This window comes from Nocardia puris (assembly GCF_036051655.1).
Lineage (GTDB): Bacteria > Actinomycetota > Actinomycetes > Mycobacteriales > Mycobacteriaceae > Nocardia > Nocardia puris.
Genome location: NZ_CP107943.1, coordinates 5,727,783 through 5,784,186, shown reverse-complemented (window position 1 = coordinate 5,784,186; position 56,404 = coordinate 5,727,783). Strand labels below are relative to the sequence as shown.

57 protein-coding genes and 2 pseudogenes (2 of these 59 only partly in view) are annotated in these 56,404 nt (G+C 65.0%); 31 read left to right on the top strand and 28 right to left on the bottom strand.

Going from position 1 to position 56,404, the window contains the following annotated elements:
- The 3 genes from OHB21_RS26670 to OHB21_RS26660 all read right to left on the bottom strand — a co-directional run.
- A protein-coding gene (locus OHB21_RS26670) for a hypothetical protein (RefSeq protein ID WP_195126742.1) crosses the window boundary here: on the bottom strand, positions 1–850 show its 5' portion. It extends 149 nt beyond the left edge of the window; the window shows 850 of its 999 coding nt (coding positions 1–850); the start codon lies at positions 848–850; the stop codon falls past the left edge of the window.
- Between the two features lie 2 nt (positions 851–852).
- A complete protein-coding gene (locus OHB21_RS26665; RefSeq protein WP_195126741.1) occupies positions 853–1,338 on the bottom strand; it encodes a sigma 54 modulation/S30EA ribosomal C-terminal domain-containing protein in 486 nt (161 codons plus the stop codon).
- 764 nt (positions 1,339–2,102) lie between these two features.
- Positions 2,103–3,488 (bottom strand): MBL fold metallo-hydrolase, encoded by a 1,386-nt coding sequence (locus tag OHB21_RS26660; protein WP_195126740.1) that lies wholly within the window; start codon positions 3,486–3,488, stop codon positions 2,103–2,105.
- Between the two features lie 129 nt (positions 3,489–3,617).
- Here OHB21_RS26660 and OHB21_RS26655 point away from each other — a divergent pair, with 129 nt between their 5' ends.
- The 5 genes from OHB21_RS26655 to OHB21_RS26635 all read left to right on the top strand — a co-directional run bounded on the left by OHB21_RS26655 (position 3,618) and on the right by OHB21_RS26635 (position 7,726).
- Positions 3,618–3,788 carry a hypothetical protein gene (locus OHB21_RS26655; protein WP_328436189.1) on the top strand — a complete coding sequence of 57 codons (171 nt, stop codon included), beginning with the start codon at positions 3,618–3,620 and terminating at the stop codon, positions 3,786–3,788.
- Positions 3,789–4,035: 247 nt separating this feature from the next.
- On the top strand, positions 4,036–6,108 hold the full coding sequence (locus OHB21_RS26650) for an MMPL family transporter (RefSeq protein WP_195126756.1): 2,073 nt from the start codon (positions 4,036–4,038) through the stop codon (positions 6,106–6,108).
- Positions 6,109–6,194: 86 nt separating this feature from the next.
- On the top strand, positions 6,195–6,464 hold the full coding sequence (locus OHB21_RS26645; RefSeq protein ID WP_067512551.1) for a metal-sensitive transcriptional regulator: 270 nt from the start codon (positions 6,195–6,197) through the stop codon (positions 6,462–6,464).
- A gap of 50 nt (positions 6,465–6,514) precedes the next feature.
- Positions 6,515–6,919 (top strand): DUF302 domain-containing protein, encoded by a 405-nt coding sequence (locus OHB21_RS26640; RefSeq protein ID WP_195126739.1) that lies wholly within the window; start codon positions 6,515–6,517, stop codon positions 6,917–6,919.
- Between the two features lie 33 nt (positions 6,920–6,952).
- Positions 6,953–7,726 carry a sulfite exporter TauE/SafE family protein gene (locus OHB21_RS26635; RefSeq protein ID WP_195126738.1) on the top strand — a complete coding sequence of 258 codons (774 nt, stop codon included), beginning with the start codon at positions 6,953–6,955 and terminating at the stop codon, positions 7,724–7,726.
- 108 nt (positions 7,727–7,834) lie between these two features.
- Here OHB21_RS26635 and OHB21_RS26630 read toward each other — a convergent pair whose 3' ends face one another.
- Positions 7,835–8,065: a CHAD domain-containing protein gene (locus OHB21_RS26630; protein ID WP_195126737.1), complete on the bottom strand. Its 231-nt coding sequence runs from the start codon at positions 8,063–8,065 to the stop codon at positions 7,835–7,837.
- Positions 8,066–8,380: 315 nt separating this feature from the next.
- Between OHB21_RS26630 and OHB21_RS26625 the strand changes: the two genes are divergently transcribed.
- The 5 genes from OHB21_RS26625 to OHB21_RS26605 all read left to right on the top strand — a co-directional run bounded on the left by OHB21_RS26625 (position 8,381) and on the right by OHB21_RS26605 (position 13,249).
- Positions 8,381–9,361, top strand: coding sequence for an Acg family FMN-binding oxidoreductase (locus tag OHB21_RS26625; protein WP_067512559.1), 981 nt, complete (start codon positions 8,381–8,383; stop codon positions 9,359–9,361).
- Between the two features lie 18 nt (positions 9,362–9,379).
- Complete coding sequence (locus OHB21_RS26620; RefSeq protein WP_195126736.1) at positions 9,380–9,829, top strand: hypothetical protein; 450 nt, start codon at positions 9,380–9,382, stop codon at positions 9,827–9,829.
- Positions 9,830–10,302: 473 nt separating this feature from the next.
- Positions 10,303–10,938, top strand: coding sequence for a response regulator (locus OHB21_RS26615; protein ID WP_067512564.1), 636 nt, complete (start codon positions 10,303–10,305; stop codon positions 10,936–10,938).
- Between the two features lie 49 nt (positions 10,939–10,987).
- Entirely contained in the window at positions 10,988–12,742 is a 1,755-nt protein-coding gene (locus OHB21_RS26610; protein ID WP_195126735.1) for a GAF domain-containing sensor histidine kinase, read from the top strand.
- Positions 12,743–12,991: 249 nt separating this feature from the next.
- Complete coding sequence (locus OHB21_RS26605; protein WP_195126734.1) at positions 12,992–13,249, top strand: integrase core domain-containing protein; 258 nt, start codon at positions 12,992–12,994, stop codon at positions 13,247–13,249.
- Positions 13,250–13,831: 582 nt separating this feature from the next.
- Here the strand turns inward: OHB21_RS26605 and OHB21_RS26600 are convergent.
- From OHB21_RS26600 to OHB21_RS26575, 6 genes are all read right to left on the bottom strand, one after another.
- On the bottom strand, positions 13,832–14,896 hold the full coding sequence (locus OHB21_RS26600; protein ID WP_324192291.1) for a zinc-dependent alcohol dehydrogenase: 1,065 nt from the start codon (positions 14,894–14,896) through the stop codon (positions 13,832–13,834).
- A gap of 80 nt (positions 14,897–14,976) precedes the next feature.
- Positions 14,977–16,215 (bottom strand): MFS transporter, encoded by a 1,239-nt coding sequence (locus OHB21_RS26595; protein ID WP_067512569.1) that lies wholly within the window; start codon positions 16,213–16,215, stop codon positions 14,977–14,979.
- A gap of 192 nt (positions 16,216–16,407) precedes the next feature.
- Positions 16,408–17,292, bottom strand: a complete 885-nt coding sequence (locus tag OHB21_RS26590; protein ID WP_067512571.1) for an intradiol ring-cleavage dioxygenase — start codon at positions 17,290–17,292, stop codon at positions 16,408–16,410.
- Positions 17,289–18,365: a maleylacetate reductase gene (locus OHB21_RS26585; RefSeq protein WP_067512573.1), complete on the bottom strand. Its 1,077-nt coding sequence runs from the start codon at positions 18,363–18,365 to the stop codon at positions 17,289–17,291. Before OHB21_RS26585 ends, OHB21_RS26590 begins: the two co-directional genes overlap by 4 nt.
- A complete protein-coding gene (locus tag OHB21_RS26580) occupies positions 18,362–18,763 on the bottom strand; it encodes a nuclear transport factor 2 family protein (protein WP_195126733.1) in 402 nt (133 codons plus the stop codon). Before OHB21_RS26580 ends, OHB21_RS26585 begins: the two co-directional genes overlap by 4 nt.
- 14 nt (positions 18,764–18,777) lie before the next feature.
- Complete coding sequence (locus tag OHB21_RS26575; protein ID WP_067512577.1) at positions 18,778–19,650, bottom strand: NAD(P)-dependent oxidoreductase; 873 nt, start codon at positions 19,648–19,650, stop codon at positions 18,778–18,780.
- Positions 19,651–20,046: 396 nt separating this feature from the next.
- Here OHB21_RS26575 and OHB21_RS26570 point away from each other — a divergent pair, with 396 nt between their 5' ends.
- A complete protein-coding gene (locus OHB21_RS26570; RefSeq protein ID WP_067512579.1) occupies positions 20,047–20,778 on the top strand; it encodes a cupin domain-containing protein in 732 nt (243 codons plus the stop codon).
- A 52-nt stretch (positions 20,779–20,830) separates the two neighbouring features.
- A complete protein-coding gene (locus OHB21_RS26565; protein WP_147266019.1) occupies positions 20,831–21,109 on the top strand; it encodes a hypothetical protein in 279 nt (92 codons plus the stop codon).
- A gap of 199 nt (positions 21,110–21,308) precedes the next feature.
- Here the strand turns inward: OHB21_RS26565 and OHB21_RS26560 are convergent, their stop codons facing one another.
- Both OHB21_RS26560 and OHB21_RS26555 read right to left on the bottom strand, forming a co-directional pair.
- Complete coding sequence (locus tag OHB21_RS26560; protein ID WP_067512581.1) at positions 21,309–22,517, bottom strand: acetyl-CoA C-acetyltransferase; 1,209 nt, start codon at positions 22,515–22,517, stop codon at positions 21,309–21,311.
- Positions 22,518–22,533: 16 nt separating this feature from the next.
- Positions 22,534–23,313 (bottom strand): IclR family transcriptional regulator domain-containing protein, encoded by a 780-nt coding sequence (locus OHB21_RS26555; RefSeq protein ID WP_195126732.1) that lies wholly within the window; start codon positions 23,311–23,313, stop codon positions 22,534–22,536.
- A 215-nt stretch (positions 23,314–23,528) separates the two neighbouring features.
- Here OHB21_RS26555 and OHB21_RS26550 point away from each other — a divergent pair, with 215 nt between their 5' ends.
- Positions 23,529–24,275, top strand: a complete 747-nt coding sequence (locus tag OHB21_RS26550) for a CoA transferase subunit A (protein WP_195126754.1) — start codon at positions 23,529–23,531, stop codon at positions 24,273–24,275.
- Positions 24,272–24,916: a CoA transferase subunit B gene (locus tag OHB21_RS26545; protein ID WP_067512587.1), complete on the top strand. Its 645-nt coding sequence runs from the start codon at positions 24,272–24,274 to the stop codon at positions 24,914–24,916. The genes OHB21_RS26550 and OHB21_RS26545 overlap by 4 nt, the downstream gene beginning before the upstream one ends.
- 10 nt (positions 24,917–24,926) lie before the next feature.
- Here the strand turns inward: OHB21_RS26545 and OHB21_RS26540 are convergent, their stop codons facing one another.
- The gene (locus OHB21_RS26540) at positions 24,927–25,454 is read right to left on the bottom strand and encodes a TetR/AcrR family transcriptional regulator (protein ID WP_228815628.1); all 528 of its coding nucleotides are present in this window, start codon (positions 25,452–25,454) and stop codon (positions 24,927–24,929) included.
- Positions 25,455–25,644: 190 nt separating this feature from the next.
- Positions 25,645–26,523: a hypothetical protein gene (locus tag OHB21_RS26535; RefSeq protein ID WP_195126731.1), complete on the bottom strand. Its 879-nt coding sequence runs from the start codon at positions 26,521–26,523 to the stop codon at positions 25,645–25,647.
- Positions 26,524–27,032: 509 nt separating this feature from the next.
- On the opposite strand from OHB21_RS26535, the gene OHB21_RS26530 reads away from it, so the two are divergent.
- Positions 27,033–27,833, top strand: a complete 801-nt coding sequence (locus OHB21_RS26530) for a hypothetical protein (RefSeq protein WP_067512591.1) — start codon at positions 27,033–27,035, stop codon at positions 27,831–27,833.
- A 253-nt stretch (positions 27,834–28,086) separates the two neighbouring features.
- Positions 28,087–29,251, top strand: a pseudogene (locus OHB21_RS26525) (IS3 family transposase).
- Between the two features lie 255 nt (positions 29,252–29,506).
- Here the strand turns inward: OHB21_RS26525 and OHB21_RS26520 are convergent.
- From OHB21_RS26520 to OHB21_RS26510, 3 genes are read right to left on the bottom strand one after another with little or no spacing between them, the layout of a single operon-like run.
- Positions 29,507–30,313 (bottom strand): alpha/beta fold hydrolase, encoded by an 807-nt coding sequence (locus OHB21_RS26520; protein WP_067514844.1) that lies wholly within the window; start codon positions 30,311–30,313, stop codon positions 29,507–29,509.
- On the bottom strand, positions 30,310–31,164 hold the full coding sequence (locus tag OHB21_RS26515) for an alpha/beta hydrolase (protein WP_067514842.1): 855 nt from the start codon (positions 31,162–31,164) through the stop codon (positions 30,310–30,312). Before OHB21_RS26515 ends, OHB21_RS26520 begins: the two co-directional genes overlap by 4 nt.
- Positions 31,164–32,105 carry an alpha/beta hydrolase gene (locus tag OHB21_RS26510; protein ID WP_067514840.1) on the bottom strand — a complete coding sequence of 314 codons (942 nt, stop codon included), beginning with the start codon at positions 32,103–32,105 and terminating at the stop codon, positions 31,164–31,166. Before OHB21_RS26510 ends, OHB21_RS26515 begins: the two co-directional genes overlap by 1 nt.
- Before the next feature lie 119 nt (positions 32,106–32,224).
- On the opposite strand from OHB21_RS26510, the gene OHB21_RS26505 reads away from it, so the two are divergent.
- Positions 32,225–34,972, top strand: coding sequence for an ATP-binding protein (locus OHB21_RS26505; RefSeq protein WP_067514838.1), 2,748 nt, complete (start codon positions 32,225–32,227; stop codon positions 34,970–34,972).
- Between the two features lie 394 nt (positions 34,973–35,366).
- Here the strand turns inward: OHB21_RS26505 and OHB21_RS26500 are convergent, their stop codons facing one another.
- Both OHB21_RS26500 and OHB21_RS37770 read right to left on the bottom strand, forming a co-directional pair.
- Positions 35,367–35,999, bottom strand: coding sequence for a hypothetical protein (locus OHB21_RS26500; protein WP_067514885.1), 633 nt, complete (start codon positions 35,997–35,999; stop codon positions 35,367–35,369).
- 142 nt (positions 36,000–36,141) lie between these two features.
- Positions 36,142–36,460, bottom strand: a pseudogene (locus tag OHB21_RS37770) (transposase); the annotation flags it as partial.
- 106 nt (positions 36,461–36,566) lie between these two features.
- Between OHB21_RS37770 and OHB21_RS26490 the strand changes: the two are divergent.
- From OHB21_RS26490 to OHB21_RS26450, 9 genes are all read left to right on the top strand, one after another.
- Positions 36,567–37,802 (top strand): tyrosine-type recombinase/integrase, encoded by a 1,236-nt coding sequence (locus tag OHB21_RS26490; protein ID WP_324192332.1) that lies wholly within the window; start codon positions 36,567–36,569, stop codon positions 37,800–37,802.
- A 106-nt stretch (positions 37,803–37,908) separates the two neighbouring features.
- Entirely contained in the window at positions 37,909–38,331 is a 423-nt protein-coding gene (locus OHB21_RS26485; RefSeq protein WP_195126835.1) for a hypothetical protein, read from the top strand.
- Positions 38,332–38,663: 332 nt separating this feature from the next.
- Complete coding sequence (locus tag OHB21_RS26480; RefSeq protein WP_195126834.1) at positions 38,664–39,455, top strand: hypothetical protein; 792 nt, start codon at positions 38,664–38,666, stop codon at positions 39,453–39,455.
- On the top strand, positions 39,452–40,480 hold the full coding sequence (locus OHB21_RS26475) for an abortive infection family protein (RefSeq protein ID WP_228801739.1): 1,029 nt from the start codon (positions 39,452–39,454) through the stop codon (positions 40,478–40,480). Before OHB21_RS26480 ends, OHB21_RS26475 begins: the two co-directional genes overlap by 4 nt.
- Before the next feature lie 220 nt (positions 40,481–40,700).
- Positions 40,701–41,120: a hypothetical protein gene (locus tag OHB21_RS26470; RefSeq protein WP_195126833.1), complete on the top strand. Its 420-nt coding sequence runs from the start codon at positions 40,701–40,703 to the stop codon at positions 41,118–41,120.
- A gap of 232 nt (positions 41,121–41,352) precedes the next feature.
- Positions 41,353–42,282 (top strand): AlbA family DNA-binding domain-containing protein, encoded by a 930-nt coding sequence (locus OHB21_RS26465; RefSeq protein ID WP_195126832.1) that lies wholly within the window; start codon positions 41,353–41,355, stop codon positions 42,280–42,282.
- 53 nt (positions 42,283–42,335) lie between these two features.
- On the top strand, positions 42,336–42,770 hold the full coding sequence (locus OHB21_RS26460; RefSeq protein WP_228801738.1) for a site-specific integrase: 435 nt from the start codon (positions 42,336–42,338) through the stop codon (positions 42,768–42,770).
- The gene (locus OHB21_RS26455; RefSeq protein ID WP_324192333.1) at positions 42,710–42,949 is read left to right on the top strand and encodes a tyrosine-type recombinase/integrase; all 240 of its coding nucleotides are present in this window, start codon (positions 42,710–42,712) and stop codon (positions 42,947–42,949) included. Before OHB21_RS26460 ends, OHB21_RS26455 begins: the two co-directional genes overlap by 61 nt.
- 64 nt (positions 42,950–43,013) lie before the next feature.
- On the top strand, positions 43,014–43,427 hold the full coding sequence (locus OHB21_RS26450) for a helix-turn-helix domain-containing protein (protein ID WP_228801737.1): 414 nt from the start codon (positions 43,014–43,016) through the stop codon (positions 43,425–43,427).
- A gap of 3 nt (positions 43,428–43,430) precedes the next feature.
- On the opposite strand, the gene OHB21_RS26445 is transcribed toward OHB21_RS26450, so the two are convergent.
- The 5 genes from OHB21_RS26445 to OHB21_RS26425 form a co-directional block, all read right to left on the bottom strand.
- Positions 43,431–43,982, bottom strand: coding sequence for an Lsr2 family DNA-binding protein (locus OHB21_RS26445; protein ID WP_228815864.1), 552 nt, complete (start codon positions 43,980–43,982; stop codon positions 43,431–43,433).
- Positions 43,983–44,100: 118 nt separating this feature from the next.
- Positions 44,101–45,105 (bottom strand): DUF4238 domain-containing protein, encoded by a 1,005-nt coding sequence (locus tag OHB21_RS26440; RefSeq protein ID WP_195126831.1) that lies wholly within the window; start codon positions 45,103–45,105, stop codon positions 44,101–44,103.
- A 13-nt stretch (positions 45,106–45,118) separates the two neighbouring features.
- The gene (locus OHB21_RS26435; RefSeq protein ID WP_195142881.1) at positions 45,119–45,574 is read right to left on the bottom strand and encodes a hypothetical protein; all 456 of its coding nucleotides are present in this window, start codon (positions 45,572–45,574) and stop codon (positions 45,119–45,121) included.
- 538 nt (positions 45,575–46,112) lie between these two features.
- Positions 46,113–46,364 (bottom strand): hypothetical protein, encoded by a 252-nt coding sequence (locus OHB21_RS26430; RefSeq protein ID WP_195126829.1) that lies wholly within the window; start codon positions 46,362–46,364, stop codon positions 46,113–46,115.
- On the bottom strand, positions 46,361–47,314 hold the full coding sequence (locus OHB21_RS26425) for a hypothetical protein (RefSeq protein WP_195126828.1): 954 nt from the start codon (positions 47,312–47,314) through the stop codon (positions 46,361–46,363). The genes OHB21_RS26430 and OHB21_RS26425 overlap by 4 nt, the downstream gene beginning before the upstream one ends.
- A gap of 225 nt (positions 47,315–47,539) precedes the next feature.
- On the opposite strand from OHB21_RS26425, the gene OHB21_RS26420 reads away from it, so the two are divergent.
- Both OHB21_RS26420 and OHB21_RS26415 read left to right on the top strand, forming a co-directional pair.
- A complete protein-coding gene (locus tag OHB21_RS26420; RefSeq protein ID WP_195126827.1) occupies positions 47,540–47,959 on the top strand; it encodes a hypothetical protein in 420 nt (139 codons plus the stop codon).
- Between the two features lie 61 nt (positions 47,960–48,020).
- Positions 48,021–50,057: a hypothetical protein gene (locus tag OHB21_RS26415; protein WP_195142929.1), complete on the top strand. Its 2,037-nt coding sequence runs from the start codon at positions 48,021–48,023 to the stop codon at positions 50,055–50,057.
- A 3-nt stretch (positions 50,058–50,060) separates the two neighbouring features.
- Here the strand turns inward: OHB21_RS26415 and OHB21_RS26410 are convergent, their stop codons facing one another.
- Both OHB21_RS26410 and OHB21_RS26405 read right to left on the bottom strand, forming a co-directional pair.
- Positions 50,061–50,957, bottom strand: coding sequence for a phosphotransferase family protein (locus OHB21_RS26410; RefSeq protein ID WP_195126869.1), 897 nt, complete (start codon positions 50,955–50,957; stop codon positions 50,061–50,063).
- Positions 50,954–52,234, bottom strand: coding sequence for a helix-turn-helix domain-containing protein (locus OHB21_RS26405; protein WP_195142930.1), 1,281 nt, complete (start codon positions 52,232–52,234; stop codon positions 50,954–50,956). Before OHB21_RS26405 ends, OHB21_RS26410 begins: the two co-directional genes overlap by 4 nt.
- Before the next feature lie 410 nt (positions 52,235–52,644).
- Here OHB21_RS26405 and OHB21_RS26400 point away from each other — a divergent pair, with 410 nt between their 5' ends.
- The 3 genes from OHB21_RS26400 to OHB21_RS26390 are packed head-to-tail and all read left to right on the top strand — an operon-like array spanning position 52,645 to position 55,066.
- Positions 52,645–53,262, top strand: a complete 618-nt coding sequence (locus OHB21_RS26400; protein ID WP_228815897.1) for a hypothetical protein — start codon at positions 52,645–52,647, stop codon at positions 53,260–53,262.
- Entirely contained in the window at positions 53,259–54,413 is a 1,155-nt protein-coding gene (locus tag OHB21_RS26395) for a radical SAM protein (protein ID WP_195142932.1), read from the top strand. The genes OHB21_RS26400 and OHB21_RS26395 overlap by 4 nt, the downstream gene beginning before the upstream one ends.
- Complete coding sequence (locus tag OHB21_RS26390; protein ID WP_328436188.1) at positions 54,413–55,066, top strand: hypothetical protein; 654 nt, start codon at positions 54,413–54,415, stop codon at positions 55,064–55,066. Before OHB21_RS26395 ends, OHB21_RS26390 begins: the two co-directional genes overlap by 1 nt.
- A 230-nt stretch (positions 55,067–55,296) precedes the next feature.
- Here OHB21_RS26390 and OHB21_RS26385 read toward each other — a convergent pair whose 3' ends face one another.
- Positions 55,297–56,241, bottom strand: a complete 945-nt coding sequence (locus OHB21_RS26385; RefSeq protein WP_195126290.1) for a carbohydrate kinase family protein — start codon at positions 56,239–56,241, stop codon at positions 55,297–55,299.
- 5 nt (positions 56,242–56,246) lie between these two features.
- On the bottom strand, positions 56,247–56,404 hold the end of the coding sequence (locus OHB21_RS26380; protein ID WP_195126291.1) for an NUDIX hydrolase. 307 nt of this gene lie beyond the right edge of the window; 158 of the gene's 465 nt are visible here — the last part of the coding sequence; its start codon lies off the right edge, out of view — the gene reads right to left on this strand; it ends in the stop codon at positions 56,247–56,249.

Sequence of the window (56,404 nt, the reverse complement as noted above, 5' to 3'; positions counted from 1 at the left end):
TGGCCTCCGCAGGAAATCCTCCGTCGGGCAAGCGCTTCGCCTCGAGCACGTCGAGAGCCTCGGCGCAGCGTGGATCCTCGATCAACTCGGCCTCGGCCAGCACTGTCAACGCGAACAGGATGTCGTAGTGCCAGTAGCACGGAAAGTGCAGTTCGAGAAAGGATCGATCGATGACCGAGCCGTCGGTGCGGCGGCGGAACAGCCGACGTCCGAGGAACAGCTCCGAGGCGCGCAGGACCGCCTCGCCGACCTCGGGATCTCCGGTGGTGCGGGCACAAGCGTTCAGAGCCCGCAGCGGGACGAGGCTCTCCCCGAAGGACGACACGTGACCGGTCGCTCGCCGATCACAGTTCCAGCCGCCGTCGGGCCATTGAGCACGCAGCAGACGATCGACGAGGTGACCGACGCGCTGGTCCGCCAGCCCCAACCGCAGCAGCGCCCAGACCAGGTTTCCCTCGATGGACGCGTGCAACGTCGGCAGTTCCCGGTCCCGAACCCGGCCGATATAGCGCCGCTCGTACTCCGGCGACAGCAGCCAACCCAGGGCTTGCTCGCGCAACGGCACCAAGGATTCGTCACCGGCCGGATATCCGAGTTCGGCCAACGCGACAAGCACCCAGTGTGCCCCTCGCCACTTCGCGCTGTAGGGGTGGAAGGGCAGTGTGCCGTCGACGAGCCGTTCGGAGAGCAGACGCCGCACGCGCTCACTGCCGGGAATCGCCGCGGCCGCCGTGATCACCGCGGGATCCGACGGCGGCACTCCGAGCACGCCGAGGAGGGTGCGCCAACGGATGGACGGCTCCTCGGAGTGGAGTAGCCGTGCCACGATCGGATCCGCGTCGGCCGGCACTCTCAACACCTTCGCCCTGCGGTACTCCCGGCCGGTTCCGTCGCCGCCAAACCCACCACGTCGATGATCCGCATCCATACCGCCGCGGGCGTGAGAAGGCCGTAGTGCCCGTCGTAGCGGTGGTACAGCACATGGCCGCGACCCCGCTGTGGGTCCCGGTAGAACACGAACGGCCAGCCCGTCAACTCCAGACAGTCGACCGCGGCGTCGATACCGAGCTCGGGTGCGCTCGCGGCACTGATCGAGACGGCCTCCCTGGCCGCGCTCACCTGCTCGGGCCGCGGGTCCAGCTGGGTAAGGCGAAATCCCGTGGAACCCGGCCGATACAGGACGCTGTCGACACCGCTGCCGGATTCGGTGAACAGGTGGAAGTCGTAGTCGAGCAACGCCATATCGAGCGCCGCCTCGTCCCGGGTCTGCGCCGTGCGCGCGAACGACTTGCGACGCAGAATTCCCCGCTCCTCGATGGGGCGGGGAAAGTAGGGCACCTGTTCTCGGACGTGACAGGTTGGGACCAGACTCGCCGAGGCAGGCACCCCACGGGCAGGGCCCTGATGCCGGCGCCCACGCGCATCGGACACAGATTCGCCGGACCTTCGTCACTTCACCTAGTGAAGCACCGCGAGCGGGCGGCAGCCACCGGTGCCGCGCGACCGCGCGCGGGCAGGGCTGTGCGGCCCGGCGGGCGTGGACTGCCGGCCCTTCCGGCCACCTCTCGGACTGAGACAACGCGCCACGAGGAGGTAGCGATGTCATCCACCCTCGGCGAAGTCCCCGATCCCCCGGTGCGCCACGACGGCGCCGGATCAGCGACGGTGCGCCGGCCGGAACCGAACCTCCTCCAGGAATGGTGGGACGAGGTGATGGGCGCTACCGGACGAGATCGGAAACGAGCGCCCGAATCCAGGTGACGGAACCCGCGCGTACCGCCGCTGAGTACCGCGCGGTCGTCTTCGACATGGACGGCGTGGTCACCGACGCGGCCGCGGTCCACGCGAACGTGTGGACCGCTCTGTCCGGCGCGGACTTGCCCGCGCTCGGCGGCGCCGTTCGGTCCCGGCCGGGGGGCGACCGATCACGCTCTCCGTCACTCACAGCCGGGTCACGCGACGCCTGCATCCCAGCACCCGCCACCCGCCCGTGCGTCGAACATGCGGAGCGCACCCCGGGACTCGGGGCAGATCTGGGGCATGCCCTGCCCTGCGACACCACGGTTCCCGCCGGCAGCTGACGACCTCGCGCGATGCCGACGTCAGGCCGGTGCCGTCGCCCGGTGATCGATCCACGCGTTGTAGCCGCCGACCAGGTCACTGACCTGCTCGATGCCCAGCGAGCGAAGCAGTGACGCTGCGACGCTCGAGCGCCATCCGCCCGCGCAGTGCACCACGATCGGCACCCCGGTGGGCAGCTCACCGATCCTGGCACGCAACTGTGCCAACGGAATGGGCATCGCTTCGGGGATGTAGCCGAACTCGCGCTCGCCGGGATTGCGGACGTCGACGAGGGCGACCCGGTCGGCGTCGAGGAGCTGCCGTAGCTGCTCGACGGTCGTTCGCGGCGCCGATTGCACGAGATCGGCCAGCTCAGCGGGAAAGACACCGCCGTGGTCGACCGTGAAGTAGCCGACCGCGTCGTCGGACCCGATGCGGGCCAGTCGCAGCGCGGCGTCCTGTTCCTCGCCAGGGTAGGCGATCAGTACGATCCGGTCACCGATCCCGGCCACCATTCCGCCGGTTTCGGCGAAGCGGCCGTCGAAACCGACATTCACCGATCCGCGCAGGTGCCCGGCGGCGAAATCCTCAGGGGTACGGGCATCGAGGATGACTGTGCCGGACGCCGATTCGTCCCGAACCTGCCGCGCGGTGAACGCCGGGATCACGCGGTGCGGATCCAGCACCGCGCGGTCGCCCTTGTTGAGGGCGGCGTCGACGTGGAAATACTCCGGGACAGCCGGCTGGCCATCGGTGATCAGCGCGACGAAGGATTCCTCGCTCATCGGCCGCACCGACGGATTGGTTCTGCGCTGTTCCCCGATTGTCGAGGTCAGCTCCGCGGACAGGTTCTTCCCGCACGAGGAGCCCGCACCGTGCGCGGGCATGACGATCACCGAGTCCGGCAGTGCCAGCAGGGTCTGGTGGATGGTCCGGTACATCGCCCGCGCGAGATCGGTGGTGGAGCCGTCACCGAGGTTGACCAGGTCGGGTCGGCCCACATCCCCGATGAACAGCGAGTCACCGGTCAGCACCGCCGTCGGCCGGGCCGTCGGATTCTCGCGCACCAGCAGGCTGATCGATTCCCACGTATGCCCGGGAGTGGACAACACCTCCAGGTCGACCTCGCCCAGCGACACACGCTCGCCGTGCGCGAGCCGACGGATCGGATACGCGGTCTCGGCCGCCTCGCCGAAACCGATCCACGCCCCGGTGGCGGCGAGCAGCTCGAGATGACCGGAGACGAAGTCCGCGTGGAAGTGCGTGTTGATCACGCCTTCGATCGTCAATCCGAGTCGCCGTGCGTCGTCGAGATACTCGGTGACGTCGCGCCGCGGATCGACGACGACGGCCCGGCCGGTGCTCTCGTCGCCGATCAGATACGAGGCGTGGGACAGGCATTCGAGGTAGTACTGCTCGAGGATCATCACGTTTTCCTCCAATCCGACGACACGTTCGCGCTGCCGCTGTGGACAGCGTCGCATATACCCCCTAGGGTATGCAAGTACCCCCGGGGGTATTTTTGATCCGGATCCCTACGTCTCCGAGGAGGAGTTATGTGCTATGCCGTCACTTGTTCGACCTGCAAGAAGACCACGTGGGGCGGCTGCGGAGCGCACGTCGACAGCGTGCTGAAATCCGTGCCCGCATCTCGGCGGTGCACCTGTGAGCCGACACCCGATCGCACCGGCACCCCCGGCATCCTCGGCCGCATCCTGGGCCGCTGAGCCTGCTGGCCGAGCGCGCGAGGAAGCCGCCCGATCGAGCGACAGCCCGCACCGCTTCCGCCTCGCCTACCCGCCACCCACCCGGCGAATCATGCCGGAAGACATACCCCCACCCGCATAAGGAAACCAAACGTTGAGCAGCAAGAACACCTTCATCGGCGAGCAGTCGCCGGCGACGTCGGAACGCGAAGACGGATCCGCGCCGCCGGGGACCCCAGCCGGCGCGCTGGCCCGCTGGGGAGCGCGGATGGCCACCCACACGAAGTGGGTTTTCGGCGTGTGGTTGATCGCGCTGGTCGCACTCGGCGCCGCCGCGCCGAGTGTGTTCGACTCCCTGGCGGGCGCAGGCTGGCAGGCCGACGGCTCGGAGTCGGTGCGCGCCCGCGAGCTGGCACAGCAGCACTTCGGCGGAAACTCCTCCGCCGCGGTGCAGGTGGTCGTGCACTCCGACTCCGCACTGGTGTCCGATCCGGCGGTGCAACAGGTCCTGACCGAGGCGATCGCCCTGTTCCAGGGCGACGACCGCTTCAGCCAGGTCATCGCTCCCCAACCCGGGATGACGATCAGTCCGGACGGCCACACCGGCGTCGTGATCGCCGGCGCCGCCGCGAGCACGGACGAGATGGTCAAGGCGGTCGACGACCTCGGGAGCGAGCTGACCGCACTGTCGACCGCCGACATCGAGATCTACCCCACCGGCGCGACCGCACTGTGGAGCGAGTTCAACAGGGCCAACCATGACGCCATGATCAAGGCGGAGATGCTCTCCTGGCCGGTGACACTGGCGATCATGGTGCTCGCGTTCGGCTCACTCGTCGCCGCGGGCCTGCCACTGCTGCTGACCCTCGCGGGCCTGGTGGCCTCCGCGGGCGGACTGGTGCTGCTAAATTCCGCCACCCCGATCTCGGTGTGGGCGATGAACTTCGCCATGATGTTCGCCCTGGCTCTCGGCATCGACTACGCCCTCTTCCTCGTCGCGAGGTTTCGTGACGCGCTGCGCAAGGCCGCGGATACCCGTGCCGCCGTCGCCGAGACGATGGACACCGCGGGCAAGGCGGTCATCCTGTCCGGCCTGACCGTGTTGGTGAGCCTGTCCGCGGTGTTGCTCGTCCCCGCGCCCGCGGTGCGGACCATGGCCGTGGGAATCATGCTCGCCGTCGCGTTCGTCCTCGCCGCCACGCTGACCCTGCTCCCGGCCGCACTGGGCGCCCTGGGCCCGAAGATCAACGCCGGGTCACTGCCCTACGCCACCCGGCAGCAGCACCGGTCCCCCCGGTTCGAATCCTGGGGCAACCTGCTGCACAGGCACCCGTGGCCCTTCGCCATCGGCTCCCTACTCGTGCTGACGGCGCTGGCGATCCCGGTACTCGGCCTGAAGGTGGCCATGCCGTCGATCCAGGTCGTGCCCGCCGACGCTTCCGTGCGCCAGGGCTACGAACTGATCCAGGCCCAGATGGGCGAGGGAGCACCGGGCATGTTCCAGATCATCGCCCCCACGGCCGACGCCGAGGCGACCGCCGCCACCGCGAGGACGACCGAGGGCATCGCCATGGTCACCCCACCGATCCCCAGCGCGGACGGCTCCGATCATCTGATGCTCCAGGCGATTCCAGCGGTCGACCCCTCGGATGAGGCGATGGGCGCGATCCTCGATCGTTTGCGCGCCGATCTGCCGGCGCAGGCACTGGTCGGCGGCGCTCCCGCGGAGAACCTCGACCTTCAGCGAGCACTCGACGACTACCTGCCGGTGATCATCGGTGTCATCCTCGCGCTCGGCTTCACGCTGCTGCTGGCCGCGCTCCAGGCTCCGCTCATCGCCGTCCTCGGGACTGTGGTGAGCCTGCTCTCGACCGCGGCGGCGTTCGGCGTGGCCAGGCTGATCTTCCAGGACGGCCACGGCGCGAGCCTGCTCGGGTTCACCCCGCAGGGCTTCCTGGACGGCTGGGGACCGGTGTTCTTCTTCGCGATGATCTTCGCCATCGCGATGGACTACACGGTGTTCCTGCTCGCGACCGCCAAGGAGCACTACGAGGAATCGGGCGACCCCAACGTTGCGCATGTCATGGGCCTGGCCCATTCGGGCCGCATCATCGCGGCCGCCGCGGCGGTGATGGTCGCGGTGTTCTTCACCTTCGCACTCGCCGAGCCGTTGCCACCCAAGGAGATGGGAATCATCCTCGGCGTCGCCGTGCTGCTGGACGCGGTGTTCATCCGCCTGGTCCTGCTGCCGGTACTGCTGCGCCTGACCGGTCACGCCGCCTGGTGGTCACCCGCCTGGCTGGGCCGCGTGCTACCGAAGGTCACCTTCTCACACGGCTGAGGCGATCGGGGTATGTGTGGCGCGGGTTACCGCACCACACATACCCCCTGGGGTATAGTCGAGTCAGGTTCGTGAAAGGAATCGCCATGGTCGGAAATGACGAGAGTATCGCGCTGGTCCTCAACCGGCTGCGCCGCGCGCACGGGCAGCTCGCCGGGGTGATCTCGATGATCGAGAACGGGCGCGACTGCAAAGAGGTCGTCACCCAGCTCGCGGCGGTCTCGCGCGCGCTGGACAAGGCGGGATTCAAGATCGTCGCCAGTGGACTGCGCGAATGCCTGGCCGGAGACGCCGCCGACGGCAAGGACCCCATGAGCGAAGCGGAGCTCGAGAAGCTCTTCCTAGCCCTCGCCTGACAGTAGCCGCGGGCTCCCTGACTGCCGACCTCGACCGAGGAGAACCACCGTTGAACCTCGCACTGTCCACCACGTTGACGACCTCGTTCGACGACGCCGTCGCTCGGACCCGAGCCGCGTTGCAGGAACAAGGCTTCGGAGTACTGACCGAGATCGACATGCAGGCCACCATGAAGGCCAAACTCGGCGCCGACATGGAGCGGTATCTGATCCTCGGCGCCTGCAATCCGCCGCTCGCGCACCGCGCGGTGGAGGTGAACCGGCAGATCGGATTGCTGCTGCCCTGCAATGTCGTCGTGCGCGAGGACCCGGCCGCGCCGGGCACGGTCCTCGTCGAGGCGATGAATCCGCACCTGCTCGTGCAGGTCACCGATGAACCCGCACTCGCCTCGGTCGCCGACGACGCGGGCCGCCGCCTGCAATCCGCGATCGATGCGCTGACCGTCGAAGACTGACCGCGAGAGCGCGGGGTCCGGAAGGAGCCACCGATGACGATCCTCGTCTCCGTCCTCGTGGGAGCCGTCATCGGAATCCTGCTCGGCCTCCTCGGCGGCGGTGGGTCGATCCTCGCCGTGCCCGGCCTCGTCTACGGACTCGGGATCCCGCTCGGACAGGCGGTTCCGATGTCTCTGCTGGTGGTCGGCCTCTCCGCGCTGGCGGGCGCGGTCCCCAAGATGCGCTCAGGCCGGGTGCAGTGGCGGGTCGCGGCCGTGTTCGCCGTGGCCGGACTGCCCGCCGCGTTCGCCGGGAGCGCCGCGAACCGCGCCCTTCCGCCGGCGCTGACTCTCGCCGGCTTCGCGCTCGTCATGATCGCCGCCGGAGCCCGGATGCTCGCGAGTGAGGACAGCATCGGTACCGCGTGCCGAGTGGACGGATCGACCGTCAATTGGCGTCGATGCACCTCACGTGCCGTTCCGGTCGGCCTCGGCGTGGGTTTCCTGACCGGGCTGTTCGGGGTCGGTGGCGGTTTTCTCATCGTCCCCGGCCTCGTTCTGCTGCTCGGCATCGAGATGTCGGTAGCCATCGGCACATCTCTGGTGATCGTCACCGCCAACTCGGCCTCGGGATTCGCCGCTTACCTGGGCGATCTCAGCCTCGACTGGCGGGTCGCGGCGGTCTTCGCCACGACGGCCATCGGCGGGTCTCTCGTCGCGGGCCGCTACGGACAACGAGTCGACGTCGCGCGGTTGCAGAGGTGGTTCGCCTTCCTGATCTTCACGGTGGCGGCCTTCGTCCTCGTCGACGTGATCATCGTGCGCTGACGGTCGCGGTAGCCTTCGTGCTTCTCACGACGACGTCCGCGGCGGGGTGGTGCGATCGATCTCGCGCCGCAGCAGCAGTCCGTAGGTGAACGTGGACTCCCCCGCATTCTAGGCTTCCCTGGTCAGCTGGATCGGACGGTGCTCGGCCACCACCGCGTCCTGGTGCTCGCCGAGCAGATCCTGCACAGCGACCAGACCGGCGACGGTCTGGTCGATTCGCGCGGGATCCAGATCGCGCACCGACTCCACGTAGTACCAGGTGCGCCACACCGGCTTCCGGAGTTCGTGCAGCGCCGCGTCGGTGGCGTCCTCGTCCCTGGCCGAACCGACCCTTCGCATCCGGCGGCTGACACTCGGCGTCCGGTCGAGTCTCGACGGTCATCACGGTTTCTCGCTGTGTCGGTGACGTTCACTCCCCGCCGTACACCATCGCGTTCCCCGTTCCCTGGGCACGGGGCCGTTCGTCCATCGCGGTCTTCGTGTGACAGCCCCGATCTGCACGACGAAAGACCTGCCGGCGCGTGCCTCGGGACCCCACCCTCGCTCGCCGTCACGGGAGAGTCGGACTGCGCGACGCATTGAGGCATTTCGTCCTCACCAAACGGGCGTAACGGCCGTCTCGCTGAGGCGCCTTTCCCGCGCACACTGGCTGCCATGAGCGATGAAACAGCCCCCACCCGTTCGGCGGTCCGACTGGGGATTCAGCTGGCGTGCCGCGCTCCGTCGATCCACAACACACAACCGTGGCGATGGGACTTCGACGGTGCGCGGCTGACCTTGCGACGCGACCTCGACAGGCAACTGACCGCCGTCGACCCAGATGGACGCCAGGCTGTGATCAGTTGTGGCGCCGCATTGCAGCACGCCCAGACCGTCTTCGCGTCGCTGCACTGGCGCACCGACGTCGAGCGGATACCCGACCCTACCCAGCCCGACCTCCTGGCGACCATCGACTTCAGCCCGTGGCGCGACCCGCCCACGGCCGTGCTCCGGCGAGCCGAGGCGATCGAGTACCGGTACACCGACCGGCTGCCCATGGCCGCGCCGAGCGGCTGGGCCTCGATCAGATTGGCGCTGGAAGAACTCGTCAGCCGACACGGCCTCACACTGGACATCCTCGACGAGGACGCGCGGACACGACTGTCACTGGCTTCGGAACAGTCCGAGGCGCTGCGCCGGTACGACATGGAGTACCAGTCCGAAATCCGGTGGTGGTCGGGACATTCCCATCTCGCGGAGGGCGTGCCGGCGTCAGCGTTGGTGTCGGAGCCGGAAGCGGCCCGCGTCGGAGTCGTCCGCGACTTCCCGCATCCGAAGATCCCCGCCCGCCGCGGCGAACTTCGCGATCACGCGCGCCTGGCCGTACTCACCGCGACGGACGAGATGCCGCAGACGTGGCTGCGCACCGGCGAGGCGCTCTCGGCGGCACTGCTCGAGTGCACGGCGTCCGGCTTGTCGACCTGCGCACTGACCCATATCACCGAACTGACCGCCGGGCGACGCCTGCTCGGCAGCCTGATCGGCCATCCCGGGATACCGCAGGTCGTCCTGCGCATCGGCCTCGCCCCCGACGACCGACGGCCGCCGCCCACGCCTCGCCGACCTGTGCCCGACGTACTCGGCTGGAGCCGATAGCCCACCAGGAGTTCCACCATGTCGTCCTTCCGCCAACGCAAGACCCGCCGCGCCCTGCGCGCAGGGCTGATCGGTAGTGCCGGATTCGTCGCCCTGTGGGCCTTCGTCGGCGCCGTGGGTCTCGTCAGCGGCGGCGCCGAGCTCGGCCCCGACATCACCGCACGCCTCCCGTTCGGCAGCCCGATCCCGGCCGGTGTGCTGCTGGCCGCGATCGTCGGGGCGCCGATGGCGGCCACCGCCGTCCTCGCCCTGCGCGCCGACCCGATCGCGCCGATCGTGGGTCTCGTCAGCGGCGCCCTTCTGATCGGCTGGGTCACGGTCCAGCCGTTCGTGATCGGTCGGTTCACCTGGCTGCAGCCCGTTGTCGGACTGCTCGGTGTCGCTGTGTGCCTGCTGGCCTACCGGCTCCGTCGCCCGGACCTCCGCACCGGGACCCCCACGGTGCCGTTCGGATCGTCACCGGCGTGACAACCCACCGCCGTCGCCGCTGCTCGAACCGAGGTGCGGCCGCGACCGAGGTCACCGCTCCGATGTGCGGAGACGATCTGCTTCCCGAGGCCCGCCTGCAAGCGATAGGTTCGGTGAGTATCGCGGCGCCCCCGATGTCTGGCCGTGGCTCGTCCGGATGGTCCCGGCCGCACCGGTGCGTACACCTACGACTGGGTCGAGCACCTGTTCTGGCCCGACATGCACAGCTCCCGCGAGATCCTGCCCGCCGTCCGGAACCCTCGGCGTGGGAAACGAACTCGCGCTCGTTCCTTCTCTCCGCCACAGGATCGCCGGATTCACCTCGGGGCCTGTGGGCCGGGCCGACCTCGAGAATGCCCAGGTGCCCGCCCCCGCCGCCCGCCCGCAGCCCAGCGACTATCGGGCGGTATCGAGCGACGCGCAACTCTGCGCCGTAGGCTGGTAGTGCCACAGGAAACGAAAGGTCCGCGCTCATGGTCAAGGTCTTCTTGGTCGACGATCACGAAATCGTTCGGCACGGCGTAGCCGACCTCATCGACCTGGAGCCCGACCTCGAGGTCGTCGGCGAGGCCGGTACCTATGCTCAAGCGCTGGCCCGAATCCCGGCGCTGCGCCCCGAGGTGGCGGTGCTCGATGTCCTGCTCCCCGACGGCAACGGCATCGAACTGTGCCGCGAGCTCCTGTCGGCGAATCCGGAACTGCGGTGTCTGATCCTCACCTCGTTCACCGACGAACAAGCCATGCTCAACGCGATCCTGGCCGGTGCCAGCGGTTACGTCATCAAAGACATCAAGGGCCTCGAACTGATCGCCGCCATCCGCGATGTCAGCGCCGGGAAGTCCCTGTTGGACAATCGTGCCGCCGCGGCGCTGATGGCCAAGTTGCGCACCGAGGCGGCGGGCAAGACGGGTCCACTGGCCACACTCACCGAGCAGGAACGAACCCTGCTCGCGCTCCTCGGCGAAGGCTTGACCAATCGGCAGATCGCCGCGCGCATGTTCTTGGCGGAGAAGACCGTCAAGAACTATGTCTCCCGGCTGCTGACGAAGCTCGGGGTCGAACGCCGCACGCAGGCAGCGGTGATGGCATCCAAGCTCAACGAAGCGTGACGGGGTTCCAGCCCACACCGGGACCCCCCTCGTGGACGACCGTGGAACAATGTCCCCCGTGGACGAACACGGCAAAGACCCCGCGCCGGGTCGGCAGGTCGCCGTCACAGAGACCCTGTCGCAGTTGCGGCTGCGGGAGTTGCTGAGCCAGGTTCAGGACCGCATCGCCCAGATCATCGACGTGCGCGACAACATGGACCGGCTCGTCGAGGCGATGCTCGTCGTCACCTCGGGACTCGATCTCGACGACACGCTGCGCTCGATCGTGCACACCGCCATCGAACTCGTCGACGCCCGGTACGGCGCCTTGGGCGTCCGGGAGACCGACAAGAACAGCAATCAGCTCGCCGAGTTCGTCTACGAGGGCATCGACGACCGCACCCGCGTCCTCATCGGTGACCTCCCCCGCGGCCACGGGGTGCTCGGACTGCTGATCCAAGAGCCCACACCGATCCGGCTCAAGACACTGTCCGACCACTCCTCCTCGGTCGGCTTCCCACCGCATCATCCACCGATGCGGACGTTTCTGGGCGTTCCCGTCAAGGTCCGCGACGAGATCTTCGGCAATCTCTACCTCACCGAGAAGGCCGGGGGGCAGGAGTTCACCGAGGACGACGAGGTCGTCGTCCAAGCCCTGGCCGCCGCGGCCGGTATCGCCATCGCCAACGCGCGCCTGTACGAGGAATCCCGCGTCCGCCAACAGTGGCTCGAAGCGACCCGGGACGTGGCGACCGAACTGCTCGCCGGCGGCGAACCCGACGAGGTCCTCGACCTCGTCACGCAGCGGGCCCTCACCCTCACCCAGTCCGCGTGCACGTTCGTCGCGCTGCCCGAGGATCCCGAGGTACCCCGCGACGAAGTGACCGAGCTGGTGGTGATCGCCGCGGCGGGAATCGACGCCGAAGCGATCATCGGCCAGCGCCTCACCGTCGAGGACTCGCAGTCCGGAGCCGCGTACCGTTCCGAGAAAACGGTCGTGTCCGAGAAGCCGCCCTACAATCTCTTCTCGCACACCAGGTCCCAGTTCGGGCCCGCCGTGGTGGTCCCGTTGCGGGTCGGGTCGGAGGTCATCGGCGTACTCACCACGATCCGGCCCGCGGATACGCAGGCGATGGATGAGCCGACCACCGCCATGCTCACCGCGTTCGCCGATCAAGCCGCGCTGGTCCTGCAACTGTCCGACTCGCAGCGCCGTATGCGCGAACTCGACGTGCTCTCCGACCGCGACCGTATCGCCCGGGGCCTGCACGACCACGTCATCCAGCGGCTTTTCGCGGTCGGGCTGTCCCTGCAGGGCACCGTGCAGCGTGCGCGCACGCCGGAGGTCAAGACCCGGCTGATGGAGACCATCGACGACATCCAATCCATCGTCCAGGACATCCGTCACTCCATCTTCGACCTACAGAGCAACAACACGGCGGATTCCTCGAAGTACCGCAAACACCTCCACGGCATCATCGTCGACACCACCGCCGACAGCGGGCTGCGCACGACAGTCCGCCTCGCCGGGCCCGTCACGGTGCTGGCTCCGCCCCTGTCCGACGACGTCGAAGCGGTCCTGCGCGAAGCCGTCAGCAACGTCGTCCGGCACGCGCGGGCCAGTCTGGTCGCGGTCGAACTCCGGGTGGGCGACGAGGTCACGATCGAAGTCACCGATGACGGCGTCGGCGTCCCCGCCGACCTCTCGCGCCGCAGCGGTTTGGCCAATATCGCCGTCCGCGCCGAAAAAGCCGGTGGGTCTTTCCAACTCGTCGACCGCCCCGAGGGCGGGACCCTCCTGCGCTGGACAGCGCCCCTGCCCTGACGCCTCGGCCACCGCGATCCTGGGGCCGGTTGGTCCGCATACCGACGCCGGACGTCTCTACTCTGCCTGTGCTCCCAGGACGGAGACTACCTGTGCGGAATCTCGCGCATCGGCGCTCGTCCGGCGATCTCCCTCATCCAGTCCGACGGTCTTCCCACGGCACCTCCGCGACCTCGGGCGTTGCGTCCACCGGTTGAACCTGAGCGATACGTCTCCGTTCGCTTCGCTGAATCACTTGCCCTGCACGGCTTGTCGGCATCGGCCGGATCGGTCGGCGATGCCCATGACAACGCTCTGGCGGAGTCGATCATTGGCCTGTTCAAGACCGAGGTGATCAACCGGCACGGCCCGTTCAGGCCTCTCACCGAGGTCGAGTTCGCGCTCACGGAGTGGTGCGACTGGTACAGCAACGCCCGCCCGCATTCCCGCCTGGGCTACTTGACCCCGGTCGAATGCGAAGCTGCCTACTACGCTCAACAACCACCACGCCGACCGGCGCTGGTCTGAAACCGAAGCCGGTCTCTTACCCGTGACGGTTCAGGCTATGCATAGGCTCGCAGAGGCGATGCGCGATCCAAGGTTGCCGAACTCGAGAACTCCGACTGCGTGCTGAGTCTGAAGGGCCATGGCTTTACCGCGTGATCTAGCTGGGCTCATCCCCGCTCGCGTGGGAGCGCACTGATTCACCCGCAGTGTTGCACGCCAAACACCTGACCCAGTCCGCACAGCCGCCGCACGGCCCTGGGCACCGTGCCGGTGTGGATCGAACTGGTCGCCGGGTGGCTGCACCTGCACCCCCGTACGCCGCGGCGCCGACTCGCCGCCGAAGGCACCACGTTCGAGGAGAGTCTCGACGAGGAGCACCGCACGTCAGCGCATCGACTGCTGACCCGGACGGCTCTGCCGTTCACCCACCCTCGAGCGGTGGAGGTGAAACCGCAACCGCCACTTGGGCTCCCACGCCTTGTGGGGGGTTTGCTCTGTTGTGCGTCACGAGCATAGGGAGCCGCCCTGCGCCCAGAAGAGTTGGCGCCGCCGAGTCGGCTATCGATGCGGTCCTCGATCGATGGCGTGCGGGGTGCCTGCCGCTCAGAAGGTGGGGTCGATGAGGACCTTGCCTTCGACCTGCCCGGCGGCGAGGCGGTCCAAGGAGTCGCCCAGCCTCTCCAGCCCGACTGGCGGCTCGGCGAATTCCTGTCCCAGCGTGGGGTTCTCGGCGAGGATCCGCAGCGCGGCGGGCAGGTCGGTGTCGCAGACGTGTGCGAGGGTTGTCTCGAGGGTGATTTCGCGGAAGATCATCGAGTGTAGGTCGATCTCGGGTTTCTGTTTCGGGATGCCGACGGCCTCGACCCGGCCGCCGTCGGTGACCAGGTCCAGTGCCAGCGCCAGCTGGCCGGGTGCGCCGCTGGCCTCGATCACGACGTCGGGCCGGGCGCCGTCGAAGGCGTCGGTGAGTTCTTCGGGCAGTGCGTCGGATGCGGTCAGGGTGATATCCGCGCCGAGGCGTTTCGCACGGGCCTGGCGGGTTGCGGCGATGTCGATTACAGCGATCTGGTAGTCGCCGAGGTGCCGCAGTCCGGCCAGGACGAACGAGCCGATCGCGCCCGCGCCGATGACCGCGACTCGGTCACCGGTGACCGCGCCGGCGCGGCGGGCGGCGTGGATGCCGACGGCCAGGGGCTGGGCGAGCGCGGCGTGATCGGTATCCAGTCCGGCAGGTAGGGCGCGCAGTGTGACGGAGGGTACGGCAACGTATTCGGCCATCCCGCCGTGGACGTTGAGCCCGAGAGTGCGGTATCGCAGGCATTTGTTGGTGCGGCCTTGGCGGCAACGGCGGCATTCGCCACACCAGATCCCCGCCCCGCTGGCGACGAGGGTGCCGGGCGGGAGCGTGGCATCTGGGTGGGACTTCACGATTTCGCCGACGAATTCGTGACCGGGGATGAGCGGCCCGAGGTGGCCACTGTGCGGGTGGCGGTGGTGCACCGGAAAGACCTTGGGCCCGGCGACCCATTCGCCGGCATCGGTGCCGCAGATCCCCGACCGCAGGACCTTCACCAGCACTTCACCCGGGTTGAGCGTTGGGATGGCGACCTCCTCGATCCGGATGTCGCGGGGACCGTGGTAGAGGGCGGCTCGCATTGTCGATGGCACAGCGGTGTCTTTCGTCGTCTGGATGTCTCGTACTGGGGTGCAGGTCCGGGCCGGCCGTCTGTCGGCCCGGACCTGGCGGGTCATGCCTTGGCGGTGGCTCCGTCGCGGGGATCGATGGCTGGTTCCACTGGGGCGTTGTCGGTCGCCGTGACGTTTTCGGTGCGGGGCAGCAGCAGTGCTACGACCGCGGCCAACGCGAAGAATCCCGCGCAGAGCACCAGTCCACCCTGGAAGCCGATGCTGGTGGCGAGTCCGGCCAGGATGAACGGTGCCAGCGCCGAGACGCCGCGGCCGACGTTGAAGCAGAATCCGGCGCCGGTGGCGCGGGCACGGGTGGGGAACAGTTCGCCGAGGTAGGAACCGAACAGGCCGAAGAAGGCGGTGAAGGCGCCGAAGCACGGGCCCAGCCACAGCAGGACGGTCAGGTCGGTGGTCAGCGCGTAGATCGGCAGTGTCGCGGCGACGCCGAACAGGGTGATCACGATGGTGCGGTGGCGGCCGATGCGGTCGGCGAGGAAGCCGAATCCGTTGTAGCCGGCGAACATTCCGAGATTGACGATGGTGACGAACAGCGCGACCGATCCCTTGTCGAGCCCGCGTTCGGTGGTGAGATAGGTGGGCAGCCACGTCATCGCGCCCCAGTAGCCGAACAGCGCCAGCGCCGCCATGAGAGTGCCCAGCAGGGTGCGTCGGCGCAGCGAGGAGCCCAGCACGTCGCGCACCGAGACCACGTCGTCGGTGCTGTGGGCCTTCTGCTCGGCCCAGGTGGCCGACTCGGAGAAGAAGATCGCCACAATGGCGAACGGCAGCACTACCGCGACGCCGGCGACCAGGAACATCAGCCGCCAGTCCGGCAGGAACCATCCGGAGATGGTCGCGGCCATCGCTCCGCCCGCGGGAAACGCGCTGATCACGAAGGCGGCGGCCCGGCCTCGCTGGTGCTCGGGGAAGGTCTCGACCACGTAGGCCGAGACCACGCTCCACACCGCGCCCAGGCCGATGCCGGCCAAGAACCGCAGCAGCAGAAAGACTTCGAAGTTCGGCACGACCGCGATGGCGGCGGTGAACGCTCCGAAGGTCGCCAAGGACGCGAGCAGGGCCTTCTTGCGGCCGAAGTTGTCGGCGATGTAGCCGCCCAGGACGCTGCTGACGCCGATGCCGACCAGGGTCGCGGTGGCGAGCAGACCGCCCTGGGTGACCGTCAGGCCCATGTCCGTGCGGATGGCGGGCAGACCCATCGACAGCAGGACGATTTCCAGGGCATCGAACAGGTAGGCGAGAAAGCACCCGCCGAGCACGATCCAACGTGTACGTCGCATCGTCGTACCTCCAGTGTGAGCTGCTGGGGGCGCGCCCGGGCAGCGGTGATCTTCGATTCGCGGCGACGAGCGTCGCCGAGCGGGGTGGAGCGGCCCGGAGCGCGGGCTGGTCCGTTGGATCCGTGCCACGAGTGGCGCGGTCGTTGAAGTCCGGGGCGGATACCGTCCGGAGGAATCGCCGCGGGTACGCGGCTAGTGCTCGTCCGACGGGGCGAGGACGAGGTCGAAAGCGATGCTGGTCCAGTCGCCATCGGGGTGGGAGCCGTCGGGGGCTGGGGTGTCGTGGTGCCAGGACACCTCGACCACGAGGTCGTCCTTGACGCCGAACACCGCGTCCGAGGTCAGGTAGGGATCCTCGGCGAGGAAAATGTGCGTGATCAGTGTCCGGAAGCCGGGCGCGCTCACCAGGAAGTGCAGGTGCGCGGGCCGCATGGGGCCCCGGCCGGTGGCGGCGAGCAGATCGCCCACCGGGCCGTCGTGCGGGATCGGATACGGGGAGGGCAGTACCGACCAGAACCGGTATTCGCCGTCGGTGCCCGAACGCAGCCTGCCGCGCCCGGCGGTCCGCCCGTCCGGGTACTGGACGTCGTAGAAGCCGTCGTCGTCGGCCTCCCACACCTCGATCCGCGCGCCGGGGATCGGTTCTCCGGTCACCGAGCGCACCTCGCCCGACACGTGGCAGGCCACCCCCGCCGCGCCCTGGGCGATGTCGCCGCCGAGCGCGATCTCGGGGGCGTCGTCGACGAAGAACGGCCCGAAGACGGTGGATTCGGTGGCGCCGGGCGCGTCGGGTTCGTTGATCGCGACCGTGAGCATGGACAGGCCGAGCACGTCGGAGAGCAGGATGAACTCCTGGCGCCGACTGTCGGTGATATGTCCGGCGCGGGTGAGGAATTCGATCGCGGCCGTCCATTCGGCGTCGGTGAGCCGGACCTCGCGGGCGAAGGCGTGCAGGTGCCGGACGAGGCTGGTCATCACCTGGCGCAAGCGCGGGTCGGGGGTGGCGGCGAAACTGTCGAGGACCTCCGCGGTGACGGCCGCTTCGCGGTCGGTGGTCAGGGTGTCCTCGGCGCTCATCGTGCGGTCTCCCCGGGGTCGGACCCCGCCCACGCGGCCCGCAGGAGAGCGCGCACGCCATCGTCGGTGACCGGGGTGGGGTTGTCGGCGGGGGCGATCGCGGTGATGTCGTCGACGACGGTGTCGATGTCGGCTTCGCTCATACCGAGGTTGCCCAGACCACCGGGCACACCGAGCCCGGTGCCCAGTTCGCGCACGGCGGTGACGATGTCGGTTCGCCCGAGTGCCCGCGCGATGCGGTCGGTGGCCTCGCGAGCGTTGGGCGCGTTGTAGGCCAGCACGTACGGCAGCACGATCGCGTGGGTTTGTGCGTGAGGCAAGTCGAAGGCGCCGCCCAGGACATGGCAGATTTTGTGGTGCAGGCCTGATCCGGCGACGGCGAATGCCGATCCGGCCAAGTAGGCACCCAGCAACAGATCGCTGCGGGCGGCTGAGTCGGTCGCGGAGGCGTCGATGGCGTGCAGACCGGCGACGAGGTGGCGGATGCCGTCCTCGGCGACCGCGCTCGACACCGGGCTGTGCCGAGGCGCCCAGAAGGCTTCCACGCAGTGCGCGACGGCGTTGAGGGCGCTGGCGACCGCGAGCTCGGCCGGCAGGGTCGCGGTCAGGTCGGGGTCGTAGACGACGGTCGTGGGCAGCACCCGCCGGTCGGTGCCGGTGGTCTTGCGGCCGCGGTCGGTCATCCCCCAGACCGGGGTCACCTCGGATCCGGCGTAGGTCGTCGGCACCGCGACGACGGGCAATCCGGTGGTCAGCGCGACGGCTTTGGCGGTGCCGGTGGTGGATCCGCCGCCCACCGACAGCACCAGATCTGCGTCGGCCTCGGTGGCGGCCTTGCGGGCCAGCTCCGCGACCTCGACCGGGACGTGCGGGCGCACCTGGGAGAAGGTGGCCGCGACACGGTCGGCGAACGGCGCGCACAGCGTGGTCGCGAGGTCGCCCTCGGTGTCGGTGGCGATGAGCAGGATGCGCTGGGCGTCCAGCAGATCCAGTTCCCCGGGCAGCCGGGTGCGGGTCGCGCCCGCGCCGAAGACGATGCGGCCGGGCAGACCGTCGTAGGTGAAGGTGGTCATCGGTTCTCCTCGGGGATCACAGTCGGGCTGTAGGCCAGGAGCAGCCATTGTTCGTCGCAGCGCACCCAGACCGCCTGGGCGCGGTTGCCGAGCTGTTTGCGGGTCCCGCCCGCGGTGATGTCGGCGTGCATCCGTCCGGCGACCACCGCGGAGTCGCCTGCGATCACGATCCGGTCAACGGGGTGGTCGATGCGGTGATACACGTAGAAGCCGCTGCGCAGCTTGTCCAGGTAGCTGTCGAGAGTGTCGACCACCGCGTTGGAGTGGGTGTAGACCAACTCGGGATGGGCCAAGGCGGCGAAGGCGTCGACGTCACCGGCCAGCACGGCCGCATAGCGGGCGTCCTCGAGGGCGCGGATCGTCGCTTCGGTCTCGATGGCGAGGGGGTCGCCGGTCATGAGCGAACTCCTGTCTACATTGCGGGAGAGATGATTTCGGAGAAGGCGGGGGCGTTGCTGCGGCGCAGTGCGGTCAGAACCTCAGCCATGTCGGCCTCGGCCAGCCCGCCCGTCACCGCCTCGTCGAGCACCCCGTACGCCGCTTCGGCGCCGGGCAAGAACAGCTGATGGCGGCGGGCCAGATCCAGTGCCAGGCCGAGGTCCTTGCGGATCAGCGATACCGGCGCCGCGACCGGAGTGGACTCCGGTGCGAGGTAGGCCTGTTGCTTGTAGCCCACATACGGCGCCCCGGCGGCACTGTTGGTGAGGATCCCGTAGAAGACGGCGGGGTCCAGTCCGCCGGCCTCGGCAAGCAGAACACCTTCTGCCACAGCCTGACTCAGACCGGCGAGCACCGCGTTGACCGCCAACTTGGCCGTCGAACCGGCACCGGCGGCGCCCGCGTGGAACTGCTTGGCGGTCATCGCCGCCAGTACCGGCTGGACCCTGTCGAACTGTGCGGTGGTGGCGCCGACCATCGTGGTGATCGTGGCGGCCTCGGCCATCGACACGCTGCCCGAGACGGGCGCGTCCACGACCTCGATCCACGACAGCGCCGCCAGCTCGCGGACGACCGCGGGACCAACCGTTCCCATGACGACATGCAGGTGGCCCGGTGCGACATCGGACAACGCCTCGGTGACCAGCGCACGGGTCGCCGCGCCGTCGGGCAGCATGCTGATCGAGATCTCCGTGGCGGCCAGCGCATCGGCGGTGTCGACCGAACGCACCGACGCGGGCAGCTGCTGTGCGACGGGGTCGTAGGCGAGCACGGTGTGCCCGGCAGCGGCCAAATGCGTGGCCATGGGCTTACCCATCCGGCCCAGGCCGGCGAATCCGATCAACATGTCGAGCCCCGCTCGGCGGAACCGGCACGAGCAATGTCGATCGAGGCGGTGGAAGACCGCGGCCACCGGATCGCTGGGGTGTGTTCATGCGGGGAAGACACGAGACTCCTTCGTCGTCGATGACGGGAACGGGGCGAGAACCACCACCAAATATGTTCAGTATCATTGAACACATCTTCAGTGATGTCAACCACTGTCCACTGAGGCGTTCTATGCAGTGGAGTCCTGGCACTCAGTAGCGCGCACGACGGGGACGGCCATGCCACGACTTTGCGCCTCAAGGGGCGGCCCTGGACCGCCGCCGAGCGTCCACTCGCAGCCGAGCGGGTATGTTCATTGCTAGTGAAACGCTATTGTTCACTGATAGTTGATGAATAGGCAGACAGGGGTGCGCTGATGCAGGACAGAATCGGGCCGGCACTGAAGCAGGCGCGCCTGGATCGCGGAGCGAGCTTGCGAGCTGTCGCCGCGGCGGTCGGGATCTCGGCCAGCCAGCTCTCCCAGATCGAGAACAACAAGTCCCAGCCCTCGGTGAGCACCCTCTACGCCCTGGTCCATCACCTGGAGATTTCCCTCGACGACCTGCTGGGGATCCCGCACCGGCGCACGATTCAACCACCTGCCGATTCGCCCGACAACGCCGGCGGACAGGTTGTTCAGCGCGGCACCGACAACCCCGTGATCGAGATGGCCAACGGGGTCCGCTGGGAAAAACTCGCGGTCGGACCGGGCTCCGACGTCGACGCACTCCTGGTCACCTACGAACCCGGTGCGGCGAGTTCGGTCGACCGGATGCCCATGCGCCACTCCGGGACCGAGTACGCCTACTTGTTCTCCGGGGAACTCACGCTGCTGCTCGGGTTCGACAAGTACACGATCAGCGCAGGCGACTCGCTCTGGTTCGACTCCACCCGCCCGCACATCTATGTCAACCAGACCGACCAGCCCGCACGCGGGGTGTGGTTCGTCTCCGGGCGCCACGAGTCCGGCCCGACCCGGGAATGGGTCGCCGCCCAGCTCGGAGAGCCGACCCCGGGGAGGTCACCTCGGGTGAACAGCGCCGTCGATGCACTCGATCTTCTCGGCGCTGCCACCGCGCGGTCATCGCCGGGCAATCGCGAGGCCTAGACACACGCAGCATGACACCGGCGGCTGGTCACCGACATCGCCGCACACCTACATGGACCCGACCGAATCACTTGCACATGAACAACATCCGTCAACGAGTCCCACCATCAGCCCAGCAGGCAAAGGGGCAGTCGTCGACCTTGTTCTGATCAGCGTTGGGCTGGGCAACCCGGCGCTGATAGCGTCATCCCGTCCTTCAGCGGCGGACTCGCCGAAGCAGCACATCGAGGGCCGTTGCCAGCGGCACCCCATGGCCCAGGAACTCCAGATGCGCGACCTCGCCGACAGCAACATCCTGCCGACCTGGCCCGATGGAAAGCCGACGAAGTAGACAGTGCTGCCCCTGCAAGCTCATTCGGGCGGAAAGCGCGTAGAGGCAGGGGCGAGCATCCACCTACACGGCGTCTAGGAGCACTGTGGGAGGCGGGCATCACGATGCTCGACCCGGTGCGCCGCGGTCGGGTGTATGAAAGCCGCGCCCGCGTCCAGGCCCTGCCGCGGTGGACAGGGCCACGGCGCTGACCGAAAGGTCAGACCCGTTCGAATACAGCCGCCAAGCCCTGTCCGCCGCCGATGCACATCGTTTCGAGTCCGTAGCGACCGCCTCGGCGCGTCAATTCGTGCAGCAGGGTCGCCAGGATCCGAGCGCCGGTGGCACCCACCGGATGGCCGAGGGAGATGCCGGACCCGTTCGGATTGAGGCGAGGGTCGTCGGGGTCGACCTTCCAGGACCGCAGCACGGCCAGCGTCTGGGCGGCGAAGGCCTCGTTGAGTTCGATGACGTCCATGTCGTCGAGCGTGAGGCCCAATCGCGCGAGCGCCTTTTCGGTCGCTGGGACCGGTCCGATGCCCATCCTGGCAGGCTCTACGCCGGCGACCGCCCAGGACGCGAGGCGCGCCATCGGCTGCAGACCGAGCTCGGCGGCCCGTTGGGGGGTGGTCACCACGCACACCGCCGCGCCGTCGTTCTGGCCGCTGGAATTGCCCGCGGTGACGGTCGAGTCCGGATCGGCTGCCGCGCGGATCGGGCGCAGGCGGCCCAGGGTGTGGATGTCGGTGTCAGCGCGCGGATGTTCGTCGAGCGCCACCTGTATGGGCTCCTTGTGCCGCTGCGTCACTGTCACGGGCACGATCTCGGCGTCGAAGCGTCCCTCGCGCTGCGCGGCGACCGCGCGCCGGTGCGACTGCACGGCGAGTGCGTCCTGGTCGGTGCGGGTGATGCGGAACTGCCCGCGCAGATTCTCCGCGGTCTCGATCATGCCGCCCGGGACGGGAAAGTTCTTGCCTCCGGCGGTGACCCGCGCCCGGGCCAGGCGATCGTGCAGGACCGGACCGTCGCCGCGCACGCCCCACCGAATGCTGTCGGTGTAGAACTCGGTGCGGCTCATCGACTCCACTCCCCCGGCCAGCACGAGATCGCTGCCACCGGTCTGCACCTGCATGCACGCTTGCAGCACGGCCTGCAGCCCCGATCCGCACCGCCGGTCGACCTGGGCGCCGGGAACGCCGACGCCCAGTCCCGCGTCGAGTGCGGCGATACGCCCGATCGCCGGAGCCTCGGCACCGGGCGAGGCCTGCCCCAGGATGACGTCGTCGATGTGTTCGGCGGCCAGACCGGTGCGTGTCACCAGTTCGGTGATCACGGTCGTGGCGAGATCTTGCGCGGTGAGGTCTTTGAAGACGCCGCCGAACCGGCCGACCGGGGTTCGCAGGGGGTGGCAGATGACAGCTTCGGGCATGGAGCTTCCTCGTGGATCAGGTGTGGGATCGTATCTGGCTCAGGTCGTGCTCGATCGCGGCGCTGGTCTCGAGCAGGGCGGGGATCAGAAAGTCGTGGACCTCGCTCGCGGTGTAGCGGGCGGCGTGGGTGGAGATATTGACCGCGGCCACGACCGCGCCGTGCCGGTCGCGGATCGGTGCGGCCATCGATCGCAGGCCCTGTTCGAGTTCCTGGTCGACGACGCAGAACCCCAGGGCGCGTACGCGTTCCAGCTCGGCGCGCAGCTGCGCCGCGGACGCGATGGTGCTGGGCGTGATCGGGGCGAGGTCTGCCTCACTCAGATAGCGGTCCAGCGCCTCGGGGTCGAGGGCGGCGAGCAGGACTCGGCCCATCGACGTGGCGAAGGCGGGGAAGCGGGTGCCGATGTCGATCGAGACGGTCATGATCCGGCTGACCGGGACACGGGCGACATAGACGATGTCGGTGCCGTCCAGGATCGACACCGACGTGGACTCGTGGACCCTCCCGGCCAGTGCCTCGAGATGGGGGCCCGAGAGTTCGGGCAGACCGAGGCTGGACAGGAAGCTGTAGCCCAACTCGAGAACTTTTGGAGTGAGCCAGAATTGGCCGCCGTCGGTGCGCACGTAGCCGAGTTCGACCAAGGTGAGCAGGAATCGGCGGGCGGTCGCGCGGGTCAGCTCGGTCGCGGCCGCGACTTCGCTGAGGGTGCGCCGGGGATGCTCGGCATCGAACGATCGGATGACGGCCAGCCCGCGTCCGAGGGACTGCACGTACTCCAGCGACGGTTCGGCCATAGCTGGCGCACCTCCTTCTCCCAGTGGACCGACGGCATCCGCCCCCGCGGCAGGATCTCGACCGCCGGTCGGGCCTGAGGGTACGGCGCACAACCTCTGCGCAGTGATCTGGCGCGGTGCCGCCGGAGCGAGCTCACACCATCACCCACACCTCGGTGTTCGTCCTGCGAACAAGTGTACTCATTGCGAACGATTCGTCTAGTATCGGTGCCGTGATGGACAAAGTCATTGCGACGGCAACCGCGGCCGTCGCCGATATCCCCGACGGCGCCTCGCTCGCGGTCGGCGGGTTCGGGCTCGTCGGAGTGCCTCAGGTGCTCATCGACGCCCTACTCGCCCAGGGCGCCACCGATCTCGAAGTGGTCAGCAACAACTGCGGCACCTCCGGTTCCGGCCTCGGCGTGCTGCTCGACGCGCACCGGATACGCCGCACGACCAGCTCCTATGTGGGGTCCAACGCCGAATTCGCCCGCCAGTTCCTGGCCGGCGAACTCGAGGTCGAGCTCACCCCGCAGGGCACCCTGGCCGAGCGCATGCGCGCCGGCGGGGCGGGCATTCCCGCCTTCTACACCCCGGCAGGCGTCGGCACCCAGGTCGCCGAGGGCGGGCTGCCGCTGCGCTACGACGGCGCAGGCGGGATCGCACTCGCGAGCCCCGCCAAGGAGACCCGGGTCTTCGACGGGATGACCTACGTACTCGAGCAGGCGATCGTCACCGACTTCGCGTTGGTCCACGCCTGGAAGGGTGACCGGCACGGCAATCTCGTCTACCGGCGCAGCGCCCGCAACTTCAACCCGCCCGCCGCCGCGGCAGGCCGCGTGACCATCGCCCAAGTCGAGGAACTGGTCGAACCGGGCGAACTCGACCCTGACGAGATCCACACCCCGGGCATCCACGTCCAGCGGGTCGTGCACGTCGGCAGAGTCGAGGTACGCATCGAGAACAGGACGGTCCGCGCATGAGCCGCACCCGCCACGAACTGGCCGCACGTGTCGCCGCCGAACTGCGCGACGGTCAATACGTCAACCTCGGCATCGGCATGCCGACCCTCGTCCCGAACTACCTGCCCGAGGGCGTGAGTGTCGTGCTCCATTCGGAGAACGGCGTTTTGGGAGTCGGTCCCTATCCCACCGAGGACGAAGTCGACCCCGAACTGATCAACGCGGGCAAGGAGACGATCACCGTCATGCCCGGCGCCTCCTACTTCGACTCCGCCCACTCGTTCGGCATGATCCGCGGTGGCTGCGTCGATGTCGCTGTGCTCGGCGCGATGCAGGTCAGCGCTCGCGGGGACCTGGCGAACTGGATGATCCCAGGAAAAATGGTCAAGGGCATGGGCGGGGCAATGGACCTGGTCCACGGCGCGAAACGCGTCATCGTGATGATGGAACATCGTTCACGCAACGGCGAACCCAAGATCGTCGAGCGGTGCAGCCTGCCGCTGACCGGAACGAGCTGTGTGCACCGCATCATCACCGACATGGCCGTCTTCGACGTCTGTTCGACCGGGCTGATACTCCTCGAAACCGCCCCCGATGTCACCGTCGCCGAGGTACGCGAAGCCACAGGCGCCGACTTCACGGTCGCCTTGGCCCTCAGCTGAGCCCGCCGGCTCAGTTCGGTAGCGAACCGGGGCTGCCGTGTCGGGCGAGTGTGTCCTGAACGCAGCGGGAAAGGAACGCGTCGTCGATGGGCTTGTCGCCCACCAGGAGCCGGAAATACAGCGGCGCGGACAGCGTTTCGAGCACTTCGCGGGGGTCGGTACCCTCGGGCAGCTCACCCCGGTCGATCGCTTTGATGACCACCTGCGAGCTCTTCTCGAAGCGTTCGTCCCAGAAACGGCGGCGTGCGGTGTCGACCTCGGGGTCGGCCGAAAGCGCGATCGCGGTACCCACCAGCCGGACGGTGCCGGGTCGCTCGAGAAGATGAGCGACCTGCTCGGCGAGCGTGCGCAAATCCGTGTGCAAAGCACCGGTGTCGGGCACCGGGTTGCCCGAGGCGGCGAGTTCTGTGACGGCTTCGGCGATCAGCGCGGTCCGGGTTCCCCACCGCCGGTAGATGGTGGTTTCGGCGACCCCGGCGCGGGCGGCGATATCGCCGATGGTCAGGCCTTCGATTCCGTGCTCGATCACCTGGTCCAAAGTGGCGGTCAACACCGCTTGGCGCACACGTGCCGAACGACCCCCGGTCCGCTTGCGCGGAACCGGGGGTGACGCGCTGTCCTCGGCGTTCTCGTGCTGAACCATGGTCCACGTTCTACCCGACCAGATCCGGGAGCGCCGAATTCCGCCCCCAGCCGTGCTCACGGCACCGGGGGACGATGGCCGGGGGTCAGCGCAGGTAGGCCGAGATCCAGTTGCCGAATTCGCAGGCCAGGTGCCAGCGGTGTTCGGCGATGTAGAGCTCGGGCAGTGCGGCCGGGAAGGCGACCTTGAGCTGGCTGCGGAAGCCGCCACCGGGTTCGTCGCGGAACTGGTGGCAGACACCGCCGATGACGAACCCGTCCGCGAGCGATGCCACCCCGGACGCGGCCAGCGGAAACGCGGGGTCGGCGGGAACCATGAGCCTGGACTTGTCGGTGTAGTCGACGAAGAACTGGCTGGCCAGCATCGCGCCGCCGGTGACCTCGACGACCTCCTGGCGGCCGTCGGGCAGCGTGGCGATGATGTAGTGGTCCGGGCACGCGTCGGTCCACACCGCTCGATCGTCGATCCTGCGTGCCCGGTCGAACCAGTCCAGGAAACCCTGGGCGGTACCCCGGTCGCTGGCGATCTCGGTGATCGAGTACTGCCAGCGCCCGCCCGAGGCTGCGACACCGGTGCGAGCCGCAGCCTCGGAAGCGACGAGTTCACCGGCCAGCAGCTCACGCAACCCATCGGGGCCGATCAGAACCCGCGCCCGCGCCAGCGCCGAACGCGCGACCGGGATGTCGTCGACAGCAATTTCCAGACGCGCCAGCAGCGAGTCGAGTTCACCGACCAGCACCCCGGCGTAGTCGCGGCGCAATCGAGCCGCCGCCACCGACAACCGCCGACGTTCCCACTCGACGACCCGACCCTGCTCGACGAGATCCCCCTCGATGAAGGTCCGCAGCCCGGTATCAGCCGAAGGCGCCGCAAAGCTCGGGCCGGTGCCGAGATAGGCCGCGGCTACAGTGGCGGCCGCCGTGGTCCCGGCCGCTCCGATCATGAAGTTTCTCCTGGTCAGCATTGACCAATTCCTCTCGGGCACCTGGTTGTTGTTCGCATCCTCGTGACTCGGCCACGAACTCAGGACTAAACGCAAGTCTCTCTTGCGTTAGACCACAATGGGTTATCCACGTCACGTTGTCAACCGAGTGCGCATGAGTAACTACAGGCAGCCTGGCGTCAACGCCCCGCTGTCACCATTCCGGGACGCCGGCGCCACTCACCACCTCGACGCGCGCTTTCGCGTAAATCGCGCTGTCGCACCACGTTTCCCCGGGGCGTCGCGCACCGCAGACGACCCGAGAGGCAACGAACGTTGCACACCAACCCCCGAATGGCATGGGACACACGATCCACCAGCGACGCACACGCCCGGCATCAGAGCTTCGCAGCCGCGGTCGAGGGTGGGCCGCCGGACACACACGCGGCGCCGGGGCTTGCGGTCACCGGCCTTTACGCGCATGCTTAAAGCAATATTTAGTTGCGTTTGATCGCTGAACTGGCGAACGCATTCACAGGGAGGCAGGGCTAATGGCCGCGAGCGAGCCGATCGATGTCCAGGTCACGATCAACGAGCGTGAGATCTCGCGTGAACAGGTACTCGACTGGGAGACTCGCCGCGCCGACGCCGTGCTGGCCAAGTACCGCGCCCGCTTGGGCACCCGAGGAGTGAGCGAGATCCTGCCCGAAGCCACCCTCGCTCAACTGCGCGGCAGCACATTGCCAGAACGTCGGTCAGCACTGGCCACGCTGCGAACCGAACTCGGGCACGCCGGGATCTACGGGATGCTCAAACGCGAACTGTCCATCTCGGAGCGGATCACCCGCATCGGTGTCGCCATGAGCCGCGGCCGGGTCAAGTACGCCGCCACCCACGTGTGCGCCCCAGGCCTGTCGGCCCAGCGTTTCGCCGAATGGTTCGACAACCTCGTCGCGATCAATGACGAGAACGCGATGGACGCGGCGTGCCCCGACCACTACTTGCTGCGCGGCCTGCCCGACGGCCGCCAGGAGGTCGTCGAAACGACCGGCGGGTCACCGGCCGCCTCACGCTTCCTCGTCGACTACCAGCGCACCGAAGACATCACCATCGCCCCCGACCCCGCCTACCCCGTGCAGGTCGCCGGAACCGCCTTCCTCGACGACGGACTGGCCATCGGCGGTGTACGCCACCAGTTCCGCGACAACGACGGAACACTGGAAGCGCTGCTCACGGTGCAGTTTCCGGCGTCGGTACCCTCGCGCAACATCCACCAGCACCAATGGCACCTGGCGTGCGAGTTCAGCAACTGGATGATCGCCTCGGCGCCCTACGCCTCCATCACGCTATGACCCTCACCGCCGAAACATCCGCACCCACCACCACAACAACACCACCACAGACCCTGAACATAGGCGGGCGGGCCTGGCATTCGCCGCGACCGCACCGGCAGGTCGGTCACGTCTTCTCTGCTCGGCACCGGCCTCATCCCCGCTGAAGAGACCCTCATGGACAGCGAACAGCAAAAACTCCTGAAGGGGCTGCTGCAGGGGTGGGTGACAACCGAGGTGGCTTGCCGAGAGGCAGGCCTGAGAGGATGTCGCAGTGCCCACGCCGTATCCGAAAGAGTTCCGCGACGACGTCGTGCGGGTCGCTCGCAACCGCGACGACGGAGTGACCCTGGAGCAGGTCGCGGCCGATTTCGGGGTTCATCCGATGACGTTGTCGAAATGGATGCGCCAAGCCGAGATCGATGACGGGAACAAGCCCGGGACCACTCGCAGTGAGTCGGTCGAGTTGCGGGATGCTCGCCGCCGGATCCGGTTGCTCGAGCAGGAGAACGAGGTCCTGCGCCGCGCCGCGGCGTATCTGTCGCAGGCACAGATCCCGGGAAAAGGCTCTACCCGCTCGTGAAAGAGCTTGCCGCCGAAGGTATCCCTGTGGCGGTGACGTGCCGGGTGTTGCAACTCGCTCGCCAGCCCTACTACCGATGGCTGGCAGATCCGGTGACCACTGGCGAACTCGCCGAGGCGTATCGCGCCAACGCGTTGTTCGACGCGCATCGCGACGACCCTGAGTTCGGCTACCGGTTTCTCGCCGACGAAGCCCGCGAAGCCGGTGAATCGATGAGTGCGCGGACCGCGTGGCGGATCTGTTCGACGAATCGGTGGTGGAGCGCGTTCGGCAAGCCGCGGCGTGGCAAGAACGGCAAACCGGGGCCGCCCGTCCATGACGACCTGGTACAGCGCAACTTCCGCAGCGACGCACCAAATCGCCTGTGGCTCAGTGACATCACCGAGCATCAGACCGGCGAAGGCAAGCTGTACTTGTGCGCGGTCAAAGACGTCTCCTCCAACCGGATCATCGGGTATTCGATCGATCCCGGATGAAGTCTCGACTGGCGGTGACCGCGGTGAACAATGCCGTTGCCCGACGCGGTGACGTGTCCGGTTGCGTGATCCACACCGACCGCGGATCTCAATTTCGCTCGCGGAGATTCGTCGGCGCGCTCAACCGTCATCGCATGGTCGGATCCATGGGCCGTGTCGGCGCGGCCGCTGACAACGCCGCCATGGAAAGCTTCTTCAGCCTGCTGCAACGCAACGTCTTGGACCGACAGCGTTGGGACACCCGCGAGCAGCTCCGGATCGCGATCGTCACCTGGATCGAACGCACCTACCACCGGCGTCGTCGACAAGCCAGGCTCGGCCGGTTGACCCCAATCGAATTCGAAACCATCATGGCTCCAGCAGCCCGACAGGCTGCATAACCGCTGTCACCCGATCCTGCAGCAGCCCCCACGGCCCGCGCCTTCAACTCGTCGGGGTACTTCTTCGGTGCTGCCACGAATGACTCCTTCCGGTCCTATCGGACCACAGTCAGAGCCCTCCGAGAAAGCGGGGGAACATCCGTGATAACTCTTGGCCGCGACGGTCAGACCTGATGCCCAACCCTGGCGGCGCCCACCCGATGAGATGGACGTCGCCTGCGATTGTTGTTCCCTACTGCAGGTTGTCGTGTGCGGCTACGTCGTGGCGGCCTTCACGACAGCGGCGACCTCGACCGGCCGCGACACCAACGACGCGTGTGAAGCATCCAGCTCGCTGGTGTTTGCGTGCATACGCGCTGCCATGAATCGTTGTGCGGCGGGCGGGATCACGCGATCTCGAGCCGAGACGAGGTACCAGGTGGGTGTGGTGGACCACGCCGGCGTGCCGGACGGTTCCAGGTTCGCGGTCAACGCCAGCGGACGCTGGTGGGCGAGCATGGTCGCTGCCGTGGTGTCGGTGACATCCTGGGCGAAGACCTCGTGGAAGTCGTCGGCGGCGATGGAGGCGTCAACGTTCTTGCCAGCGATCCCAGTGGCGTCGTCGGTGACGTCGACTTGCAGAACAGGTGGCAGTAGGCGGCTGCCGGGGAAGCGGATCGGGTCGAGCGCGAGCTGGTTGATCTCGCCGGCGGCGGGGGCGAACGCCGCAATGAACACCAGGGCTCGCACTTTGGGGTCATGAACCTGGGTGATGACCGCTCCTCCGTAGGAGTGCCCGACCAGCACCACCGGGCCGGAGATCTCGTCGAGGCTGCGCTGCACGGCCGCCGCGTCGTAGGCCGGTCCGCGCAGCGGATTGTCCGGGACTACCACGCGATAGCCGTCGGCGCGCAGCGCGGCGGCGACACCGTCCCAACTGGTGGTGTCAGCAAACGCGCCGTGCACCAGCACGATGGTCGGCGCGACCGGCGCGGCCGTCGCCGCAACGGTGGCCGCAGCGGGGGCGAGGGCCACGGCGAGGGCGATCACCAGGCCACGCAGCCGATGCGTGGCGGTCCTCATGGCCGGTCCTGGGTGGTGAAGCGCTGCACGAATCCCAGTGCGGTGTCGCAGACTTCGCGCCAGCCGGAGTCGATGGTGAGCGAGTGGCCCCGGTTCGGCATCTCCACGATCTCGGTGACCGATTTTTCGTTGCGGTGCTGCTTCTTGTAGGCGGCGTTGGTGATCGCCCACGGCACCGTGTTGTCCTTCTCCCCTGAAATCAGCAGCAGCGGGCCGCGTTCGGGATTGAGGCTGTCGACTTTGGCTTCACTCCAGGGGTTGAGGTTGGCCGCGGCGGCCTGAAACAGCGGTGCTCCGGGTGCAGGCACGGCGAAGGTTTCGTAGAGGTGTTTCGCCTCGGGTTCGTCGACGGCGTTGGCGAAGGCGAAGCGGAACTGCTCGAAGGTCAACGGCACCGCGCGATGCCTGTTGGCGGGGTTGCTCAGCACCGGCGCGGCCGCGCGGAGCGAGGAGATGGGCAGCGGCAGCACGCCCTGGAACGGGGCGGGATCGATGGCCACCGTCGCACTGGAAAGCCCGCGTCCCGCCAGGATCTGGGCAAGCAGACCGCCGAAGGAGTGCCCGATCACCACGGGCCTGTTCGTCAACTGCCCGATGAGTTCGGTGAAGTGGTCGGCGACCTGGCCGACGGTTTTGCCGGCGAAGGTTTCTGGATGGGCGTTGGCCTCGGCGACAGTGTCGGGGTCGTCGGGCCAGCCGGGCAGTACCGGCGCGTATCCGGCGGCACGGAAGACCTCGGCCCACCGCTCCCAGCTCGAGGGCAGCAGCCACAATCCGTGCACGAACACCACCGGGGTGCGGTCGGTGTCGTTGGCTTGTCGGACCTGCTGAGCATCGTGGTCGGTGAACATTATTCGGTGTCCTTCCCGGTCAGGACGTCGCGCAGGAACGCGATGGCCTGGGTGATGGCAGCCTGGGCGGCGTGGGTGTCGCGCAGGGCGTTGAGCATGACGAAGTCGTGGATGATGCCGCCGTAGCGGGCGGCGGTGACCGCCACCCCCGCCTCGCGCAGCTTGTCGGCGTAGGCTTCGCCCTCGTCGCGGAGTACATCGGCTTCGGCGGTGATCACCAGCGCCGCCGGTAGCCCGCTGAGTTGTTCGCTGGTCGCGCGCAGCGGGGAGGCGGTGATCTCGGTGCGTTGAGCCGGGTCGGTGGTGTACTGGTCCCAGAACCACTGCATGGCGTCGCGGCGCAGGAAATAGCCGGTGTCGAACTGCCGATAGGAGCCGGTGTCGAACGAGGCGTCGGTGACCGGGTAGAACAGCACTTGCCCCGCCAGCGGCGCGGCATCGCGTTGTTTGACCAGTAAGGTGAGCGCCGCACTCATATTGCCGCCGACCGAGTCACCGGCCACTGCGATCCGGCTCGCGTCCAGCCCGTGCTGGGTGCCGTGGTCGCGGATCCATTGCAGCGCGGTGAATGCCTGTTCGAGGGCCACGGGGTAGCGTGCCTCCGGCGAGAGGCTGTAGTTGACGAACACCACTCCCGCACCGACACCGAGCGCGAGTTCGCGGGCGAGGCGGCCGTGGGTGTGGTCGTTGCCGAAGACCCATCCCGCGCCGTGCAGGTAGAGGATCACCGGCAGCGGACCGGCGATTGCGGTGGGCCGGAAGATGGTCAGGTCGGGGTCGGTGATCGCCGTCCGGCTGGTGCCGGGCACCTCGATCTCGGGGGATTGCACCTCGTCCACGGTTGCGCGGCCCTCGATGGGGCCCAGGTCGAACAGGTAGGGCGGATTGGCGGTGGCGTCGACGAACGCCTGGGCCGCCGGTTCCAGTACGGGTTTGCTCATCGCAGACCTCCTGGCTCGGATTCGATGGCTCCTCAGTTTCTGCCGATTCCCGGGGTCTTCGAATCCTTGACCATCCCTAGTCACCAGCGGCGACGCCAGGTCAACGCTAGATTGTGACCATGGTGTTGCTCGGCCGCAAAGCGGAACTCGCCGAGATCGCCGGACTGCTGGATCGGGCCGGATCCGGTATCAGCGGTGTGCTGGTCGTGACAGGTGCGGCCGGGATCGGCAAGACAGCCTTGCTGACACAGGCGGTAGCCGACGCGGCGGCGCTGCAGGTGACCACGGTGTCCGGGGTCGAGGCCGAACAGGATCTGAGCTTCGCGGGCCTGCACCGGTTGCTGCGGCCGCTGTTGGGCGAGCGGGGCCGGCTGCCGAGCCCGCAACGCGGCGCCCTCGAGACCGCGTTCGGCCTGCTGCCCGGTCCGGCACCGGACCTGTTCCTGGTCGGGCTGGCCACGCTGTCGCTGCTGGCCGACGCCGCCTCCGATCGCGCGCTGCTCGCGGTCTGCGACGACGCGCAGTGGCTGGACCGCGAATCGTTGCGGGTCTTGGGATTTGTGGCACGCCGGTTGGACGCCGAGGGCGTGGTCCTGCTGTTCGGTGCTCGCCGGCACGGCACCGGCGAGGAGCTGCTGACAGGCCTGCCCGCACTGCAATTGGACGGGCTCGCCGATCCTGACGCAGCCGAGTTGCTCGACACCGAACTGCGCACCCGCATCGATGGCGTGATCACCGCAGCTCTGCTCCCCGAAACCGGCGGTAACCCCCTGGCCATCGTGGAACTGGCGCGCCGCCTGGACGAGGGCACACCGCTGCGCCCCGAACTCGGGAATCTGCTGCCCCTGGACCGCAGGCTGGAGGCGCGTTTCCTGCGCCAAGTGCACCGTCTCGACACAGCCGCCCAGGACTTTCTGCTGATCCTGGCCGCGAACTCCGGCGGGGACCGCAATGTGCTGCGGCGGGCGGCGGGGTTGCTCAGCGAGGCCACCTCCGAGGCGCTCGACGCCGCGCTGGACCACGCGCGCCGCGCCGATCTGGTCGTGCTCGGAGCAGACTCATCCACTACCGATTTTCGGCATCCTCTGATCCGCTCCGCGGTCTACAACGGTGCCACTCCGAACCGGCGACGCCGGGCACATGCGGCCTTGGCCGCAGCCACCGACCCGGCCACCGACAGCGATCGACGCGCCTGGCATCGCGCCGCGGCGACCGAGGAACCCGACGAGGAGGTGGCCGCCGAGGTGGAGACGGCCGCCGATCGGGCCCGCGAGCGCGGCGGCTACCTGGCCCAGGCCACCTTCCTGCGCACCGCCGCTGAACTGAGTCCGGTTGCTGTCCAACGCAACGGGCGGCTGCTCGCCGCGGCCGGCGCGGCCCTCACCGCGGGAGCACCGTTCCTGGCCGAACAGCTGCTCGACCAGTTGGTCCCCGATCTCGGGATTGCGGTCTTGGACGCGTACGCGATGCGACTGCGCGGTTTCCTGAACGTCATGCTCGGCCGCGAAGGCGCGGTGCCCCTGCTGCACGACGCAGCCATGCTCTTCGCCGACCACGACACCCGCACTGCTCGCGACACCCTGCTCGAAGCCTTCGACGCGGTCGCGGTGGTAGCCCGCATCGGCGGGGACATGACTGCGCGACGCGTCGCGCAGTCCGCCCTCGAGCTGCCACATCCGCCGGGCACGCCCACACTCGAGGACCTGCTGCTCACCGCGCACGCCCACCTCGTCGGCGACGACTACACCACCGCTGTGCCGCACATGCGACGCGCACTGGCGGCCCTGCTCGCCGACGGCGCCGAGAACACCGACGCCGCACGCTGGTTCCTGCTCGGCGTGCTGCTCGCCCTCGAACTCTGGGACATCGACGCCCTCGGCGAATGCTCACGCCGCTACGCCGCCACCGCCCGCCGCCACGGCACCCTACGCATCCTCCAAGCCGCCACGCACGGCCTGGCGACACACGCCCTGCTCTGCGGCCGATTCACCACCGCCGCAGCCCATTACGCCGAGTTCAAAGACATCGCCGCCGCGATCGGCGCGGACCTGCGCTACGCGAACACCAGCGACGCGCTCCTCCACGGGTGGCGCGGCGACGAGGAACCCACCCTGGCGGCGGTCGCCGTGCAAGCCGGACTCGACGCCGAACGCCCCGGCGGACTCCAGGTGCAGATCGCCCGCCACGCCCAGATCACCCTGCACCTGGGCCGCTGCCAGTACGCTGCCGCGCAGGTCGCCGCGACCGTCGTCTTCGACGAGGACCCACCCCATTTCGGGGGCATGGTCCTGGCAGACCTGATCGAAGCGGCCGTCCGCAACAACGACACCCCCGCCGCCGAACGAGCCCTGGTCCGCCTCACCGCACGCGCCACCGCCAGCGGAACCCCGTGGGCGATGGGTGTGTTGGCCCGCAGCCGCGCGCTGCTGGCCGTCGACAGCGAGGCCGAGCCGTTGTATCTGCAAGCATTGGCCCTGCTCGAGCCGACACCCTCGGCAACCGAGATCGCCCGCACTCGCCTTCTCTACGGCGAATGGCTGCGCCGCCGCCGACGCCGCCGAGACGCACGCAACCAATTGCGCAGTGCTCTGGAACTGTTCGACGCCATGGGCGCGGCGGCCTTCGCCGACCGCGCCGGCACCGAACTGGCCGCCACCGGTGAGACCGCGCGTGAACGCACCCCCGACAACGCCTACGCCCTCACCGCACGCGAGTTGCAGATCGCGCATCTCGCCGCCACCGGCATCACCAACCAACAGATCGCCGCCGAACTGTTCCTCAGCACCGCAACCGTGGAATACCACCTGCGCAAAATCTTTCGGAAACTCGACATCACCTCCCGCCGCGAATTACAGCACCGGTTCTGACCACCACACGAATGCCGTTCTCCCCTCGCCAGTACGAACCGTGTGCGAACAATTCGACACCGTCAGGAAGTTCGTCGGTGCTGATGTCCATCCGGACGAGCCCGCCGCCACGGTCCGGCAGTCGCCTCCTGTGCGGCGTCGCCCTCGGCATCCTCCTCGACGTCACCCTCGTCCCAGCACCGAACCGCTCCGCGGACTCCTCGTACCTGCGCTCATCGCCGCCTTCGGCCGCCACAACTGGTGGTTCCCCACCCACCGCCGCCAACCCGAACCGACCCGGCACCGTCGCGGTTCCACAGGCACCCGACGCCACACTTGGGCTGGAACGCAGCCGATGACGAAGTCGATGCAACAGCCGTCGTCGAGGCTGTCGAGGACCCCCTCGGAGACAGGACTACGTCAGGTTCCCCGAGACCGACTGCACGATAAGCCGATCTGTCTCGGCCCCAGGCCGATACGGCTCGGGCCGCAAGGTCACCGTCCGCGCTCGAAACCGCGCGTCAGCTCCCTCCAGCGGTTGCACGCCCGTATCCCGGTCGGTGACGCTGAAACCGTCCACCGAAATGGCAAGGGCGTCGAACGCCCCCTCCGTACCGCAGTAACGCCCAGGGCCACCGTTCAGCCGCTCCAGCAACGCCAGGGCCTCCAACCCATCGAGCGACAGCACATCCTTGCCATCCAGGAACAGCGGATGCTGATCGTCAGCCGACATGATCTCCATCAGCCGGCCGGACCTGTAACCCAGAACAATTCCCGACTCACTACGTGTTTCGATCACACAGTCAGCAGGCGGGCCACTGGTCGCATGGACGGCCATGAGGGCCTGCTTCTCCTCATCGCTCATCCCGGTACCGAACTTCTCCAACGTGTCACGCAGAACATCGTCGGGAACACGGCCATCCCTCCGCCCGGCAACGACACCATACGCATCCGACATCGCGTCGACCTGCGCCGGAGACATCCCGAACACGAGCCTTCCCAGCCCCTTTCCGGGAACGACCGTCCAATCGTCCTCTGCCACTGCCATGTTCACCGACCTCCTCGCCGCACTCCCACGCCCTGAGTTCCCGTTGATCTTGTCGCGCCACACACGTCGATCGCGGCTCACCCCTCTCCCACCGCGATCGCCGGGACTGTCGGATTAGCGGTGGATCCGACCTCGGTGGTTGCTAGTTTCCGGTCGGGGTGATCCGGCCTTCGAAAGTGATGGCGAAGGCGTTGAGGGCCGGTTTCCACCTCATCATCCATCGTGCCCGGCCGCGTCCGGTGGGGTCGAGGGATCGGGTCACCAGATACAGGCATTTCAGTGCGGCCTGTTCGGTCGGAAAGTGCCCGCGGGCGCGGATCGCGCGCCGGTAGCGGGCGTTCAATGACTCGATGGCGTTGGTGGAGCAGACGATTCGCCGGGTACCGCGGTCCCCACTTCGCAGCGAACTCGGTGAACCGTTCCTTGGCAGCGGCCTCGGTCGGCGCGATATAGACAGGTTGAGATCCTTGCTCATCTCGGCCCAGTGTTTCGACGATCAAGAACACCCTCGCCGCGCTTGGACGGGTCCTCGACCAGGCGGTCCGTGATGAGATCATTCCTCGGAATGTGGTGAATGTTGTCGGCTGGCAAAGGCAATACCGCCGGACCGAGGACGAGGTCGACGATCCGAGATCGCTGGCACTACCGAATTGGGCTGCCTTGGAACGACTTACCGCGGCACTGGTCGCCGCATCGGCTGACCGGTACCAGGGCTGGGGTGATGTGGTGATGTTCGCGGCGTGCACAGCAACGCGAATCGGTGAGGTATCGGGTTGCAGGGTGGGTGATATCGACACCGATTCGTGGGTGTGGACGTTACGTCGGCAGACGACACCAGGGCCTGGCGGGCTCATGGACAAAGGCACCAAGGGCAGGCGGCGCCGATCGATTCCTCTTATCGCCGAAATTCGCCCGCTCATCCTCCAGCGAATCAACGACGCTCGCACCCGCGTCGAGCGGGAACACCGAGGAGCGACCGACGATGAACTCCGGACCGCCTTCCTTGGCGCTCGGGTGTTCGTAGGCCCTCGCGGTGGACGGATCGCTACAGGTGTCCTGCGCGACGCGACGCAATGGGACGAGGTCGTCACCGCGCTCGGGTTCGAGCATCTCCGGCGGCACGATCTCCGGCACACCGGATTGACCTGGTTCGCCGACTCCGGTGTTCCGCTGCACCGGTTGCAGCGCATCGCCGGTCACGTCGATCCGCGGATTACGCAGCGGTACCTGCATCCCGACATGGAAGCGCTACGCGAGGACGGCGAGAGGCTCTCTCAACATCTACGCGGGCGAACTGGCCCCAAAATCGGCCCCAAACCTCAGGGCCGTCCGCTGAACAGAAAACCCCTCCTGCGCTGGTCAGGAGGGGTTTTCGTGTGTCGCCCTCCTTGGAAACCTCTCAAACCATCCGCAGGCCACCCAACTTCGCAGCCTCGTGAAGCTGCTCGAAACCACATCCCCACGCCAACCAGGTACAACGCCTGTCCAACCTCGCCGATCGCTCACCGTTTCACCCAAGACACCATCGCCGAGATCGTTGCGGGATACCGCGAAGGTGCCTCAACCAACCAACTCTGCAAGCAGCACGGCATCTCGAAGGGCAGCCTGCTCAAGATCCTTGATGAGCATGGCGTTCAGACCCGCTTCCAACCCATGACCAAGGACGAGATCAACCAAGCCGCCCGGCTCTACGAAGCGGGCGACTCACTCAAGACCATCGCGGAGAAGCTCGGGAAGGGGAAGGGAAGTGTCTGGACCGCGTTGCGTGGACGAGGCGTCGAGATGCGGCCATCGACACGCTGATTGCAATGCGACCACCGCATCTTGGTTCCACCGGGGTCTGTCGGTGCCTCGCCGTATCCTCGTCAAGTGAGCATTCCCTCCATCCCTGGGTATACGGAGCGTCCCCGTGGCAACACAGTTCGAATCTATGGTCGGACCACTCAATGAGGACCCTGCATCGTTGGGTAAGTCTCTGTTGATTCTTCCAATAGCGATGGTCGACGCAATTAATCCGGCGCCATTGAAAACGTATCTCGGTGGAGCGAACAAAGATGAGAAGTCGCTAAGCCTACTCCAACGCTTCACCGAGGAGCTCGGCGATGAGGACAATTGCACCGCCATACTTCGGAAGCTTTGGGACTTCCGATCACAAGGCGGCGTCGCCCACCTTGCCGGATCTCAGGCTCCCCGAGCGCGGGCAGATTTAGGTATTACCGATATGACCAACCTGGAAGCGTTCGAGTCTGTGGTGCAGCGAATAACAGATTTCTTATCTGCCCTCATGGCACTGATGGAGCGAGTTCTTCCGCGAACCGAAGAACGGACCTAGCGAGTGAGTCTCAAGCTGTTGCATTAGACGATTATAGAGCCAAGTAGCGCGCGGTCGATCCAACTGCCCGTAATCCATTACCACGACTGCATTAGTGTGTATTAGAATGGTAGAAAATGAATAGAAATGTGACCGGCATTTATCATGATCCTCCCGTATGGCTGTCTGAGTCGCCTATCGGCGCTGAGCTAAGCGTAGACTTTGATAGGTTTGACTCCACGGTCCTCCGCAAGGATCTGGACTGCGGCCTGAAAATGCGAGCAACTCTAGAGGGCGTCTTCGCATTCGACTTCGCGGACATACCGTATTGCACCCGATCGAGCATCGCAGACATGGACGACAGCTTCGAGGACGACGCAAATGCCGTAATCCAGCGCACGTACATTATTAATGCCTACTTGGCGTTACTTTACACGCATGAGCTTAAAACGAGAAGACTCAGCCTGGAGCGGATGGTCATCACGCCCGAGCTCACCCTCTCCTTGGATAGTATCGACGATACAACGAATATGGGTTTTGGAAATCAGCGAGTAAGCTATCTTGCCACAGCCAAGTTTCCGTCATCATATCAGGTTGGGCTGCCATTTGGCCTGGATGATCGCATCAGCATGCGTGGCCCCGCAATTAGTCATGAAGCAGTCGACGGGGCTGCCGAGAACTTGTCACAAGTAATGATCGAACATGGAGCTGAAGGAGTTCTTCTCTTAGACCTATTCCTTAGGGGAAGCAAGGCCTACCAAGACCATAATCACAACTTTAGCCTCATTAACTGTTGGACAATCACCGAAAGATTGCTCAATGATTTGTGGACGATGATGCAAGAGAATATCAAATCGACGCATGGTAGCACCTTTATTGACCACACTCGGAGGAAGCGGCTAAGTGACGGCCGCACATTCACCGCATCGGTCATAGCGGAAATGCTGTCTTTTCTGGGCTACATCTCGAAAGATTTGTATGATGATATATCATCCGTCCGGAAATTGAGAAACGATTGGATGCACAGCCTTAAACCGGTAAGTGCTTCGTCGGTGGATCTCGCAATGAGCGTATGTGAACGTTTACTGAAACAGTCAAAGAATATAGAGGTTATTGGTGCCCGGGTCAGGCGGTTGCATGGATGAAGGTCAAGGGGCTTAGAATGATTGATCACGGATCATCCAAAAACCACTCGGCTGGCGTCGGTGATTCCACGTACGGTCCTTCCATGCGGATAACTGAGGTTACTCGTCAGGCGATCCTTGACGAGCTGCGTCTTGGCAAGATCTGGTGGGCTGGGCGTCTGGAAGAGCCGACCTTCCTCGCTCGGCTGTATCCCCTCGACCAGATGCCTTCGTATGACCCCCGTTTCGAACACGCCGACGGTGACATCTGGCAACACCGGATCAACAACTACGACTGGGATGACGAATGGGTGTTCACGGACGACCGCTTTGAACTCGGTCGTAGCGATGAGAAGCTCCTTGCCTTCTTGGCTATGACAGCACACCCTGTGGCGCGTCCAGATCGGGACGAAGCCCTCACTCTCGTAGGAATGTACAACCGTCACCTCCGCATGGATGGTTGGGAGCTCGCCGAGGTTGCACAGATCTCGGGTCGTCCTGTGTTCGCTGCCCGGAGCACGCTGACAGTGCCGAGTCCAGTGAAGCAGGTGACGAAGCATGTTGCGGCGGGCGACATCGACTACCTCGTCCGGCAGATTACACGGATGGAAACAGCCATCGACTCTGATCCAGAGCTTGCGATCGGCACGGCAAAAGAGCTTATCGAAACAGCTTGCAAGACGGTTCTTGAAGCCATCGGCGTGCAGATCGACAAGAAATGGGATGTCCCGCAGCTTCTACGCGAGACAACTAAGCATCTGCAGCTTGCTCCAGACTCTGTCGACTCGACTGCAGCAGCGGCTGACGCGATTAAACGAGTCTTGGGCAGCCTCGGCAATCTGACAGCCGGAGTGGCGGAACTGCGCAACACCTACGGAACAGGACATGGCAAGGCGACGGGACGCGGCGGTCTCGGACCGCGGCATGCTCGGTTGGTTGTCGGCGCAGCATCGACGCTTGCGGTCTTTCTCTTCGAGACTTACAACGACCGCATCAAGCGCCAGAAGTTGGCTAGCACGAACGGTTCAGGGGTTACAACACCATGAGCAGCTTTGATGATATCGAACTTGTTTGGCCCGCCAAGCACCATGATCTCCAAACGCCACCGACACACTATATGCAATTCTCGGATATCGGCTGGCAGCGACGCATGGGTCTCTACGGACGTATCCAAGGATTTCGTCGGGCTGCCGAGATTCTCGGCAGCACCATGCTTGCATAATGGTCAGTTCGCGACTTGGATACCGTAATCTTTCCATACGCCGCGTGCTGGCGGCATCACGTCGAGCTGCAACTGAAGTCTGTACTTGCCCAGTTACGGGCACTATGCAACTTTCCTACAAAGGCCGAGCATCACCACAGGATCAGTCATGGTCGGAAACCAAGAAGCTCTTAATCAAAGAGTTTCCGGAAGAAAAGGAACAGATTCGCTATGTAACCAAGGTGATCGGTCAGTTGGCTAAGTTCGATCCGGATGGACAGGAGTTCCGCTACGCAAGCCGACGTGACGGCACCGATACTCTATCTGGGATCGACAGGATCAACCTCGTCGCCTTCCATCAGGCAATGCTGGGTGTGGCGAACTACCTAGACGCCACCGATATCGGTGTGAGTGAGGCACTCTCGACGCAGCGCGAGATGGATGCATACTACGCGGAAGAGTTTGATAATTGGGATAGCTTCTGACTAGATTGTGCGCCTGATGTTGCCGGGCACGATTGACAACACTGCAGCGACTAGCCATAGCGCTGCGCGTAACAACGGCTGAGCTACTCAGCAGCTTGTAGCCCCGCAGACACCGACACCGGCTACCCGAGCACATCTGGCAAGAAGTGCGCCAAAATTCAACCCCGGACGAACCGGGGCTATAGCCCACGTCAGTCGTGTCCTCAATGGGGGCAGGATCGAGGATGATTTCGTGGAAGCGAAGTCGGCGTGGCTAAACGACACCAAAAAGGCGGCGCGAATCATTGCGGCGATGGCCAATGCCGCGCGAGGCGAAACAATCTTATGGATTATAGGATTGGATGAGGACGGCGGCCGGATCGTGCCACTCGATTCGACAGACCCAGCTGACTGGTGGCAGCGCGTCGAGTCTGGTTTTGCAGACAAGACGACACCAGGGATGCAACTGCTACAAGTGGAGACCGAACACGGCCCGGTAGTTGCGTTATTTTTCGAGACCGACCGAGCGCCTTACCTCGTGACCACTAACGGGCATGGCGGTGTGTCCAAGGAGGTTCCGTGGAGGTCGGCGACCACGACACGCACGGCTTCTCGTGCGGAGCTGCTCTCGATGCTGACTGAATCTGTGGCGGTCCCGGAGATTGATCTGATCTGGGCAGACGTATATACGCAACAGTCCACGATCGCAGCGCTGGGTGGTCTCCCGGAGCGGGAGGTCTGGGGCTTTAGCATCGAGTTGGAGCTTTTTTTCGATGCCGCTCCCCAGGACCATATTGTGCTTCCTCAGCATCGGTGGTCCGCGAGTCTCCTCGCGGACAACGACGTCCGAGTTCCGATGAAAATTCGGATTCGGGGCGGAGGGAATGAGAAGCGGCCTGCAGGCGTAGGTGTCCAAATGATCGACTCCGGCCTCGTTGTGTACGGCCCGGACATGCTGAGAGTGTTCCTGAGCCACCCCCAGGGCTCGGAGTTTCCGAAAGAACGCCTACAGGAAGCGAAGGTGCTCGACATAGAGCTTCGCTTCCCCGTCGGCGGTGCGGGTCCCGCTGCGGTCCTTCGGGAGCGTTTTGAACCCGGCGATCCGAATCCGGACGACTCTGAACGTGTGCAGAGACGGTGGCGGTTGTTGAGAACGCAGCGGGGTGGAGATGGAACTCCGTGAGACCGGACCACAGCTAGTCACCGCGGGCCCTCGCGTTGCCAAACTGGACTGCGTTGACGACGCTGGCCGATGCCCTGGTGCAGCGTTCGGCTGATCGCTATCCCGGGTGGGGTGAGGTGGTGATTTTCGCTGCGTGCACTGCGTCCAGAATCGGCGAGGTCTCCGGCTGCCGTGTCGGCGATATCGACACCGATACGTGGACATGGCGCGTGCGTCGCCAGACCACACCCGGCCCCGGCGGCTTGGAAGACAAGGGCACCAAGGGCAACCGTGCACGGCATGTTCCGCTGATCGACGAAGTTCGGCAACTGGTCTCGGACCGGCTCGATGCGGTCGGCCGGGACAATCCTGATCCCGGCTGTTCCGTGGACCTCGGGGCGGGCGGATCGCTACCGGTGTTCTGCGGGATGCCACGCACTGGGATGAGGTGGTTACGGCACTCGGGTATGAGCATCTGCGGCGGCACGATCTCCGTCACACCGGTCTGACGTGGATGGCCGATGCCGGGGTGAGCCTGCACGTGCTTCAGAAGATCGCCGGGCATGCCGACAGCCGGACGACCGAGCGATATCTACACCCGGATCAACAGGAGATCACCGGGGCCGGAGACAAGCTCTCCAAGCACCTACGGTCCCGTTCTGGTCCCGCTCTGCGGGTGGTCGGATGACGAAGAAAACCCCTCCTGCGCTGGTCAGGAGGGGTTTTCGTGTGTCGGGGTTAGCGGACGGTATTTGAAACAGTGGGAATCGGACTGGCTCGGCAAGGTGATCGCCAGGATCGAGGCTGCTCCGGCCCGCCGGCCTGCGAAGACGAACAGCAGCACGGTTCAACCGCGGCGGCTGGATCGGCGGTTGTCGCCTGCCACCATCGCCGAGTTGGTCGATGCCTACCGAGGTGGTGCCTCCACCAACAAACTGTGCGAGCGCTACGAGCTCTCGAAGGGCGGACTGCTGAAGATCCTCCAAGAGCATGGTGTGCAGATGCGGAACCAGCCGATGACCGGGGAAGAAATTGACTGTGCAGTGCGGCTTTACGGCGAGGGGCAGTCACTGAAGGCTATAGCACGGCAGATTCGAAAGGCCAAGGGAAGCGTCTACAAGGCACTCCAGGGGCGAGGGGTGGAGATGCGACCAGCAACGAGATAGACACTAGGAACTGATCATCGACAGTTCTTGATGGTTCGGCAGATCCAGTGTGCCTTGTTCCTTGTAGTACGCCTCAATGATCTCAGCTGAGATACGTCCGCGTTTGGCTACGTTGCGGCCGCTACTACGTGCCCACTCACGGATTGTCGCTGTCCGTTCTCGGTCAAGCGCCAACCGCGCCCTACTGCTCTCGCCCCGCCGGGTCCGACCGACGAACGTTTCGATCGGTTCTTCAATAGAGCGACTGGCATCAACCGCAGCCCGAGCCACAGAGACCACAACCTGGTGAGGGGTGCAACGTTTCAAGAGGCCCGTTATTTGCACCTTCCTGGCTATAGAATTTATTGGCGGCTTTCCCTGCTGAGGATCAAGGAGCCAGTTAGAAGTATCTTCAGGAAATTCCCGGAGGTAATCTTTCATCTTGCGCTGCACTTTTGGAGTCCAGTAGGGCTGGAGCGACACGTAAAGCAGAAACGATGCATCGAGTTCACGAAAGCGGACTGGAAACTTTTCGGCCTGCTCTTTTAGACGTAGGGAAATTTCCGATTGTTGCATATGAATTCATTTTAACTCAACTGCATGGCACCGACAAGACAAGAATCCTCTACCTCAAGCTCCGTCGCCCCTGGCAGTGCCTATCGGCATAACTTCTCGGCAAGCGTTCGGTGACCGCCTATTCTCGCCGAGAATGCATCTGGCTCAGCGATTCAAACATCTGATCAACACCGGTCGCGACCACTTCTGAATCCCTGACCTCCGGAAGGGGATCGGGCACCAGACTCACATCGTCTGGATGGTAGTAAATTTCGTGACGAGCATTGAGGATTGCCGCACGGTTGAACATATTCGCGTTTCGCGCCGTGGGCGGCTCCACGACATCCAACTCGCCTGCTATCACACGTTCAGGATCGACATTGTTTTCGGCAAGCGGCTGGAGATCAGCCATAACCAATCCGACATTTCTGGAGATAGCGAGCACAATTGCGTACGCGGTCATAAGGCCGGTGCCGACATGCGGAGGTGTTCCGGGACGCGGAATGAGCGCCACAGGCGTATCGCATGACAGCAGGTTCTTCCGCTTGAATCGGATCAGCGCCCAAGGTCGCGTGGTGTAGAACCGCAGTGTGTCCGGAACGGAATCTATGATCTGGCCGATATGAAGAATCGACGATGCTGAAATCGTCGGTTCCGAGGACGCTGAAAACGTGGCCCAGATGTCATCGGCATCTGCCTCTGTTATTTCAATACCCTGTTCGCTTGCAAACCAGTCAACAAGCTTGGCACGTCCCACCGCTCCGACCTGAAGCCGGTTGACCGCCCAGTTCATCTGACTCAGAAATCGACGACGATTCGGTCCGCGCATATATTGCAACGCTACGAAGACGCCGAGTATCTCACGATCATCCGGTGTCAGCGGCCACACGCCTTCATTGAGTATCTTCAACCAGACTTGAGAGGCTTGAGTCTCGATATCGTTAAGAAGCTTCTCGAATTCATCTGACTGCCCCGATGCAGACTCTATGAGGTAGAAATTATTGTTAACCGATACATTGTCGATCGTTTGAACAAACCGCTTCCCATTTTCTAGGCGTGCGACGCCAAGTCTGCTGACTTCGTTAGCGAAGCCAGCAAGATAAAATCGAGGTACTGTATGATGCCGTCGCGCGATCTTGCCCATGCCTTACGCCCCTCTACCAATTGAACGTGTTGGCACTATGCAAAACCTCAAACGCAAACTGTCGAATAAGCGCGAAGTGACCGTTATCCGGAGATATCTCGACACCTTGGGGAAATGGCGCAGGACCAGCGTAGGTCAAGTTTCCTGTTATCGTCAGCGCCCATTTTCCCGAACGCAGCACCTCGTAGTACGGCTCAAGATCATCGACATGTGCGCCGCCGTCCTTGTTAGCCATGCTCCAGACGATCTTGTGCCGCGTATAGTTCGTCCCGCTGTGCTGGAAGACAACTTCTTGCTTCCACCATGTATCGAACGAAACTGCATGGAGAAATTGACGTTGGCACATCGGAATCATCGTGACCGGTCGCGGACTGCTCAGGTCGATCCGCTCGCTGAGGTAGTCCTTCCAGGTTCCAAGCCCTCTCGACGAACTCAGCACGTCGCAACCCCCGAGCCCCAGCATGACCATCAGGGCATCGCCCCTCGCCGTCTGGTGAAAAGCACTCTGAGTGCAACCGCCATCCGCAGCGCCTCATCTTCGTGCCCCCGGTCGTACAGGGTCGCCGAACGGTCGAGGAAGTTCAGCTGTTCAGCCAGTTTCACCCGCAATCGCTCTGGCGGAGACGAAGTAGTCACAGACCGTGCACCTTTCACCACTCCAGAGCCGGGAGCGACACGGCGGCGACCGACGCTGGTGCCGGATCAAGCATGCCCAACGCGGTTGCCAACAGCAAACCAATTGCGCCGAGCTGACGGCTACCAATCAGTGAGCCAAGCATCGGTTGCACACGCCGCGCTGACGTCGGCGCGCTTCAGCAGCTGTCATTTCCTCGACCGGCGAAATAGCAGAGTGGTGCCACGGATACGCACCTTCGGGGTCTCCTGCCGAGGCGTTCGAGTCGGTGGTGCAGCGAATCACGGACTTCTTGTGCGCCCTGATAGCGCTGATGGAGCAAGCTCTTACTCAAACTGATGAACGGTCCTAGCCGGTGAGCTGCAATCTGGTTTTACAGCGCCGCCCACAAATCATCTCTAATCTGTTCCGAAAGCTCAGTAGCCTTTTCTCGGTAATCAGAATCACGCAGGCCCATCATGCTCAAACGAAAGACGAGAAGCGTATCTAAGTACCGTTTCGTCCGTACACGCTGGCACTGACGGCAGCGCATCATGGCATCGAACAGGTAGCCCATCGGCGAATAGCCCACGATCTCTACATCTTCGATGTACCACGACCGGGGATGCAGATGGAGGAGGCTCATGCCGCCGCCCCGCTCACATGCTGTTGTTTGCGCTTCTTTGGACTCTCGGCAATCATTTGGTCCAGCCACGCCACGAGGGCTATGGCATCTGGATTGTCTTGCAGTGCATCGCGTAAACGGACGAGCAACCCGCTCTTTGTGTAGTTTTGCCACGTCTGGTCGAGACGATTGCCATAGCGTGATGGCACTTCCGTCCAACGCACGCCCTTAGCGAATTTGTAGCGGATACCATCGAGATTTTTCCGTCTCCGGGCAAGCTCGTACTCGTTCAGCGGTCGAAACACGATTTTGCCCGACCGGCTCCCAATCCTCTGCGATGGTAATGCCGCCGCGAGCAGACCCCATTCCTTGTCAGTGAGATCAGATTCGGCCGGACCAAATTGCCACTGCCAAGCTGCAAGGAGTTCCGGTGGCGACAGCACGCGCACCAGATCATGGGGTGTCAACGCACGCCCTTGGTTCGCCGCCAGGGTCTCGTGTAGCTCATCGTGATTGCTTGCTTCTGCAACCGCGCGCCACTCGGCCAAGGTGGAGCGGGTCTCCAACCACACAACGGCGTCGGCCGACTCCTCTCCGGAAGGCCAGGTGTCGAGATGGCCGATCAGCTCGCCCAGTGTGGGAACGGCCGCCACCGCGGCGTTGCGCACCTCGAAGGCCACTTCCCAAGGTTCCAGGTGGAGCAGCTGGTCGACTTGTTTCTCAACGTCGACGTCAGCAGCGGCACGGTCTTTGGAGTGAAATAACCAATCCCGAACATCCGCCGGTAGATCGTGAACGAGGTACTGCCTCACCGCGGTGCGAAGTTCATCGGTCCATTCCTGAACGTCAATACCAGCGTCTTGCCCTTCGTCCAGGTTGTACTCGTAGATGTTTCCGAATTGAGCATCGAGGGCTTTGGCGAGGAGTTCGTATTTGGGATAGGCGGGGTTCATCATTTCTAATTTTGACATGTTTGCATTATTAGGCAAGTTTCAGCTGGTTTCATCTATTTGTCGGAGTGGCGCATTGGCCGAGTTGTCATTTGCGTTCTTCCAACTAATATGTGTTTTAACTTCTTGCGAGAGGAACATCAAGAGATGCTGAGGGAAATAGGATGTAGTTTTTTCATCGATACTTCGGCTGATGGAACCTTGTTGCCGATCCGCCTTGTCGGTGCCTCCGGCTAGGCTTCCGCCATGGCAACCAAGGATCAGCAGATAAGGCACGTGGCCGAGGGGGCAGCACTCGGCGTGCTGGCTCAAGGCGTCGAAGCGGTGACCAGCGCCAAGCTGGAGTTCGAGCTGGCATTCGAGGCAGCCTGGCGGCGATGGTCACGCGCCGGCGAGTTCCCCAGCATCAGAGGCCCCCACGCGGGCAACCTCTTCTGGCTTGGTGTTCAGAAATCCGAACGTCGACAAGGTTCTCGCGCCGCCTGGGATACAGGCCAATGGTCAACCCCCTACGTGGTGCTACGAGACTGGACGGTTGAGGAGTGCCTCGACCTCCATGCGGATGAGCGGGCCTCGGTTGACGACTGGAAGGCTCTCGGGCAGCTGTTCGTCGCCGGGTTCACATCTGGACATATCAGGTACGCCGAAGACGGTGCCACGCAATAACGCTCGTCAGCGTATCGAAATCCGTTAGCTCCTTGTCGGACTCCGGCGCTACAGTCGGCGCATGACGCCTCGACTGGGTGGGTTCCCAGAGGAAGCAGCCTTCGGCACGGACCAGGTGTGGCTTCCCGAGCAAGCCACTGGCAGACACGGAACAATTCGGTCATCCCTGCCGCCGGGACCTGAACGAGAAGCGTTGCTGCAAGAGATCATGGCATCGCTCAGAGAGCAGGCTGGCGATCCGACCGCGCTGGTGGCCGAGCTTCGGGATCTTCTGGCGGGTAAGGATCTAACACAGCTGATCAATGCCGTAGCGGTGCCTGCAAGTATGTCCGTCATCCCCGACGCGGGCTCCGGTGCACTTGATGACGGCCCATATACATGGAACTGGGCTGCCAAGATCGAATACCTTGTGGGTATTGCGCTGTCCGTAGATAGTTCGGGGACCGAAGATTCTCCCCGCTCTGTCGTCGAGCAGGTCGTAACACTAGTTGGCGCCATATTCGAGGCGGAAGAGGCTCGGATCTTTATCAATTCGATCGATGAAGCCGACGACGATGCAGCTGAACTCGGATTCGCTCGTATGCAGCTGCAAATGGAGCACCTGTCCGATCGAATGCCTGGGTACGCGATGCACATGGAGACAATCGATACCGAGGTCTTCAATCGGCATCGCCAGTATTACATCAAGGCCCTGGGATTCAACCCGGCTGACGTCATGCGGATAATTAGACAACATTCGCAAGCAGTGCGAAAGCGCTTTTCCTCGGCAGTGGCGTCACTTCGGGCAAGTGTTGATTCGGGTGATGAGGCGGACGTCTCGGCCTTTGTCGAAGGTTTGAACGCGGCAAGTATTTGGACTGTGGAGGCCGTCTCGCAGTCAACAGGCTCTGATGTTGACGAAGTGCGGGCTATGCTGGAATTCTTCTCCACAACTTATGGGAGCCAACCAGGCTTCCGTTTTCCAGGCGATGACAACATTGTGCGGAAACGGCCGTGCATCACCCTCGGTGATGGGCAGTATCTCATCCCGGATCCGTGGGCATTACCTACAGCACTCCATGACCGTTTAGCAACGGAATCCAAGACGGCAACCTACGATCCTGTCAAATACCATAAACATCGACAAGATGCGCATGAGCGGCTGGTGGAAGCGGTGCTCACGCGCATTTTTGGTAAGGCGAATGTCCATGCAGGTCAGCACTACACATCTGCGACTCGCGGCGAAGGCGAGATAGATGTGCTGGTCTCCACGGAATGGCCGCTAGTCGTAGAAGCCAAAGCGCACAGTTTGACTGAGGCTGGTCGACGAGGCAGACGCGACAGGGTTACGTCGAGGGTGGATGACATGCTCGGGAAGGCCCTTGACCAAACCGATCGAGCGACTACTTATATCCTAGACGAGGGCGGCCGAAAGTTTGCCTTGAAGCAAGGTGGCAAATTGCATGAGGTCTTGCCATCGGAAGTTTCTGGCGTGACCTCGATTATCGTGACGTTCGAGCGCATGGATCCAATCGCGACGTATGGTGCAGCTATCGCGGGTTCGGCCAGGCGTCCAACGTGGGTTCTGGGCGTAGGTGATCTTCTTGTGGTCGCCGATCTATTACCAGATCCGGCAGCTTTTCATCACTACGCACGGCTAAGAGCCGCGATGGCGGACGATCGCGTAATTGCAGCCTGTGAGTCGGATGTTCTTGGCAGCTACTTCTATGACCGCGTGCAACCCCTGCTTACCCAAGAGAGTGATAGCCAAGTCCTACGTGTAGTCGGCTATGCCAGCGGACAAATAAACCGATATTATTCGAATTGTGAAATGGAAATAGCTGCCGCCGAAGCTCCAACAACGGGCGTACCTTCCGACATCGCCGTTGCACTGAGTACCACCATCAACAACGTAGGTTGGGCGGAATGCGCGCAGGCGGTCATGTTGGCGGAACAGAGTACTTGGACCAAGTGGAAGCGCTTTACGCGCCGACACAAGGGCAAGGGAGAGTTCAAGGCCACTGAAAGGCTGACCATTACAACGAGCGGGGATCATTCGGCTGTCGAGGCTCTTGACGGCATTTCCCTGCTTCGTGTAAGTCGAGCGGATTTGGACTAGCCTTCAGTCTAACGCTTTCCACCCTGCCCACGGCCGCGGCCCGCGTTCCCCTCGGATGCACGCCAGCCGGTGTAGCGCCTGCTCTTGGTAGGCGGGATCTGCTGTTGCCGTTTGCGCTGCCATCGTGATCATCCGTAGTTCCCGGATGTCCCGCAGCAGCTCGAACCCCTCCCAGGTGGCGACATCATGGCCGTACACCTGACAGAACTCGGCGTACTGCTGTTCGGTGATCCACCCGAACGAACTGTGCTTGATCGCCGTGTGCACCAGATCCCACTCCGGCGGCCCGACCGATGTCCGCTCCAGATCGACGAGGACAGCCTCACCATCTTCCAGCGCCGCGACGTTGCCGATCCAAGCATCACCGTGGATCACACACCAGGGAAGGCCATCCGGAAGCGACTCCCATCGCTGCCGAAGATCCGCCAAATGTTCTCGGAGCCAACGTCTATCGGGATCGGGCAGGGTATGGGCGGCGGCGATCCGCTCGTCCAGCCGCACGAACGGCGCGATTCTCCCGAGGTTGAGTTCGGTTGGAATCGGCAGATGGTGGAGCTGCTTGAGCAGGGCAGCCACCTGCGTCGGGGTGCCCTGATGGTGCGGCGGTAGTTCGCGCCAGAAGGTAATCGCGTGACCCGAGACCTCGACGGGCTGGTCGACATCGGGAACAACTTGCACCGCTGGAACGCCTGATGCTTGCAACCAGCGAGCCACGTTGACCTCACGTCGTGCTGCTTCCAGTTGCCCTGGGCGACTCACCCGAGCGACAACCGATCCTGGCAGCCGGTAGATGGCGTTCTCGCTCACCTGAATCGGTGCGGCATGGTCCACGTCCAGGCCGACCGAGGTGCCGGCCGAACGCACGATCGCCAACCAATCGGTTCCGGTCACGTCCGTCATGCGTGAACCAGCGTGCTGTCGATCTGCGAGCGCAGTTCATCAACCTCCGCCGTTTGGGCATGAGGCCCGGTGAACATGCGAAGCTCACGCAGATCATCCGCCGCCCGGCGGGAACGAAGGTGTCCAGCGTCGCTGAGCGCAGTCTGGCCGAAGGAGGCAGCCTCTACCGGATCGCCAGTGGCCATGGTGAGCGACGCCAGCTTGATGCCAGATATCGCCCGCGAACGAACGAAGGCGTCAGTGTGTCCGGCAACGGCAATCTCCAATCGTTGCCGTGCCTCACCGACGAACCGACCTTCGAGTGCCACATCGAATAGGGCATGCCCGGTATCGCCGGAGTGCTGGGCATGGTCGTAGTAGGCCATCCAGGGCGGATCGTTCTCCGGCGCCGCCTGCGCGAACTCCTCGTCAGCTTGTCCAATCGCTCGCACGGCTTCGTCGGTGCGGTGCAGTTTGGCCAGCGCTCGGGCTCTTGCCGCGTGCAGCATGGCCCGCTCCGTCGCCGTCAGTCGATCAGCCCGGACCATAGCCAGTTCGATGAAGGTGAGCCCATCGTCGGGGTGCCCGCACCAGATGGCCTGACGAGCCATTGACGACAACACCTTGCCTCGAAGGTGCCAGTTGCCGACCTCTTCGGCGCAGGTCAGCCCGAGCTGAAACATGCTGCGGGCATCGGCGTGCGCGTAGGCATCGAAGGCCATGAACCCGGCCGTATGTCCGAGGAACCCGACCGCGCTGTGCAGGTCCATGCGGTGCTTCTCGGCACAACTGGCACCCAGCAAGTTCACGGCATAGCGCAGCTGGGCCGAGACCGCTTCTCGAACCAGGCCACCGCCGTAGGTGTGATCCCAGGAGCTGAACTCGCGCGCGGCAGTTCGCACCTGCTCGATTTCCGCCAGGCCGACCGTCGACGGGACAGGCGTTGGTTCAAGCTGGGCCAGCAAATCCAGTAGCGGCTGTTTGGTCGCGACCGCCGCAGTGACGCCTAGCGCGGCGCGAACAAATTCCTGGCGTTTCACATCACCGAGCGTAGCGCCGGACTTTGCTGGCAGCTTGAACCAAAGCAGCTCGGGCGGCACTTCCAGCGCCTCCGCCCAACGGATCAGTTTCGACAGTTGCTCGGGTGCTGGCCCCTTCTCGATACGGCTGAGTTGGGCCTGGGTGAGGCCAAGCCAGGTGGCAACCAGCTCCTGCGGCAGGGGCCGATGGTGAAATGGGTGCGTGCGGTAGGCGAAGATCACCCGGCCCATGTGCCAAGTGGCGAGCGCATCGCGCATCTGATCGGTTTGCCAGAAGGCTGGCGGTACCGGCGACGGCTGCTGTCGTTCATCCCGAAGCGCGATTTCGCATGGCGCGCAACGCGATTCAAGATTGTACCGATTGAGCCTGCTCCCACAACGAGCGCAGTACCGCTCTGTCTGGGGTCCGCGCGTCATGATGGCCGCTCCCGGGTTTTCCTGGGTTTTCTCGCCGTTTCGCTTTGGTCGCGTGACCCTACCAGCGCTTGACAGGCGACGCTATACGTTTCATACATACCCCGAATACCCCCTTTTCGTGGCCCTTTTCGCCCCAGAAACCGACCCTTGGGCGGGTCACGAAAACCTTGCCGAGGAAAGGGGTAGGCGTGGCGTTGTCCCTAGTAGTTCCCATCTTTGGTCCGCCAGCAGCGGGCAAAACGACGCTGACAATGCAGCTCGGATCGGCACCTGGGCGCCGGGTGTTCCGGCTGCGCGAGCATGTCTCGCAGGAGGCGCTGGCCGCAACGGCGGTTACGCCGGAGCAGTTGGGGTGGATCGACGACTACACCGTCGCCGCAGCACTCCGCTCCTACTTCGAAACCGTCAATGCGGACCCAACGGTTCAGGCAGTGCTGCTCGACAATTTTCCCGGTTCCGCGGCGCAGGTTGATCAGCTGCTGGCGATCCTGTGGTCGCTGACGCCCTGCCACATCGAAGCCATCGAAGTAGTGACCGACGTCAAGACGCTCCGGCAGCGCGCCCGGAACCGGAAGGTATGCCATCGCTGCGAGCGTGACCCGATCAACGATCCCCGCTTGCCGGCGATTCCGAGCGATGTCGACCCGTGGCAGTGCGGCCGGTGCGGGGGCCTGCTGCATCCCAGACGCGGCGATTCACCGCGGCTGTTCAAAGCGCGCATGCAGCGCTACCACCAGGCGGCAGTCGGCATCCGCGATGGCTTCGCCCGTGCCGATGTCACCCTCACCCAGCTCGACACCACCAACACCATCGACGGGGCGGCGAATCTGCTTGCCCCGCTGCTTATTTCCCGGAGTGCACCACAATGACGACCGTCGATCTGCCTACCCCTGGCCTGCGAGCCAACAGCGATGGCTATGGCCATGCCCGCATGCCCCGTGGGGCCGATGTTCCCGAACCGGACCGGATTGACCGCGTGGCGTACGGCCGGTTCCGCAATGTCTATCTCTACATCACCGAAGCGTGCCAATTGCGCTGCGAGCACTGCTACATGGGTGAGCGGTTGGACCGCGCGCTCAAGATGCCCTTGCCGCAGATTGTGGACACCCTGACCACCTGGCGGCGGATGGGCGGTGACAAGCTGACCATCCTCGGTGGCGAACCCACGCTGCACCCGCACTACTGCGAGGCGATTCGTCTCAGTCGGAAATTGGGCTACGAGCACGTCATCACCACGACCAACGCCCAGAAGCCCGCGCTCAAGAAGTTCCGCAAGCTCGAACCCGAGGATTTCGCCTACATCCAAGTCAGTTTGGACGGAGGTAGCGGCGACAGCCACGATGCGATCCGTGGTGCGGGGACCTTCACCCAGGCGCTGGAAACCACCGCCGAACTGACCCGCCGTGGCTTCGATACACGCATCATCTGCACGGTTAACAAGGCGAACGAGCAGGACGTGCTGCGGCTGCTCGACATTGCCGATCGCCTCGGCGTCAGCCTGGTGAAGTTCCATGTCTTCTCGACCATCGGCACCGGGCACGGCAACTCGGAGATGGCCATGACACCGCCGGAGTGGGTGGACTTCTGCGACAACCTCAACCAGGTTGCACCGCAGTACAAAACGCGGGTGTGGTACCAGCCGACCTATGCCCGGCGCGACCAAATGGAGCGCTACGCCGCCGAGGGCTACCAGGGGTGCATCGGCCGGACCCTGGATCGCATCTCGATCTTCCCGGACGGCCGCTGCTACGTCTGCTCCTACCTGTTCGACACCGAGCTGCACTTCGCCCAGATGGTCGACGGTCAGGTGCAGCTGAACCATGGAGTCAATGAGTTCGATCTGTTCACCAGCGCTTTGGCCGAAAGCTCCTGCGGCGGCTGCAAAGCCAGTGCCTGCCAGGGAGGCTGCCCGGCCGAGGAGCTGGTGATGGGCAAGGCGTCCTGCGCTGCCTATGACGACATCGTGCCGGTCTGCCGGTTGTGGAAATCCAGCGCCAAACCCGAAAGCGAGTCTGCCTGATGGACGCCATGGACACCCTGGTCGAGAAGCTTCGCGACCTGGATTGGAACGACATCGACGCCGTCGAAACCGCCTGCATCGAAGTACTCGATATCTTGGTCGAAGACCCCAGCATCGTGCGCGATCGGATCACCGTCTTGCCCACCAGGCCGGAGTTGTTCACCCTGTGCGAGCACTACGACATCCTGGACAAGCTGGTGCTGCACGATGACGCCGAGGCTGGCTTCCGCGTTCGATTGCACATCTTCCTGCCCGGCTACTTCGACCGGCCACACAATCACCGGTGGAGCTACGCCAGCCGGATCCTGCGCGGCCAGTACCGGCACTACCTGTTCGGCAACGCTGAAGTGGATGAGCATGTCGATCCGGCCAAACTGCCGGTGCTCCAGGCCAGAGAGGAACTTGTCGGTTCCAGCTACGCCTTGCACCACTCGATGGTGCACGCCGTGGTGGCCGAGCCCTACACCGCCTCGTTGGTCATCCGTGGCCCAGCCGTCAAGGATCGCTTCCTGGTCATGGACCGGCTGACGAACGAAGCCTGGTGGCAGTACGGGGCCAGGCAGGAAACCGAAGAAGACGCCGAACGGAAGCGGATGACGCCCGACCGCCTCGACTGGCTGATCGGGCAACTGGACGAGTGGAAACTGTTCTGAACTGCACAAACGATCAAGATCGACTGTCGGTCCCTCGGGTTACGCTCCGCCCGTGAGCACACAGAGCACGAAGAAGTGTAAATACTGCAATGGGCCGGTCCGCTACGTCGATAGCCCCATCGAAGGCCACGGCGCTGGCGAACCGGCTCGGCTGGACCGGATGTATCACTGCCTACGCGGCTGCGACATGTCGCGCCTCACGGGCGAGTGCGGTCACGACATGCATCGGATTAGCTAGCGTGGCGTGACTGCTGACGCTGGAGACCACCGCCAGCGACGACGGCCTCCAGCTCCGCCAGGGTCGGCAGTGGGGCACTGTGGTGTCGTGCGCACCGCAGTGCCCCACTCGCCGACCCGAGCACCATACTGCGAACCATCGACCACCCCTCCCGCAGGCCATAGAGCAGCCCGCCCGAGAACGCGGCGCCTGCGCAATGGGTATGCCGCACCGTCACCGGAAAGGCTGGCGCGGCAACTTCGTCCGTGCGGCTCACAGCCACCGCCCCATAGGCTCCAGCCGTCACCGCCACCCAGGCCGCGTTGCTTTCCGCCAGCAGTGATCGGGCGACGGTGAACGCTTCGGTATGGGCGCTGTCATCGACATTGGTTTGCACGAGCAGCTTTTCGTAGCCGGCTGCGGCCCGGTGTACGCCATCAGACAGCGGCGATCCGCCGAGGTTGACGAGCACCGGCACCTGCGCCGCACGCGCGGCTTCAATCACTCGCACCGCCGCTGTCTCGATGAGCTGGTAGGCATCGACGTACACGAACGATGCGCTGACGATCGGTGACAGCTCCACAGTGGCGAGCTGCTCCACCACCTCCGGCAGATGCGCGAACCACGTCCGGGTGTAGTGCTGATCAGCGATCAACACGATCCATGGCGTGACGACACCGGGATCGGACATAGCGGTCGTCGTGACATTGCGGCGCTGCAGCCAGGTCAGGACCGTCCAGCCGTCCTCATCATCGCCAATTTTGTTGGCTACGAGCGCGGCTGGAACATCGAGTGCGGCCAAAACTGCCGCGGCCATCGGGCCATCGGCAGCGATGGACTGCTCGGTGGCCCGAACCTCGGCACCGTGGTTGGCAACCGGAAACAGCGGCACGCTCCAAAGTTCGGCCAGGGCAAGATACGAGACACAGACGATCGGGCCGTCAGCACGCGCCGCCATCACGACTACCAGCCGTAGACCGAGAACGGCGTGTTCTTCGCGATCTGCTGCATGGCTGTGCTGCAGTAGTCAATCATGTAGTCGGGCAGGGCATCTGCCGCGTACCACTCAAGCGCGCTGCACTTGTCCGGCTCCAGGTTGGTTGGTTCACCCTGCCACGACC

Excerpts from the sequence above, each read along its gene's own strand:
- OHB21_RS26660 (WP_195126740.1), bottom strand. The coding sequence starts at position 3,488 with ATGATCCTCGAGCAGTACTACCTCGAATGCCTGTCCCACGCCTCGTAT.
- OHB21_RS26655 (WP_328436189.1), top strand. The coding sequence starts at position 3,618 with ATGTGCTATGCCGTCACTTGTTCGACCTGCAAGAAGACCACGTGGGGC.
- OHB21_RS26650 (WP_195126756.1), top strand. The coding sequence starts at position 4,036 with ATGGCCACCCACACGAAGTGGGTTTTCGGCGTGTGGTTGATCGCGCTG.
- OHB21_RS26645 (WP_067512551.1), top strand. The coding sequence starts at position 6,195 with ATGGTCGGAAATGACGAGAGTATCGCGCTGGTCCTCAACCGGCTGCGC.
- OHB21_RS26635 (WP_195126738.1), top strand. The coding sequence starts at position 6,953 with ATGACGATCCTCGTCTCCGTCCTCGTGGGAGCCGTCATCGGAATCCTG.
- OHB21_RS26630 (WP_195126737.1), bottom strand. The coding sequence starts at position 8,065 with ATGCGAAGGGTCGGTTCGGCCAGGGACGAGGACGCCACCGACGCGGCG.
- OHB21_RS26625 (WP_067512559.1), top strand. The coding sequence starts at position 8,381 with ATGAGCGATGAAACAGCCCCCACCCGTTCGGCGGTCCGACTGGGGATT.
- OHB21_RS26620 (WP_195126736.1), top strand. The coding sequence starts at position 9,380 with ATGTCGTCCTTCCGCCAACGCAAGACCCGCCGCGCCCTGCGCGCAGGG.
- OHB21_RS26615 (WP_067512564.1), top strand. The coding sequence starts at position 10,303 with ATGGTCAAGGTCTTCTTGGTCGACGATCACGAAATCGTTCGGCACGGC.
- OHB21_RS26610 (WP_195126735.1), top strand. The coding sequence starts at position 10,988 with ATGTCCCCCGTGGACGAACACGGCAAAGACCCCGCGCCGGGTCGGCAG.
- OHB21_RS26595 (WP_067512569.1), bottom strand. The coding sequence starts at position 16,215 with ATGCGACGTACACGTTGGATCGTGCTCGGCGGGTGCTTTCTCGCCTAC.
- OHB21_RS26590 (WP_067512571.1), bottom strand. The coding sequence starts at position 17,292 with ATGAGCGCCGAGGACACCCTGACCACCGACCGCGAAGCGGCCGTCACC.
- OHB21_RS26585 (WP_067512573.1), bottom strand. The coding sequence starts at position 18,365 with ATGACCACCTTCACCTACGACGGTCTGCCCGGCCGCATCGTCTTCGGC.
- OHB21_RS26580 (WP_195126733.1), bottom strand. The coding sequence starts at position 18,763 with ATGACCGGCGACCCCCTCGCCATCGAGACCGAAGCGACGATCCGCGCC.
- OHB21_RS26575 (WP_067512577.1), bottom strand. The coding sequence starts at position 19,650 with ATGTTGATCGGATTCGCCGGCCTGGGCCGGATGGGTAAGCCCATGGCC.
- OHB21_RS26570 (WP_067512579.1), top strand. The coding sequence starts at position 20,047 with ATGCAGGACAGAATCGGGCCGGCACTGAAGCAGGCGCGCCTGGATCGC.
- OHB21_RS26565 (WP_147266019.1), top strand. The coding sequence starts at position 20,831 with ATGGACCCGACCGAATCACTTGCACATGAACAACATCCGTCAACGAGT.
- OHB21_RS26560 (WP_067512581.1), bottom strand. The coding sequence starts at position 22,517 with ATGCCCGAAGCTGTCATCTGCCACCCCCTGCGAACCCCGGTCGGCCGG.
- OHB21_RS26555 (WP_195126732.1), bottom strand. The coding sequence starts at position 23,313 with ATGGCCGAACCGTCGCTGGAGTACGTGCAGTCCCTCGGACGCGGGCTG.
- OHB21_RS26550 (WP_195126754.1), top strand. The coding sequence starts at position 23,529 with ATGGACAAAGTCATTGCGACGGCAACCGCGGCCGTCGCCGATATCCCC.
- OHB21_RS26545 (WP_067512587.1), top strand. The coding sequence starts at position 24,272 with ATGAGCCGCACCCGCCACGAACTGGCCGCACGTGTCGCCGCCGAACTG.
- OHB21_RS26535 (WP_195126731.1), bottom strand. The coding sequence starts at position 26,523 with ATGCTGACCAGGAGAAACTTCATGATCGGAGCGGCCGGGACCACGGCG.
- OHB21_RS26530 (WP_067512591.1), top strand. The coding sequence starts at position 27,033 with ATGGCCGCGAGCGAGCCGATCGATGTCCAGGTCACGATCAACGAGCGT.
- OHB21_RS26520 (WP_067514844.1), bottom strand. The coding sequence starts at position 30,313 with ATGAGGACCGCCACGCATCGGCTGCGTGGCCTGGTGATCGCCCTCGCC.
- OHB21_RS26515 (WP_067514842.1), bottom strand. The coding sequence starts at position 31,164 with ATGTTCACCGACCACGATGCTCAGCAGGTCCGACAAGCCAACGACACC.
- OHB21_RS26510 (WP_067514840.1), bottom strand. The coding sequence starts at position 32,105 with ATGAGCAAACCCGTACTGGAACCGGCGGCCCAGGCGTTCGTCGACGCC.
- OHB21_RS26505 (WP_067514838.1), top strand. The coding sequence starts at position 32,225 with ATGGTGTTGCTCGGCCGCAAAGCGGAACTCGCCGAGATCGCCGGACTG.
- OHB21_RS26500 (WP_067514885.1), bottom strand. The coding sequence starts at position 35,999 with ATGGCAGTGGCAGAGGACGATTGGACGGTCGTTCCCGGAAAGGGGCTG.
- OHB21_RS26480 (WP_195126834.1), top strand. The coding sequence starts at position 38,664 with ATGGACGACAGCTTCGAGGACGACGCAAATGCCGTAATCCAGCGCACG.
- OHB21_RS26475 (WP_228801739.1), top strand. The coding sequence starts at position 39,452 with ATGAAGGTCAAGGGGCTTAGAATGATTGATCACGGATCATCCAAAAAC.
- OHB21_RS26445 (WP_228815864.1), bottom strand. The coding sequence starts at position 43,982 with ATGCAACAATCGGAAATTTCCCTACGTCTAAAAGAGCAGGCCGAAAAG.
- OHB21_RS26440 (WP_195126831.1), bottom strand. The coding sequence starts at position 45,105 with ATGGGCAAGATCGCGCGACGGCATCATACAGTACCTCGATTTTATCTT.
- OHB21_RS26435 (WP_195142881.1), bottom strand. The coding sequence starts at position 45,574 with ATGGTCATGCTGGGGCTCGGGGGTTGCGACGTGCTGAGTTCGTCGAGA.
- OHB21_RS26430 (WP_195126829.1), bottom strand. The coding sequence starts at position 46,364 with ATGAGCCTCCTCCATCTGCATCCCCGGTCGTGGTACATCGAAGATGTA.
- OHB21_RS26425 (WP_195126828.1), bottom strand. The coding sequence starts at position 47,314 with ATGTCAAAATTAGAAATGATGAACCCCGCCTATCCCAAATACGAACTC.
- OHB21_RS26420 (WP_195126827.1), top strand. The coding sequence starts at position 47,540 with ATGGCAACCAAGGATCAGCAGATAAGGCACGTGGCCGAGGGGGCAGCA.
- OHB21_RS26415 (WP_195142929.1), top strand. The coding sequence starts at position 48,021 with ATGACGCCTCGACTGGGTGGGTTCCCAGAGGAAGCAGCCTTCGGCACG.
- OHB21_RS26410 (WP_195126869.1), bottom strand. The coding sequence starts at position 50,957 with ATGACGGACGTGACCGGAACCGATTGGTTGGCGATCGTGCGTTCGGCC.
- OHB21_RS26405 (WP_195142930.1), bottom strand. The coding sequence starts at position 52,234 with ATGCGCGATGCGCTCGCCACTTGGCACATGGGCCGGGTGATCTTCGCC.
- OHB21_RS26400 (WP_228815897.1), top strand. The coding sequence starts at position 52,645 with ATGCAGCTCGGATCGGCACCTGGGCGCCGGGTGTTCCGGCTGCGCGAG.
- OHB21_RS26395 (WP_195142932.1), top strand. The coding sequence starts at position 53,259 with ATGACGACCGTCGATCTGCCTACCCCTGGCCTGCGAGCCAACAGCGAT.
- OHB21_RS26390 (WP_328436188.1), top strand. The coding sequence starts at position 54,413 with ATGGACGCCATGGACACCCTGGTCGAGAAGCTTCGCGACCTGGATTGG.
- OHB21_RS26385 (WP_195126290.1), bottom strand. The coding sequence starts at position 56,241 with ATGGCGGCGCGTGCTGACGGCCCGATCGTCTGTGTCTCGTATCTTGCC.